The organism is Porcipelethomonas sp., from assembly GCF_051893655.1.
Lineage (GTDB): Bacteria > Bacillota > Clostridia > Oscillospirales > Ruminococcaceae > Porcipelethomonas.
On sequence record NZ_JBJFHN010000051.1, the window covers coordinates 1 to 56,190 of the forward strand.

Below are 56,190 nucleotides of genomic sequence, written 5' to 3' on the forward strand. Positions count from 1 at the left end.
TTATTCCCACTCAATTGAAGCTGGTGGTTTTGTAGTGATATCATAAACTATTCTATTTACATTCTTGACTTCATTTACAATTCTTGCGGAAATCTTTTCAAGTACATCATAAGGAATTTTTGCAAAATCCGCCGTCATAAAGTCCGTTGTAGTAACACCTCTGAGAGCAAGAACATAGTCATAGGTTCTTGCATCTCCCATAACTCCTACAGTTCTTGTATTAGTAAGTACTGCAAAATATTGATGAATATCCTTATCCAAACCAGCTTTTGCAATTTCTTCACGGAATATATAATCCGCATCCTGAAGAATTTTCACTTTAGTTTCATCAAGTTCACCAATTATTCTGATAGCAAGTCCCGGACCCGGAAATGGCTGACGGCTTACCAATGCTTCAGGAAGTCCAAGTTCTCTGCCAAGTTCTCTTACCTCGTCTTTAAAAAGAAGTCTCAGCGGTTCGATAATTTCTTTAAAATCAACATGATCAGGAAGTCCGCCAACATTATGATGAGATTTTATAACTGCCGCCTCATCATCATCTCCGCTTTCAATAACATCAGGATAAATAGTACCCTGAACCAGATAATCTACCGTACCTATTTTTTTAGCTTCCTTTTCAAAAACATTTATAAATTCAGCACCGATTATTTTTCTTTTCTGCTCCGGATCTGAAACCCCTCTGAGTTTTTCCATAAAATATTCTGAAGCATCAACTCTGACAAAATTAATATCCCAGTCAGCAAAAGCCGCTTCAACTTCATCGCCTTCATTTTTTCTTAAGAATCCATGATCCACAAAAATACTTGTAACCTGATTACCTACTGCTTTAGAAAGAAGTGCAGCTGCAACAGAGCTGTCAACACCGCCGGAAAGTGCCAACAATACTTTTTTATCTCCGACCTTCTGCCGAATGTCGGCAATAGCGGTTTTAACATAATTTTCCATAGACCAGTCGCCTGTAAATCCGCAGACATTATAAAGAAAATTTCTGAGCATAGCCACACCATTTTCAGTATGGTTAACTTCCGGATGAAACTGTATTCCATAAAGTTTTCTTTCCTCATTCTCAATTGCAGCACAAGGACATGAACTGCTGGTTGCAATTGATTTAAATCCATCCGGCAATACCGAAATATAATCAGTATGGCTCATCCATGAGATTCCTTTTTCAGGCAGACTGCTGAAAAGCTTACTGCTGACATCATAATTTGTTTCTGTTTTTCCGTACTCTCTCATCTGAGCAGTAGAAACCGTTCCGCCTAAAGTATATGCCATAAGCTGACAGCCATAGCAAATACCCAGAACAGGTATTCCCAGTTCAAAAATTCCCCTGTCAATTCTTGGTGCATTGTCAGCATATACACTATTCGGACCTCCGGTAAAAATAATTCCGGCAGGATTTCTTTTCTTTATTTCTTCTATTGGAGTTTTGCGGCTTATAACTTCGCAGTAAACCCCACACTCACGTACTCTTCTGGCAATCAGCTGATTATACTGACCACCGAAATTCAAAATTAAACAAAGCTGATGATTCATTTTTTACTCCTATTTTTTATTAATATCTATTATTATGCCATTTTCTGATGAAAATTGCAATAGTTCCGATAAATTTACAATCAAATAACAAAGCTTCAGGCATACTTTTCAAAGACTTGCAGAATTTTACCGTTTTACAATATCCTTTACAATTTCTCCTGCAATGATAAGTCCTGCCACGGACGGAACAAAAGAAACGCTTCCTATAGTTTTGCGTTTTGAAGTTACCTCTTCGCTTTCTGATTTATGCTCCCATGGTTTTTCTGTAGAGTAAACTACTTTAAGTTTTTTTACGTTTCTCTTTCTCAGCTCATAACGCATGACTTTAGCAAGAGGACACATTTCTGTTTTGTAAATGTCCGTTACTGTAAGTTTTGCAGGATCCAGTTTATTTCCCGTTCCCATAGATGATATGACCGGAATACCGAGTTTACAGGCATTTTCAATTAATGCAAGCTTTGACGATACTGTATCAATTGCATCAGCAATGTAATCAAATCCGGTCAGATCCACTTCATTTCCGGTATAAAAACAGTCCCGTGCATCAACCACTGCATCAGGATTTATATCAAGGATCCTGTCTCTTGCCACATATACTTTCTTTTTTCCGATTGTAGAATGAAGTGCAATAAGCTGACGGTTCAGATTAGTGACTGCTACCTCGTCATTATCAATAAGCGTGATCTTTCCCACTGCACATCTTGCCAGGGCTTCGGCTGTATAAGAGCCTACTCCCCCGACGCCGAAAACTGCAACAGACGCATTTTTCAGTTTTTCTATACCTTCTTTTCCAAGAAGAAGTTCTGTTCTTGAAAACTCATTAAGCACGCCAGTCACCTCTGTCTGTAACAATTTTATACCCTGCCGATTCCACACGTCTTTCAAGACATTTTCTGCATTCTGCCGCTTCATCACCCATGCATATTTTATTGTCATAAAGAGCATAAAGCTTTCTGAATTTTACCGGAGACAGATTCGGCATCACAACATTAGCACCGGCTTTCAGACCCAGTTCTCTTCCTTTTGGATCTATAGTTCCCAGAGCAGTTGTTGAAGGAATAAGTGCATGAGGCAGCAAAAGACGTGTAAGTGCAACCATAACCAGAGTATCTCTTAAAGAACCATTCTTGCAATCTCTGAAAGGAGTATCCTTATGGGCGATAAAAGGACCTATCCCTGCCATTTCAGGTTCAAGCTCTTTTAAAAATAAAAGGTCACTGACAAGATTTTCTTTTGTCTGATAAGGCGAACCCACCATAAATCCGGCACCGGTCTGATACCCGATCTGCTTTAGTGTTTTCAGGCATTTCATTCGGTTTTCAAAGGACATTTCTTCGGGATGCAGCTTTTCATAATGCTCTTTGGACGATGTTTCATGCCTTAAAAGATATCTGTCTGCTCCGGCAGAAAAAAGCTTTTTATAGCTTTCCTCACTTCGTTCACCCATAGAAATCGTAACAGCACAGTCCGGATATTTTTCTTTTATTTTTTTTATTATACTGCAAAGGACATCATCACTGAAATATATATCCTCTCCGCCCTGAATTACAAAAGTACGGAATCCGAGTTCATATCCTGTATCACAGCACAGGAGAATATCAGGTTCTGTAAGTCTGTATCGGCTGATTTCTCTGTTGTCACGGCGTATCCCACAGTAAAGGCAATTGTTTTTACAGTAATTTGAAATTTCAATCAGTCCTCTGATAAAAACATCAGTACCATAAATTTCTCTTCTGACTCTGTCTGCTGATTCAAAAAGATATTCATCATTTGAATTATCCTGTATAACAGCCAGAATATCCTCTTTTTCTGCAAAATGATCTGTTGCAATTCTGTCAATTATTTCTTTAGTATTCATAGAAAACCTCATTGATTCTACTCATAATCATAGAACATTCTGTATTTTTTATTATTATGTGCATAGCAGCTTAGTACAAATCCTATGGCGGTGTACATGCTCAGCAAAGCCGTACCGCCGGCACTGAAAAATGGCAGCGGGATACCGATAACCGGCATTACCTTTAAAACCATCCCGATATTCATAAAGCAATGAGTAAAAATCATAGCAAAGGTTCCCAGACATATTAATTTGCCCATAAGATCCATAGTATTACGGCTGTCATTTAAAATCCTTATGCATATGTATGCAAGTATTATAATTACAGCAATAGCACCTACAAATCCAAACGCCTGACCCAGGTATGCAAAAATGAAATCGTTATGCATTTCCGGAACTGTTACATAATCGTCTGCAAAAAGTCCCTTTCCGAAAAGTCCCCCTGAACCCAGTGCCGCAAGTCCGAGATTCTGCTGATATTCAAGTCCCATAGGATCTGTTCCCGGATGTATAAGAACAAGAATACGCTTTTTATGCAGGGACTGTAATCCATAATTCCAGAGAAGATAAATTGCCGGCGGAGTAATCAGTATCGCTGCAATAATATATTTTACTGAAAGTCCGGCAGAAAAAAGCATTATCACAAACATCATCAAAAATACAATAGCTGTTCCGTAGTCACCCTGCAAGGCTACCAGTCCCACCGGTATAGCTCCATGAATAATAATAAGGAGCAGATGCAGCGGATGATTTATATTTTCAGCATCCTTTGAAAGATGAAAGGAAAACGAAAGAATAAATGCAAGCTTTAAGAATTCTGACGGCTGTACAGTTGTAAATCCGAGATTAAGCCACGCTCTGTCATCAGCACCTGCACGCTGAAGTCCAAGTCCGGTAAAGGTAAGCAAAACCAGCACCACGGCTATTGGTGCGTAAATAAACCACAGCTTTGTAAAATGATGATAGTCAATAGAGGCTATAATAAGACATACTGCGACCCCCAGAACCGTTGAAATAAGCTGAATCCAGTAATATCTGGGAGATATGTCACTGGCACCTGTCGTACACATGGAATAAAGAAGAATCACGCCGATTACGGCACAGAATGTCACAGCTATAAGAAGCCATTTATCAAGCCGCTTATAGTACTTTGATATTTTTTTTACAAATGCATTCATATTATTTTTTGCCTTTCTTTTGTTTTAAGCAATAATTATGCGGTATTGCTTTTATTATCCTGATTTATGTTCCAGTATTTTCTGTCAAGACTTCGAAACTGAATAGCAGCTGAAATATGTTCTTTCTGTATCATTTCACTGTTCTTTAAGTCAGCTATTGTTCTTGCAACTTTAAGTATTCTGTCATAGGCTCTGGCAGAAAGTCCGAGTCTGTCAAATGCATTTCCGATAAAGGTTCTGGCACTGTCGCTCATTACGCAGTAATCCTGAAGCTTATCCGGAGTTATATTGGCATTGCATGTAATTTTGCTGCCTTTAAATCTTTCGTTTTGTATGTTCCGTGCTGCGGTAACCCTTTTCCTTATTTCTGACGACGGTTCTTCCTGTACATCAGAAGACAGATCCTGAAATTCAACCGGTGCGACTTCAATATGAAGATCAAATCTGTCCAGCAGCGGTCCGGAGATTTTTGACAAATACGCCGCAACCTGCTTATGGGAACATCTGCATCTGTTGCTGGGATGTCCGTAATATCCGCAGGGACAGGGATTCATGGCAGCAATAAGCATAATTGATGCCGGATATACTACCGTTCCGGCTGCTCTTGAAATTGTTACTTTCCGGTCTTCCAGCGGCTGTCTTAATATTTCCAGTGTTTTCCGGTCAAACTCTGCAAGTTCGTCCAGAAAAAGAAGTCCGTTATGGGCAAGAGAAATTTCTCCCGGTCTGGGTATTGATCCGCCTCCGGCAAGTCCAGCAGCGGAAATGGTATGATGAGGAGTTCTGAACGGTCTTACCGTAACAAGCGGAGATTCCGGGTTTAAAAGTCCGGATATAGAATGTATTTTTGTTGTTTCAATAGATTCTTCAAAGGTCATGTCTGGTAAAATAGAGGGCATTCGCTTTGCAAGCATGCTTTTTCCGCTTCCGGGCGTTCCGATAAGAAGAGCGTTATGTCCTCCGGCAGCTGCAATTTCAAGAGCGACCTTAGCGGTTTTCTGTCCCTTTACATCAGCAAAATCCAGAAGTCCTTCCTGAATGTTCTCTCCCGGTACAAAAGGCTTCTGCTTTTTAATTTTTTTGCCTCGTATAAAATGATCAAGTATTTCCGTAACCGATTCTGCACCGAATATATCTATACCCTCTGCAGCAGAAGCTTCAAATGCATTGGCACTCGGTACAAAAACCGATCTGAATCCGGACTCCCTTGCAAGCAAAACCATAGGCAGCACTCCCTCTACAGGGCGAAGCATTCCGTTTAATGAAAGCTCCCCTATAAAGCAGCAGGAATCCAGATCATCTGTTATATAACCCGATGCTTTAAGAATAGCAATAAGTATTGCTATATCATGAACAGAACCGCTTTTTCTTGTTCCGGCAGGTGCCAGATTTACCATTACCCTGGCAACTGGAAATTCTATATTGCAGCATCTCATAGATGCTTTTATTCTTTCACGGCTTTCCTTTACAACAAGATCCGGAAGTCCCACAATATCAAAGGCAGGAATACCTCTGCTTATTTCCACTTCAACGTCAACGTTAAAAGCATTCAGTCCGAACAGACCAAGACTATTGATTTTTGCAAACATTTCAGACCTCCGGTAAAATATTTTTTATGTTGGTAAACACTGATTTTTCATTTGCCTTATTAATTATATCATGCCGTGCGAAAAAAGTAAATAAGTATCAAATAAAGATGAAAAATAAATTTCAAAGCTTTTGCAGAAACATGTTTACTGCAAAAAATCTTCTTATAACATCTGTCAAAAGTATTGAAAATTTTACATTTTCATGATATACTATAAAGGTTAGTAAGAATAAAATTATTTCAGAATGGAGATCTTATAGATGAATAACAATATTTTTCCCCTCCCCTTTTCACTGCACCTGATTTTCGTAATACTGGCTTTTGCTCTTTTTATAGTTCAGTATGTCAGAGTAAGACGCCTTTATCAGATTATCATAGCAGTTGCTGTTTCTGCAAGCATGCTGATCTACGCAGGCTCAAGCAAGGCATGGATCACTGTTGTCGGTATTATTGAAGCTGTGTTGCTGGCAGCTGCACTGGTATCATCAATAGCAGACAGCAGAAAAGCCAAAAAATCTGCTGCTGAAAACTCAACCGTACAATCGGAAAATGAATCTGCCGGAGAACAGAACTAAAAATGAAAATTTGTATACTGGACTGGACAACAGTAACATCCGGTGATATAAGCTCTGATATTTTCAGGGAATTCGGAGAGGTAAAATGCTATCCGCTTACCGACAACGAAAAGGTTGCTGAACATATAGGCGATGCTGATATGCTGCTTTGCAACAAGGTCATGATAACAGATGACGTAATCTCAAAATGTCCGAATCTTAAATACATAGGTCTTTTTGCAACAGGTTTTAATAACATTGATATAGAAAGTGCATCAAGACATGGAATAACTGTCTGCAATGCAGGAAGCTACTCGACTTATGCTGTGGCACAGCATACTTTTGCCTTTATTCTGGAGCATTACAGCAGAATTTCTGAATACAATGATTTTGTAAAAAATGACGGCTGGATAAAGTCCAGAATATTTTCAAAGTTTCCTATAAAAACTATGGAGCTTTTAAATAAGACCATTGCCATTATCGGATATGGCAGCATCGGAAAAGCAGTAGCAGAAATTGCATCGGCTTTCGGAATGAAGGTAATTATCAATACCAGAACAGTTCCTGCGGACTGTCCGTATGAGCTGGTTTCTCTTAAGGAAGCTTTCAGACGTGCAGATATTCTGACGGTTCACTGTCCGCTGACAGAACAGACAGCCGGAATTATAAACGCTGATAATCTTTCCCTTATGAAAAAGGATGCCATAGTTGTAAATACTGCAAGAGGCGGAATTGTAAATGAATCAGACCTTGCAGACGCTTTAAACCATGGAAATATTGCCGGAGCTTATCTTGATGTTCTGGTATGTGAGCCTATGTCAGAGTATACACCTCTGCGAAATGCTGCAAACTGCGTTATAACTCCGCACACAGCATGGGCACCGCTGGAAACAAGAATCCGCCTTATAGATATCGTTTTGAACAATATCAGGGCGTATTTAAACGGCAGTCCTGAAAATCAGGTAAACTGCCCTTTGAAAGGATAAGAAAATTTATGCACAACATATCAAATAAAAAAAGAATAGTTATAAAGCTCGGAACTTCAACTCTTGCACATAAAACCGGAAAGCTTAATATAAGAAGAATGAGCTGTCTTGTACGTGTTCTGGCAGACCTTTATAATTCAGGAAAGGAAATTGTAATAGTTTCCTCCGGTGCTATTGGTCTGGGTGTAGGCAAACTGGGACTTCGTGAAAAGCCTTCAGATACTCCGTCAAAACAGGCTGCTGCCGCTGTCGGACAATGTGAGCTTATGTATCTTTACGACAACCTGTTTGATGAATACGGAATAACGGTGGCTCAGATGCTTCTTACAAAAACTATTATTGAAAATGATGAACGCAAAAAGAATGTTGAAAATACATTTGAAAAGCTTATAGCTATGGGCGTTATTCCAATCGTAAATGAAAATGATACTGTTGCCATTGACGAACTGGAGCTTGAAATCGGGGAAAACGATTCTCTGTCTGCTATAGTTGCCAAGCTTGCAGGAGCTGAGCTGCTTGTAATCCTTTCCGATATTGACGGGCTTTACAGCAGCGATCCCCATAAAGATCCTGATGCTGAGCTTATTCCGGTAGTAACTGAAATAAACGAACATATTGAAAGTATTGCCGGAGGTGCCGGAAGTGCACTCGGAACAGGAGGAATGGCAACTAAAATAAATGCTGCAAAAATTGCCAATGACGCCGGTATCGACATGATAATTATGAACGGAAATAATCCGGACAAACTGTATGAATTGTTTGAAAACAATGAAACCGGAACATTATTTATTGCACACTGACAAGGAGGTGTTTTAACAATGACATATATAGAAACTCTGGGAGCAAAAGCAAAGGCTGCTTCCCACGCTGCCGCATCTGCACCGTCAAAGATGAAAAACGATGCACTTAAAGCAATTGCCGATTCCCTTGTAAAAAACACTGATTTAATTATTAAGCAAAACCAGATTGACCTTGAAAACGCCCGCAATAACGGTATGTCTGTTTCAATGCAGGACAGACTTATGCTTGATGAAAAGAGAATTGAAGGTATTGCAGCCGGTGTTTTAAAGCTTGTTGAAGCTGAAGATCTGATAGGCGCTGTTGATTACGGCGTTGTCCGTCCAAACGGTCTCAGGATCTGCAAGACCCGTGTTCCTCTGGGAGTTATTGGAATTATTTTCGAGTCCCGTCCGAACGTTACTGTAGATGCTGCAACCCTCTGTCTTAAAGCAGGAAATACTGTTATTCTCAAGGGCGGAAAGGAAGCTATAAACTCAAATAAATGTTTGGCTGATATTATGAGAAATGCCGTTGCGAGTGCCGGACTGCCTGAAGATGTTATTCAGCTTGTTGAGGATACTTCAAGAGAATCAACCACAGAGCTTATGAAGCTCAACAAATATCTGGACGTGCTTATACCAAGAGGCGGTGCCGGACTTATAAATGCCGTGGTAAATCAGGCAACCGTACCTGTTATTGAAACCGGTACGGGAAACTGTCATGTATATGTTGATGAATCGGCAGACATTGAAATGGCAGCGGATATTGTAAACAACGGAAAAACACAGCGTCCGTCTGTGTGCAATGCAGTTGAAAGTCTTTTAGTACACAAAAATATAGCGCAAAAAGCACTGCCTGCAATCAAGAAAAAGCTTGATGAACACAATGTTGAAATAAGGGGCTGTAAAAGAACTACTGAAATTCTTGGTGACTGCGTTATTCCGGCAACAGAAGAAGACTATGCCACAGAATTTCTGGACTATATTATTTCCGTAAAGGTTGTTGATTCAGTTGATGAAGCTATTGAACATATCGGAAAATATTCCACAGGTCACTCAGAAACAATAGTTACCAAAAGCCTTGAAAATGCCGAAAAATTTCAGCGTGAAGTTGATTCTGCCGCAGTATATGTAAATGCTTCTACCAGATTTACAGACGGCGGAGAATTCGGATTCGGCGCAGAAATCGGAATTTCAACTCAGAAGCTTCATGCGAGAGGTCCTATGGGACTCAGAGAGCTTACAACAGTAAAATATCTTATAAACGGAAACGGTCAGATAAGATAAGGAGATTCCTATGGATATACTTGAGGAAATCGAGGAAACTTTAAAAGATAAAAAAGGAAAATGGAAATATACGCCTATGAGAGAAACAAGTGAAACTGACGCTATTATTGATGAACTTTTAAGAGAATTTTCATCAGATTCCCATCAGAAACGAACTGAAAGAAACTATTCACGTCCGACAGAAAAACCACGTCCTCAGTCTCAGCCGCAGGACTATAATATCAGGTCGGAACAGGAAGAACGTGAAGAGTATAACCGTTCTCTGAACGGTTCACACTCTGTACCCGATGACGCTACGCAGATCTATTCTTTGAATGATATCCCGCAGGACGATGCACCCGGAAATTATAATGATTATAACGGAGCATATTACGGCGGTGATGACGGGAATGATGACTACGATGATTACGATGACGAATATTATGACGATGAATTTGATGACAGTCATAAAATGAACAGCGATGAATTTACCCAGTTCCTTGATTCTGAGGACGACAGCAACCGTGATTATGTACCGACGGTAAAAAGAAGCCCATGGAAAACCGCATGGCGAATAATCTATACTGCTGTAATTGCAGCATTTACAATTATAGGTATCTTTAGTTCAGTTATTTTCTGTATGGAAAAATTGCAAATGATGCCGTCTGACAAGGAAGCGGAAAATGAAGCACTAAAAAGCGAAGTTCAGAAAGTTATATACCCTCTTGTGGAAACAGAAATCAGTGACTTTGAAAGCTTTGATGATATTCCGGCTGAAGAAATGGTAAATGTTGCTGTCTGGGAAATAATTATCAACGGAGATATCAGTGTATTCAAAAATGATGATTCAGATGATTATCTGATACCTCAGACTCAGATGGAATATATTTCCGAAAAACTTTTCGGAAATGAATCATCTGTTGAAAATGTTTCTGCCGGAATAAATGATATAGCAGTTGTTTATGATAAGGATAAGAAAGGGTATATTGTACCGTCATATTACTATATATATACCATGTATCCTGTAGTTACAGGTGTTTCAGTATCAGGTGATACCTACACCGTTTCTGTGGACTGCTTCTATGATGCTCCGGCATGGAGAAGTGAAAAGAAAACAATGCCGGGCAAAAAAATGGTATTCACTCTTAAGAAAACCACAGATTATTATAACATTATTTCGGCAAAAACTGTTTCTTGACGAAACTGAAATACAATGATATAATATTTATACGGACAGTTCGTTTGTGCCATCCTGTCCTTAAACAAAACCAGGACATCATAAGCTTTAAAGCAAGTTTTAAGGGTATAGATGTCTTTCTATACCCTTTTTATTTTTAAAGGAAGTGTTGAACTATGTATTTTCTCAAAACTCAGGTTTCATTTGACAGTGCTCATTTTCTTTATGGATACGAAGGAAAATGCAGCAATATTCATGGACACAGATGGACCATTGAAGTAACAGTTAAAAATGCCTTTTTACAGCGAAATGGTCAGCAGAAAGGCATGATCATGGATTTTTCTGATCTGAAAAAATCTTTGCAGCTTATCGCTGACCATTATGACCATGCACTTATTTATGAAAAAAATACTCTTAAATCAGATACTATGGAATGTCTTAAACGTGATGGTTTCAGACTTATTGAACTTCCGTTCCGTCCGACAGCTGAAAATCTTTCCAGACACTTTTTCACAATCCTCAAAGAACGGGGATTCAGACCTCATAATGTAACAGTTTACGAAACTCCTGACAACTGTGCAATGTATGAGGAGGGCTAAGTAATTGTTCAGATATCATATTGCTGAAAAATTTGTAAGCATAAACGGTGAAGGCAGGAAAGCTGGTCAGCCAGCTGTATTTATACGCTTTAAGGGCTGCAATCTTAATTGCTCCTACTGCGATACGCTATGGGCAAATTTTGATGACTGTCCGGCAGAAATTATGACTGCTGATGAAATCCTGAATTATATTCAAAGCACAGGTATAAAAAATGTAACGCTTACCGGCGGAGAACCCCTTATACAACCCGGTATTTATGAGCTTGTGGATTTGCTGTGCCAAAGCAGCCTGTCTGTTGAAATTGAAACAAATGGTTCGGATGATATATCAGATTTCAGAAAATTAAAAATAATGCCGTCATTTACACTTGACTATAAGTTGCCGTCAAGCGGTATGGAAAATTTTATGGACATGAAAAATTATAACTTCCTGACAGAAAATGATACTGTCAAATTTGTGTGCGGAAGTTATGAAGATCTTGAAAAGGCACTGGATATAATAGAAAAGAAGAAGCTTGTAAAAAAATGTGCCGTTTATTTAAGTCCCGTATTTGGTCAGATTGAACCCGCTGATATAGTTGATTTCATGCTTGAACACAAAATGAACGGAGTTAATTTTCAGCTTCAGCTGCATAAATTTATATGGGATCCAGACAAAAGAGGTGTATAACAATGGCAATTGACAAAGAAGCAATCAAAGAACATATAAAGGGAATTTTAACCGCTTTGGGTGACGACCCGGAAAGAGAAGGATTAAAAGAAACTCCGGAACGTGTTGCAAATATGTATGAAGAAGTATTTGAGGGAATGAACTACACAAACCGTGAAATTGCTGATATGTTCAGCAAAACCTTTGATGTCCCTGATTCTGAAAATAATGACATGGTTATGGTAAAGGATATTGATGTTTTTTCATATTGCGAACATCATCTTGCATTGATGTATGACATGAAAGTTTCTGTTGCCTATATTCCAGACAAAAAAGTTCTGGGACTTTCAAAAATCGCAAGAATAGCTGAAATGGCTGCAAAGCGTCTTCAGCTTCAGGAAAAGCTCGGATGCGATATTGCTGATATTATTTCAATGGCTTCGGGTTCTGAGGATGTGGCTGTATTCATTAAAGGTAAGCATTCATGTATGACTGCAAGGGGAATTAAAAATACCTCGTCATTCACACAGTCTACTACTCTGAGAGGCAGATTCAAAACTGATTCCATGCTGCAGAACAGATTTTTAATGCAGCTGAATTAAGAAAGGAGCTATCAATGAAAGCATTGGTTTTATTCAGCGGCGGCATAGACAGTACCACCTGTCTGGGACTTGCCATAAATAAATACGGCAGGGAAAACGTAACCGCCCTTTCAATAACATACGGTCAGAAACACCAGAAAGAAATTCAGTCAGCAAACGCTGTTGCAAAATATTACGGCATTGAGAAAATTGATCTGGATTTATCTTTAATTTTCAAGTTTTCTGATTGTTCCCTTCTTCAAGGCTCAGAAAATGAAATTCCGCATGAATCCTATGCCAGTCAGCTTGAAAAAACAAATGGTTCTCCGGTATCCACATATGTACCGTTCAGAAATGGATTATTTATTTCTTCTGCAGCTGCAATTGCTCTTTCAAAGGGATGCAGTGTAATATACTATGGCGCACACGCTGACGATTCAGCCGGAAATGCTTATCCGGACTGCTCAAGTGCATTTAACAATGCTATGAATACTGCTGTTTTTGAAGGAAGTGGAGGACAGCTTAAAATTGAAGCTCCTTTTGTTAATATGACAAAAGCAGAGGTTGTAAAAAAAGGACTTGAACTGAAAGTACCCTATGAATTAACATGGAGCTGTTATGAGGGCGGAGATAAACCATGCGGTCAATGCGGAACATGTATTGACAGAGCAAACGCTTTTAAACTTAACGGTATTGAAGATCCGGCAATGAGGTGAACTATGGAAAAAAGAGAAAAGGAAAATCTGACCTTACTGGGCAGTCAGAAAACTGCGTATCCGGATAATTACGCTCCGGAAATGCTTGAAACCTTTGAAAACAAACATCAGGGAAACGATTATTTTGTAAAGTTTAATTGTCCGGAATTTACAAGTCTCTGCCCTATTACAGGTCAGCCGGACTTCGCTTCAATTTATATTTCATATATTCCTGACATTAAAATGGTTGAAAGCAAATCATTAAAGCTTTATCTTTTCAGCTACCGTAATCATGGTGATTTCCATGAGGACTGTGTTAACAAGATAATGAAAGACTTAATCAGGCTTATGGATCCGAAATATATTGAAGTGTGGGGTAAATTTACTCCAAGGGGCGGTATTTCAATCGACCCTTACTGCAATTACGGCAGACCAGGTACTAAATGGGAAAAGCTTGCAGAAAACAGACTGTTTAATCATGATATGTATCCTGAAAAAATTGATAACAGATAAAAAGAAGGAAGCTTTCAAAAAGCTTCCTCTTTTACCTTAAAAATCATTAAAATTTTCCGCCGCCTCCGCCGTGGGACGAACCTGACGAGCTTGAATGAGTACTGCTTCCGCCTGAACTTGACGGTTCAGGTTTTTTTGTTTTAGTCACGTTTTTATACAGGAAAATATCATTGGAGCGTTTAATGTTTAATGAGTTATTTTCAATATAATTATTTGCATTACGCAAAGATACAACAGACTTCATTTTAGATTTCATAACTAATACAACAATAATTGCTATAACTAATCCTATTCCTAAGCCTATCAAAACTGCTATTACATAATTAAAAGCTGTTTTATATTTATGATTAACGTCATAAGGTGTATCTTCCAGTGCTTCATTAAGAAAATCTTCCGTCAGATCAAGAAAAGTGCTGAACGCTGAATCATAATTTCCATCGCTCAGATCTGGCACAATCGTATCACCGATCACATCTATGCCGTAATCTGTAAATGCGTCAATTCCATAGCCTGCAGTGGAAATCCACCAGTCACGGTCTTCCATGCTTACAAGCAGCAGAATACCGTCATTATACGGTCCTGCCCCATAGCCATTGTAATCATAAAAATCATCCGCATATTCCATGGGAATTGCACCGTCAATAGAGTCAGTTGTGACAATTACTACATCAAATCTGTATTCGTCATTTATGTATTCTATTCTTTCACACAGCTCTTCCTCGGTGTCATCTGATATCAGATCAGCGTCATCAACCACTCTCGGCAGATCTGGATCATTCAAACTATATTCTTCCTGGGAAAATACCGGCATACTAAAAGATAAGAATAAAAGTCCTGTTAACAAAATTGTTTTTAATTTTCCCATTTTCATCACCCCAGCATTGTTATTATCAGCAGCAGCAATGCCGCTGCGATTCCCGAAACTGCAAATACACCCAGAAACCATGACCAGAACAGTTTCTTGTCTGTCGGGAGATTTCCCACAAATTTACCAGTCTGTCCGTTCATTGCAAATATAAATTTCTGATCATTCCATGTAGTATTTAAAATCCAGACAGGCAGTAATGCATAGTGTGACTGGCTGTTGGAATAACTGATGTTTGAATATACGCTGTTTACAGTTGCATATCCCATTACAGTATTCCGGAATGCCTCCTCTGTGCTTTTCTTGATTCGTTCATTTGCTCTTCCGATACTGCTTTTCTGATCAACATCATATTTATCTGCCACATATCCTGCGAGATATGCAGTATCAAAATCAACCATCTGGGAATAATCAAAAGGTTCTACAGATTCCATCAGGTCATCCGGCATTTTTTCAGAACCGTCAACAGGTACATGGTCAAAATTAAGATTACCGTCACGGTAAACATCAAAGTATGATGTTTCAGTATAATCATACTTACTGTCACTCCAATGACGAACTTTTGTTGCTTTAAATTTATGCTGAGAAAAAGTATCACAGTCAAACAGCCAGAACGGAACATAAACTCCTTTAATTTCATCAATATGATTCTGATCTTTAAATACTTTCGGCAGCAAAGGCTTTCCTTTAAGATGATTTGCCATAGCTTCCTTAGCTGCTTTTTTATCAAGCTTAAAAGGAATAACATAGTCAGGACGCAGATCTCCTGAAAAATTTGATTTCAGGATAACAGGATTATCACAGTAGGGACAATTCATTGCTCCGGCACTTTGATCAGCTATAAGTTCTCCGCCGCAGGACTGACATATATAAACATTTAATCCATCCAGTTCTTCATTGCTCCACTGATTATCTGTTTTTATTTCCCATTCCTGCTGATCAGGCTTCTGGATTTCTTCCTGAGTCTGCTGACTTTTTTTAAGTGCTTCAATATCGAATTCCGCATCACAGTAAGGGCAGACCATTTTTTGCTGGTTACTGTCAAAGTTTACTGCACCTCCACAGCAGGGGCATTTATATTCAAGTATAGTTGACATTTTTTCACCTCGCTGAAAGCAGTTTTTATTTTATATCATTTTCATCAAACGGATCTGCACACTGCGGACAGAATTTAGGCGGATTATGCGGATCCTCCGGTTCCCAGCCGCACTTGTCACATTTGTAAAGCGGTGCACCGACCGGCTTAGGTTTGCCGCATTCAGTACAGAATTTGCCTTTATTCACTGCTCCGCATGAACAGTTCCAGCCATTATCAGAAGGCTTAGGCTTTCCGCATTCAACACAGAATTTGCCGGTATTTACTGCTCCGCATGAGCATTTCCAGCCTGCTGCCGGTTCAGGTTTTGACTTTCCGCATTCAGTACAGAATTTACCGCTGTTTACTGCTCCGCATGAGCATTTCCAGCCGTTCTGAGCAGCTGCTGCCTGTTGTGCCTGCTGCTGTGCTGCGGCATTCTGCTGCTGACCCATAGCAAAAAGGTTCTGTGCATTCATTCCACCAGACTGAGAAGCCATACCCATTCCCATAAAACCTGTCATAGCTCCTGCATTGTTGCCGGCTGCCATTTTCATGGCATCTGCCTGTGCACCGACCAGAGTTGCAGCAGCCATATTAGGATCACGCATCATAGCAGTACGCTGAGCCTGCTTTATCATATCCTCGTCTTCCTTCGGTGCTGTAATGGAATTTATAGCTACAGAAACTATTGACAAACCACGAAGTTCAGACCATTTCTTTGAAAGAACTTCATTCATAGCATCTGAAAATTCCATTGTGTGTCCCGGAAGAGCACTGTAACGGATACCCTGTTCTGAAAGTTTTGCAAATGCCGGCTGAAGAGCGCTTAAAAATTCAGATTTCAGCTGTCTGTCAATATCTTCACGGGTATATTCTTTTTCAACATTTCCGCATACATTAGTATAAAACAGTAAAGGATCCGAAATCTTATATGAAAATACGCCATTACATCTGACAGATATATCAATATCAAGTCCGATATTGCGGTCTACTACACGAAACGGAACAGGATTAGGTGTTCCGAATTTATTGTCTACCAGTTCTTTGGTATTAAAATAATATATCCTCTGGTCATTTCCTGCTTCTCCGCCGTAAGTAAACCTTTTGCCAATAGTTTTAAATGTTTCTTTTATTCCGCTGCCAAGTCCGCCTGAAAAAATACTGGGTTCGCTTGAGAGATCATATGTATATTCGCCCGGCTCTGCACAAACCTCTACAATTCTTCCCTTATCAACAATTATCATACACTGTCCGTCAGAAACAACAATACCGCTTCCGTTTGTAATGATGTTATCGCTTCCTTTGGTATTTGATGAACGGCGGCTGGTTTTTTTCTGACCTTTAACAGCCAGAACATCAGCTGGAAGAGAATCACAGCAAAAATATTCCTTCCACTGATCTGCCAAAGTACCTCCTACTGCTCCCATTGCTGCTTTAATAAGTCCCATGAAAAATACTCCTTTCAAATTAAAGTTTTAATTAATTTATTATAAAATAATTGTATGCTGATCTGGGGCATACAATTATTGTTTATTTATTATTTAAGTGCTTTTTTAACCTGTGCTACAATATTATCCTTACACAAGCCAAATTTTTTCAGCAGTTCTGCCGCCGGACCTGAATATCCGTACTCATCATTTACGCCGATTTTTATTACTGGTACGGGATAGCATTCAGTAACTGCTTCAGCAACAGCCGCACCCAGTCCTCCGATAACACTGTGTTCTTCAACGGTCATAAGTATTCCCGAATCCTCTGCCGCTTTGCAGATAAGATCCTTGTCAAGCGGCTTGATTGTATGAATATTAATAACTCCTGCATTTATGCCTTCTTTTTTCAGCTCATCTGATGCTTCCACAGCTTCATGAACCATAAGTCCCGTAGCAATAATTGTAATGTCATTGCCTTCACGAAGAGTAATACCCTTACCCAATTCAAATTTATATGTTTCACTGTCATTGAAAACAGGTGCGGCAAGTCTTCCAAAACGAAGGTATACAGGTCCCTTATGCAGTATTGCAGCTTCTACTGCGGCTCTTGCTTCAACATCATCAGCAGGATTGATTATTGTCATTCCCGGAATAGTCCTCATAAGAGCAATGTCCTCATTACACTGGTGTGTTGCACCGTCCTCACCAACTGAAATACCAGCATGAGTAGCACCGATTTTTACATTAAGTCCGGGATAGCCTATTGAATTTCTTACCACCTCATATGCTCTTCCAGCTGCAAACATTGCAAAGGTACTTGCAAAAGGAATCTTTCCGCATGCTGCCAGTCCTGCGGCAATTCCCATCATATTTGCTTCTGCTATACCGCAGTCAAAAAATCTTTCCGGATAAGCCTTTTTAAAAATACCTGTTTTTGTAGCAGCTGCAAGATCAGCGTCAAGAACCACAAGCTCAGGATATTTTGCCGCAAGCTTTGTAAGAGTTTCTCCATAGCTTTCTCTGGTTGCCTTTTTTATTAAATCTGCCATTTTTAGTTAACCCTCCAGTTCCTTAAGCTGTTCGTCAAGCTCTTTCATTGCCTGATCATACTGTTCCTTGTTTGGTGCACATCCATGCCATGAAACCTGATTCTCCATAAAGGAAACGCCTTTTCCCTTAATACTTTTCTGAATAATGGCAACCGGTTTTCCGCTGACTGAATCTGCTTCATTGAAAGCTCTTTCAATATCATCAAAGTCATGTGCATCCATAGTAATTACATGCCAGCCAAATGCGGCAAATTTATCTGTAATAGGTTCAGGAGAGCATACCTCTGAAATTGCTCCGTCAATCTGAAGACCATTATTATCCACAATTGCGATGAGATTGTCAAGCTTTTTATGAGACGCAAACATTGCAGCTTCCCATACCTGACCTTCTTCTATTTCGCCGTCTCCTAAAACTGCATAAACCTTGTACGACTTTTTGTCAAGTTTTCCGGCAAGAGCCATTCCGCATGCCGCAGAAATTCCCTGTCCCAAGGAACCGCTGGACATATCAACACCTTTGGTATTAATACATGGATGTCCCTGAAGCATTGAACCTATATGACGAAGATTTTTCAGTTCCTTTTCCGAGAAATACCCTTTCAGTGCCAGAACAGAATAAAGTGCAGGCGCACAGTGTCCCTTTGAAAGAACCATACGGTCTCTGTCCGGGTCCTCAGGACAATCAGGGTTTACATTCATCTTCTCAAAGTAAAGATAGGTTAAAAGTTCTGCAATTGAAAGCGAACCGCCGGGATGTCCCGATTTTGCATTATAAACCCCCTCTATTATTCCTTTTCTGACTTTACAGGCGTTGACCTGCAGGCATTTCCTAGTATTGCCGTCCATTTTTTTACCTCCTGAAAATAACGCTTTGATTTTTTCATTGTCATCTAATTATATTTTTTCTGAATAAATCATATCAATAAGTTCTGCAATTGCAGCCTCATCGCTTGTATTTCTCAAAACTACATCAGCGGCATTTTTCACATCCTGCTGTGCATTAGCAGTTGCGGCACCGATATCCGCCGCCTGTATCATTTCAATGTCATTGTGATAGTCTCCGGCGGAAATGACTTTGAAATTTTCCATTCCCATAAGCTTTATATACTCTTTAAGTGCTGCTCCCTTGGAGCTTCCATGAGGCAGCATTTCAATAAACGTATCATGAGAACGTACAAAATCCACCGGATAATTCTGATTTTTTACATATTCTTCCAGCTGTGCTATATGGTCAGGTTCATCCGCAAACAAAATTTTAAACCATCCGCCTTCTGGAACACTGTCAAGTTCAGAATAAGCAGGTTCCACCTGACAGATACGGACGTGATCCTGTTCATATTCATTATTGCATACAACGTAGATATTGTCAAGTCTTAAAACCTCTCCGCCGGGATTTTTCATGAAATCAAAAAGTTCCCTTGCGATATCCTTTGCACATTCCGGAAGTTCATCAGTAAACATGACTTTATCAGTATGAGTATCATAAATGAGTGAACCATTATAAAGAATTACAGGGATATCAATCTCAAGCTTTTCAATATATTTTATTGCAGACTGTAAAGTTCTTCCCGTTGCAATAGTAAATTTTCCGCCGTCTTTTCTGAATCGGTTTATCGCATCTGTATCTTTTGGGGACAGAATTTTATTTCCCGGAAGAAGCGTTCCGTCCATATCCGTTATAAGCAGAATATTAGATAAATCAGGCATAATTATCTGACCTTTCTTAAAATTTCTTTGAAATAATCCGGAAGTTCACTGTCAAACTCCATATATTTTCCGGTATCAGGATGAATGAATCCTATTTTTCTGGCGTGCAGGCACTGTCCTTCAATACCCTTGAATGCCTTTCCATAAACATCATCCCCCAGAACCGGATGACCGATATATGCCATATGAACTCTTATCTGATGAGTTCTTCCCGTTTCCAGCCGGCATTTTAAATATGCATATTTATCAAACTGTTCTAAAACCTTGTAATGGGTTACAGCATTTTTTGAATTTTTATATATTACACACATTTTCTTCCGGTCATTAGGATTTCTGCCGACAGGTGCATCTACTGTTCCTTCTGTCTGACTGAATCTTCCCTGTGCTACCAGTTCATATTCTCTGGTAAAACTATGAACTTTTATCTGCTCTGCCAGAAAATTATGTGCAGCATCCGTTTTAGCAACAATCAAAAGTCCGCTTGTATTTTTATCAATTCTGTGTACAATCCCCGGACGTATAACTCCATTAATTCCGGACAAGCTGTCCCCACAGTGATAAAGCAAAGCGTTTACCATAGTACCGCTGTAATTTCCAGGTGCCGGATGAACGACCATTCCCTTGGGCTTGTTAACTACAAGGAGACTGCTGTCCTCATAAACAATATCAAGGGGAATATTTTCAGGCTCTGTGTTCAGTTCAACCGGTTTCGGAATGTTTATTTCAACAGTGTCCCCCACTCTGAGCTTATAATTTTTAGCAGCAGTTTTTTCGTTAACCAGTACTCCGCCGGATTCAATAATGTTCTGAACAGCTGTTCTTGTCAGAGTATCAGTTTGTTCTGCAATCCATTTGTCAAGTCTTGAACCGCTGTCGTTTTCAGTCACTGTAAGAACCATCTCATCCATCAGTGCTGCCCTTTTTCACTTTCTCGCCATGTTCCTTTTCAAAAAACAATACATATACCAGCAGAAGTATTACACCAATCACAACACAGCAGTCTGCAAAATTAAATATTGCAAAATTAAAAAGCTGTACGTCAAGATAATCAACCACAAGTCCTCCCCTGAACAGACGATCGATTATATTTCCCAGTCCGCCGCTTACAACCAGTGAAAGACATATTACCATAAATTTATTATTCCTATGCTTTATCATATAATAAATACAAAAAATCATAAGAGCTGCCGTAACGCCTACAAGAATCCAGCGCATACCGCTGAAACTTCCGAAAACAGCACCGTCATTTTCAAGATAGGTAAGATTAAGAATTTTTAAATTTCCTATTTTTATAAATTCTCTTGACGGTGTTCCTTTAAGGCTTTCAACTGCCCAGTATTTTATGAGCTGATCCACACCGGTAAGCAATATTATTGCTGAAAAAGCTATTATCAAGATTAAAATAAAGCGTCTTCCTCTCTTTTAAAAATATAACTTGCCGCCCAAAGGAACGGCAAGTTATTATTTCTTTATTCAACAACTCCGGCACATCTTTCGCAAAGTGTCGGATGTTCGCTGTTTTTGCCGACAGTTTCAGAGTAGCACCAGCATCTTTCACATTTTCCGCCTGTTGCCTTTACAACTCCAAATTCCGGTGATTCTACATTTGTCTCAACTACAGAAACTCCGGAAACGATCAGAATCTCAGCAAGCTGATCAGCTATTGCACTGTATTTTTCATACATTTCACCGCCGCAGTGAACAATAACATTAGCTTCAAGGGACTTACCGATAACCTTTTCATTACGTTTTTCTTCAAGCACCTTATTTACAGTTTCTCTGACATTATAAATAAATTCCCACTTGCTGATAAATTCGTCACTGAATTCTATTCCGGATTTTTCAGGCATTTCATTTAAGAAAATGCTTTCAGCGTTTTCATCAGCACAATGCGGCAGATAGCCCCAGATTTCTTCAGCTGTAAATGACATTATAGGAGCTATAAGTCTTGCAACACCGCTTAAAATTCTGTACATTGCAGTCTGTGCCGCACGTCTTTTAACAGACTTTTCATCTTCACAGTAAAGTCTGTCCTTTATAATATCAAGATAGAAGTTTGACATATCAGTAACACAGAAATTGTGAATGCTGTGGAATGCAATATGGAAATCGAATTCCTCATAACCCTTCTTGACCTTATCTATAAGATTATCAAGCCTCATCAATGCCCACTTGTCAATTTCAAGCAGTTCATCATCTGAAACCATATCAGTATCCGGATTGAATCCATCTCCGTTTGAAATATTTCCAAGAATAAATCTTGCTGTATTTCTGATTTTCTTATAAGCATCAGAAAGCTGCTTTAATATTTCAGGAGAAATTCTGATATCTGAATGATAGTCGGAAGAAGCAACCCACAGTCTTAAAATATCTGCACCGTATTTGTCAACAACTTCAGCCGGATCAATACCGTTGCCCAAAGACTTATGCATAGTTCTGCCCTGACCGTCAACAACCCATCCGTGAGTGCAGACAGCCTTATAAGGAGCAGTTCCCTTGTAAACCACAGAAGTGAGAAGTGAAGACTGGAACCAGCCTCTGTACTGGTCAGCACCCTCCAGATAAAGGTCAGCAGGCCATGTAAGAGAATCCTTTTCGTCCATAACAGCAGTGTGGGATACGCCGCTGTCAAACCATACGTCCATGATATCATATTCTTTGGTAAATTCGCCGCATCCGCATTCGCATTTTACAGTATCAGGGATAAATTCACTAAGCTCTCTTGTCCACCATGCGTCAGCGCCTTCCTTGCGGAACAAATCAGAAATAGCCTTGATAGTTTCATCGGTAACGATAGGCTTTCCGCAGTCTTTACAATATATGATAGGAATCGGAACGCCCCATGTTCTCTGTCTGGAAATACACCAGTCACTTCTGTCACGAACCATTCCCTTGATTCTGTCTTCGCCCCACTCAGGAATCCATTTTACATTTTCAATAGCCTCAATTGCCTTGTCCTTAAATCCATTTACCGAACAGAACCACTGTTCTGTAGCACGGTAAATAATCGGACTGTTGCATCTCCAGCAGTGAGGATACTGGTGAGTGATCTGCTGACTTGCAAGAAGTGCACCTGTTTCTTCAAGTTTTGCAGCAATTGCCTTGTTTGCCTCATCAGTATCAAGACCTTCAAATTCTCCGGCTTCCTTAGTCTGTCTGCCTTTAGCGTCAACGCATACCAGAATGCCGATATCGTCATAATTTTTACATACCTCAAAGTCCTCAACACCATAGCCCGGAGCAGTATGAACACAGCCAGTACCGCTTTCCAGAGTTACATGGTCACCTACGATAACAGGAGAAAGTCTGTCATACAGAGGATGCTTTGTTTTCATATGTTCAAGTTCAGCACCTGTAAAGGAGCCGACTGTTGTATAGCCTTCAATTCCGGCAGTTTTCATTGTTGTATCAACAAGCTCTGCTGCCATTACATAGTATTCATCACCGTTTTTGACAAGAGTATATTCATACTCAGGTCCCAGACATATTGCAAGGTTGCCCGGAATTGTCCATGTTGTAGTTGTCCATATTACAAAGAAAACCTTGCTCAAATCAAGTCCCATTGCGGTGAACAGACCCTTATCATCTGTGACATTGAATTTTACATATATTGATGTACACGGATCGTTTGAATATTCAATTTCAGCTTCAGCAAGAGCAGTGTTACAGTCAGGACACCAGTAAACAGGCTTCAGACCCTTATACATATAGCCTTCTTTTGCCATTTTACCGAAGACCTCAACCTGTCTTGCTTCATATTCAGGTTTCAATGTAAGATACGGGTCATCATAGTCGCCTAAGCTTCCAAGACGCTTAAACTGTTCCATCTGACTGTTTACATGCTTGAGAGCAAAATTTTTGCAGTGCTTTCTAAGCTCCACCGGAGGAATAGCACCGTTTTCAACGCCGATATCCTTCATAGCCTTAAGCTCAATAGGAAGTCCGTGAGTATCCCATCCCGGAACATAAGGAGCGCAGAAACCGCTCATATTTTTATACTTTACAATAAAGTCCTTTAAAACCTTGTTAAGTGCAGTTCCCAGATGAATCTGACCATTAGCATACGGCGGACCGTCATGAAGAATATAACTGGGCTTGCCCTTGTTATTTTCTACCATTTTGTAATATAATCTGTCATCTTCCCATTTTTTCAGGGTTTCCGGTTCTCTTTTCGGAAGATTTCCTCTCATAGGGAAATCAGTTTTCGGCAGATTCAGTGTTTTATTATAGTCCATTGCCATTATACTTCTTCCTTTTCAGTTGTTGTATTTCCGGTCTGTGAATTGTTCTGTCCGAACTGCAGATCGGTAAATCTTGATTCATATACGCCCTTGATTGTTCTTGCAGAAAAACTTGAGGTTGCAAACGGATCCGGTTTCGGAGGCTCTTCAGCAATTTCATCGTTATTGCTATATTGCTGCTGATTATCATCATCGTCAAGCTCAATTTCCGGCATTGCAGAAATCATTTCAAGATGAGTTTTATACATATCAAACAGACTTTTCTTGAATTCTGAAACCTGTTTCTGAGCTTCAACAAGGTTTTCCTTTTCCTTTGCGATTTCAGCTCTGTTTTTTTCCATTGCAGCTTCATGCTGAACAGTTGCCTCATCCAGAAGAATTTTAGCTTTTTCTTCAGCCTGAGCTATAATTTCATCTGCCTTTTCCTGAGCTTCTGCCACTACCTGATGACCCTGTTTCTGAGCACCCAGCAAAGCATCCTTCAAAGCGTCTTCATCCTGACGGTATTCTCTTACCTTATCGGCAAGTATCTGGATTTTGCTGTGAAGATCTTCTCTTTCAGCGTCTATTTCTTCAAATTCAGTAATAAGCTCTGCGAGGAACTCATCAATATCCTCTTGCTTATATCCGAATGCGGCTTTTTCAAATTTTCTTTCTCTGATATCACTTGCACTTATCAACGCCACTCACCTCTTAACAATATTTCAACACAGTTATGTGTATTCTGCCTTTCTTTGTTATACCGGAAACTTCTTCAAGCCTGAATTTTCCGTATCCTTTAACAGAAAAAACATCTCCCTGAGACAAATGACAAGTGCATTCATATTTAGGGAAATAATTTATTTCTGCACCAATTCCTTTAATTATTCCGACTGCCTTGCTCCGGCTTACATTCAGGGCGAGACTCAGGATTCCGTCAAGTCGCATAGACGCAACAGTACCTTTGATTTCCCTGAAATTTTCAGTACGCTCAAGCTTCGTCTGACAGTCATCATAAACACTTACACCAACAGAGCCGATTTTCCTTATATCGCTCATAATAACATCTTTCACTGAATCCGATACAGCTATCTGGGCGATCCCTTCATTTATAACAATATCGCCCACCGTTTCACGCTTTATTCGCAGAGCCATAAGTGCCCCCAGAAAATCCCTGTGAGTAAGAACATTTTCCTTCCTGAAAGTAAAAGTAAGGCACTTCAATGGAAAATCTGTATTTTCAGGACGAAAATATTCTTCATATATACAGAGCATTTTTCTTTCAGCATTTTCAAAAAATCCGTAAAAACAATAGTTTTTACATACAATACGCTTAAGCTCTCTTTCAGCGACAGCACATTCACGGCTGTTGAGAAAAGGCGAATAAACCATGCCTCTCCTCTCTGCCAGAACGGTCATATCGCTGATTCGTGAAATAAGCTTTTTATCTTCTTCCGAAACAGATGCATTATCAGTCATTTATCAGATAATCACTCCATTGTTCTCCAGCTCCCCCACAAGGTCTTCTCCTACAAATCCGACATTGTAAGGTGTAATGATATATGTCATATTAGCAACCGGCTTAAGACTTCCGCCGTTTGCATATGCAACTCCCACAAGAAAATCAATAATTCTTCTCTTATTTTCAGGAGAAGCTGTTTCAAGATTCAAAACAACAGTTTTCTTTGCAATCAGATGATCGGCAATCTGCTTGGCGTCCGTAAACACCTCCGGCTTTACCAGTACTACCTGAAGCTGTGCTGTTGCCTGAATATTCACAACCTTGTTTCTTTTTTCCTCTGTATCATCAAAACGCTCTGCTCTGTAACCACGGCTGTCCTCATAATCGCTGTCTCTTTGCTCAGTGTGATGACTGCTGCTCTGACGAGGTCTTGAATGAGATACTTCCTCATACTGCTCGTCACCGTCCTCCGGCGGAACAAAAAAGTCTTTGATGTTCTTGAAAATATCCATATCCGTTCTCCTATCTCCATTAATGATTTATAACACTTATCAAAATTTATTATACTGCAAAACTTAAGTTCACAGCATTTCAGAAATTCTTGGGACTCTCCTACTTATAAGTCCTCGGACCGAAAAGACCCCGGCCTATTCTTATAAGATTTGATCCGTACTGAATAGCTTTAGCATAATCATTCGACATTCCCATTGAGAGAATATCCATACTAATATTATCTATGTTTTCCTCTGAAATGTCAATATATATTTGCTGCATACTGCACAAAAATTTTTCAGGGCTTTCTATCGGCGGGATTGCCATAAGTCCCCGGACTTTAATATTGTTCATTTCAGACATTTCACACAGAAGTTCTTTAAGACAGCTTTTGTCAATTCCTCCCTTAGAGTCCTCATTGCCTATATTAATTTCAACAAGAACGTCCTGAACCTTGCCGATTCTCCGGGCATTTTTATCAATTTCAGCTGCGAGTTTTGCGCTGTCCACCGACTGTATCACAGAAACACTGTCAATGATATATTTTACCTTGTTGGTCTGAAGATGTCCTATAAAATGAACATCTGCACTTTTTTTATAAAAATCCTTTTTTGACATATATTCCTGAACACGATTTTCACCCAGAAGATCTATTCCAAGTCCTATAGCATGATTTACCGCTTCGGGATCAACCGTTTTGGTAACTGCCATAATTTTTATTTTTTCATCAGGATGTCTGTATTTTGCAGCCGCTTCATTGACATTAAAAATTATTTTCTTTAAATTTTCATCAATATAGCTGAAATCAGTTTCCATCAGCGTCAACACCTTCCACTACAATATCATCGTAAAGAGATACATAATCGTTCCCTGCATTCAGCGATGACAAAACATAATTGCTGCCTTCATATATAACGTCGAGCTTTTTAAAATTTATCTGCTCGCCGAGTTTGACATAAACTCCCTTGCAGTTTACCAGCTGCCTGGTTTCCTTGCCTGTTTCTTCATCCACAACAGTTTCTTCAACATCTTTAAATCTGATAGCTTTTCTTGAAACCTTTATTCCTTCATATTCACCCTTGATCATCTCAATGCGTTCTGTTCTGTGCTGAACAAGATCATAGGTAAGTTCATCGCATTTAATGATAACGATACTCTCACCGGGAACTTTTGTATCCCTGATGTCATAAACAGTACCTTCCACCGTGTCAGATGTTGACTGAAATTTCAGTGTTACATCCTCGTCAATTGAAAACTGGGCATTTCTGTTATCAATAACCCCGGCTGCATACCATTCATATCCGTCAATCAGCTTGCCTATAATATTGCCGTCTTCAACAGGACCGCTGTCCTTCACACTGTTAATAAGCTCCGGAGTAAGGCTGCTGAGCTTGTCCATTGTAAATTTATCCTCATATCCGTCAGCATAGCTTACAAAATACGCTGATTTATCAGACACTATACTGTCCAGCGGAACCGTTTCAGATGCCTGAAGTTTAGCTATCTGCGAGTTAAGTTCAGAAACACGTGATGTAAGATCAATTCCGGAATCAGTAACAAGCTGATATGTGCTGAGAAGAACTGCAAGTTCATCTCTCTCAGCGGAAATATTATCAAAGTTTCCCGTCTCACGCTCGTTTATTATATTTTTATACTTTTCCTCTATAAGCGGTGCAAGATTTGCAGGCTGCGCTGATTCAACCGTACCGGGATTCTGGATTTTGTTTATAATTTCCAGCTGATTATTCAGAGCATCAATTTTCTGCTTTATATCTATCTGACTTTCATCCGCATAAATTTCAGCAATTACAGAACCTTTTCCAAGCTTTCCGCCGTCAGAAACACAGTAGCTTACAACTCCGTTTCCGCCATAGCTTACGACTTCTTCATTGCGGATATAAACAGCCTTAAAGGACACTGAATCATCTGCTTCTGCCAGAATTGCCGTTTCCGTTTTATATTTCTGATCATTCATATGATAAATAATACTGAAAAGCGAAGTTAACATGCATATCATAAGAATAAATCCCAAAATCTTAGAAGTAGCCGAATTCATTAAGATTCACCTTACTGCTCGCTTTTTTCCGCAGCATCAAGAATAGGAATAGGCTTTACCGGAATAATTGTGGAAATAGCATGCTTGTAAACAAGATTCTGCTTTCCTTCACAATCAAGAATTACGATATAGTTATCAAATCCTCTGACCATTCCCTTGAATTGAAATCCATTTGTAAGGTAAATGGTTACCGGGATTCTGTCCTTTCTTGCCTGATTCAAAAAAACGTCCTGTAAATTAAGAATTTTATTCATATTTACACCCCTTAAAAAATAAAATGCATAAATGAACATTTGTTTTATCCGTCCTCAGAAAATTCTAAAGACATATATAAAAATACTTATTTTATATTATATCACAAACTTAACGTTTTGGCTATAATTTTTTTACAATAATCAGAAATTTTCTCCGTATTGTCAAATTCATCTAACATTATCCACTGAATTTTTGCATTTTTCCTAAACCAGGTAAGCTGCCGCTTGGCATATCGTCTGGTTTCCTGTTTTATTTTGTCGATACATATGCTCAGATCTGACACTCCGGTAAAGTAAGGAATCAGCTCCTTATAGCCTATTGCATTAGCAGCTGTTTTCATTTCTGTGGATTCAAAAATTTCCCGTGCTTCATTCACCAGTCCTTTTTCCGCCATTAAATCCACACGCCGGTTTATTCTGTCATAAAGTTTCTGACGGTCAGAAAAATTAAGTCCTATTATTACATATTCATAAGGTGATTCTTCCAGACGGCTTTCTGCCTTGAATTCACTGAGCTTTCTGCCTGTGAGTTCATAAACCTCCAGTGCACGGATAACCCTCACCAGATTATTGGGATGAAGTTCTGAAGCTGTCTTGGGATCACATTTTTCCAGTCTTTCAAAAAGTGTTTCATTGCCAAAGCTTTGGGCTTCTGCCTCCAGTCTGCTGCGTATCTCAGGACTTGTTTTTATTTCCGGAAATTTCACATTATCAATAAGAGAAGAAATATAAAGTCCTGTTCCTCCGACGATCAGCGGCAGATGCCCTCTGCCGTTTACCTCGGCGATTTTTTTATTTGCAAGCTCCACATAATCGGCAACACTGAAGCTTTCATTTCTGTCAAGAAAATTTATCAGATGATGAGGAATCCCCTCCATTTCTTCTGCTGTAGGTTTAGCAGTTGCAATATCCATGCCCTTATATATCTGCATTGAGTCAGCAGATATAACCTCTCCGTCAAATTCCTTTGCCATTTTAACACCCAGAGCAGTTTTTCCGGAGGCTGTAGGTCCCGCAATTACGGCAATTTTTATTTTGCTCATATTATATTATCCTTTTGAATTGTTTTTCTATTTCCCGTCTTGTCAGTACAAACATTACGGGTCTGCCGTGTGGACAATGCCTTATATTATCGCTGTAAAAAACTGTTTCAGCAAGCTTCTGAAGCTCCGGAATACTGTTTTTGTCGTTTGCTTTTATAGCCGCTTTGCAGGCAAGGTCATGGAGCATATCATCAAGAAGATGTGTCTGAGGATTCATCTTATTCAAATAAAAATTCTCGGCAATTTCGGGAATAACTTCATCCATATTAAGACTGTCAAGAATAAGCGGCACTTCTTTGATTTCAGCATACGGCTTAGAAGAAACATCAATTTTAAATCCCATATTTTCAAGAGTCGGGCGATTTTCTTCCAGTGCGCAGCATTCATTTTCTGACAGAAGTATTTTAGCAGGAGTTACAAGCATCTGACTGTCAGCATTGTTACAGCTGCTTTTAAGCTTTTCAAAAATCACTCTTTCATGTGCGGCATGCTTGTCAATCATTATCATTTTATCTTCCGATTCTGCCAGAATATAATTTTTGAAAAGCTCGCCTATAACCCGTATTTCAGATCTTTCTTCCTTTAAAGTGTTACTGCTGGTATTTCCCGGCTCAGACCTTTTGAATGAATTCTGGTTTATATAACTATATTCCTTATATACCGGTTCGGGAGTTTCCTCTTTTGCATGATTTTCTTCTGAAACAGAAGAAATCTTTGTATCAGGTTCATTACCGTATTCCACTTTTTTTGAGGAAAGCTGAATTTCTCCGCTTTTAGCATTACCGCTATAATCAGCCGCTGATTTCTTTTCTGCAGAAAAAAACGACTCAGAAACAGGCTTTATCACACTTTCAGTCTGTCCGGATTTTTGCTCTGAAACATCATTTTCCTTATTATTGTCAAGCATTTGCTGTTCAAATTTTTCAGGTTCAAAAGGTTTTGTTTTGTAGTCAATTACTGACTCTCTTTCTTCCTTCATCTGAAACTCATAAATCAGTCCGGACGCCATAAGAGCATTTTTCACAGCAAAATACACACTGTTGAAAATAATCTTTTCATCGGAAAATCTGACCTCTGCCTTTGCCGGATGAACATTAACATCTACCGCCGCCGGAGGAACATCAAGCATTAAAACACATGCCGGGTATTTTCCAACCATAATCAAATTTTTATATGCTTCCTCCAGAGACACACAGCATGTAACCGACTTTACATATCTGCCGTTTACAAAGAAATTCTGAAATGAACGGTTGGATTTTGAATAAAGCGGTTTTATAATATACCCCTTTACCGTTATGCCGTTTTCACTGTAATCCACAGGTATAAGATCATGGGCGAAATCTCTTCCGTATACGCCGTAAATGGCTGAATAAAGTTCTCCGTCTCCGGCAGATGTAAACTCAATTTTATTGTCTTTTATAAGCTTAAAAGAAATTTCCGGATGGGACAATACAATTTTCTGCATTATAGAAATAATTGCATTCGCCTCAGCAGAATCCCTTTTCATAAACTTCTGGCGAACCGGTACGTTAAAGAAAATATCTCTTATTATAATAGTAGTACCCTCCGGACAGCCTGTTCTTTCATTGAGCTTTTCAATGCTTCCCTCAATGATATAATTAGTACCCAGCTCGTCATCACGGGTTTTCGTCAGAACCTCAACCTTTGCCACAGCGGAAATTGATGCTAAAGCTTCTCCCCTGAAACCTAAAGTCATAATACTGTCAAGATCTGTTTTAGATGTAATTTTACTTGTTGCATGCCTTAAGAATGCCGTAGCCACCTGATCTGCCGCAATACCGCTGCCGTCGTCAGTTATACGCATATAAGTAGTACCGCCGTTTTTTATTTCAACGGTAATATGCTCTGCGCCTGCGTCAATAGAATTTTCAAGCAGTTCCTTTATAACCGATGCCGGACGCTCAATAACCTCTCCGGCAGCAATAAGCTCAGAAATTTCCTTGCTTAAAACATTTATTTCCGCCATGTATTCACACCCTTTCATTTATAAAAATTTATTTCTCCGCCGCCAGTTCTGCAAGTTCTTCCAGAAGCTCACGGCATTCACTGTCAGTAAGCTCCGCAACATTAGTTTTTATTAAACGGTCTGCCAGAATATCACGGCTTACACTGCCGAAAGTCATCTGTCCGTCGTCCTGCTTACTTGCTTTGGACGGCTTATTTTCAAGCTCCATTTCAGCAAGAAGCTCTCTTGCCCGCTTTACAACCTTTTCAGGCAGTCCGGCAAGCTTTGCAACCTCAATACCGTAGCTTTCATCAACTCCGCCCCGTACTATTTTTCTTAAAAATCTTATTCCGTCCTTGTTTTTTCTGACTGCAATACTGTAATTTTTAACACCGTCCATAATATTTTCCAGTTCAATCAGTTCATGATAATGAGTTGCAAACAGAGTTTTGCATCCCAGTGACCGTGAATTGCAGATATGCTCTGCCACTGCCCTTGCAATACTGATTCCGTCAAAGGTGGACGTACCTCGTCCTACCTCATCGAGAATTACAAGACTGTTTTTGGTTGCAAATTTCAGGATATCCGCAACCTCGCTCATTTCTACCATAAACGTACTCTGTCCGGCAGTCAGATCATCAGATGCTCCGACTCTTGTAAAAATCCTGTCAACTATTGAAATTTTAGCATAGGATGCAGGAACGAAACAGCCAATCTGTGCCATTAAAGTAATAAGTGCCGTCTGTCTCATATAGGTTGATTTACCTGACATATTAGGTCCGGTTATAATTGACATTCTGCTTGAACCGGTATCAAGGTAAATGTCATTAGGCACAAAAACCTCATCGGTCAGCATAAGTTCCACAACAGGGTGTCTTCCGTCATGAATATCAATAACACCATCAATGGCTATTTCCGGACGGGTATAATTATTTTTCATTGAAACATCAGCAAAGGAGGCAAGTACATCAACTGCCGCAACAGCCGAAGCAGTCCTCTGGACGCTTTGAAGCTTTGAAGCTAAGAAGTCACGTATTTCTGAAAAAATATCTGCTTCAAGCCTTAAAGCCTTGTCTTTGGCACCCAATATATTATTTTCGGCATTTTTAAGCTCTTCGGTAATAAATCTTTCACAGTTTGCAAGAGTCTGCTTTCTGATATACCTGTCTGGCACAAGGTCATAGTAGGAACGTGTGACCTCAATATAATACCCGAACACACGGTTAAATCCGATTTTCAGACCCTTTATTCCGGTCTGCTCACGCTCCCGCTGTTCGATTTCAGCAATAATATCCTTGCCGCTTGTCATTATATGACGCAGGCTGTCAAGCTCTTCATTAAAACCGTCCTTAATAACTCCGCCGTCCTTAACAGATACCGGAGGTTCATCAATTATAGCATTTTCAACAAGATTTGAAATATCCTCAAGTGTTGAAATACTGCTTTCAAGAGAATTTAAAAGCTTTGAACCCGAAAGCTTTTTAAGCTGTTCTTTCAGACACGGCAACTGGAGTGACGTAACGGATAGGGATTTGAGATCTCTGGGTGTTGCTGTTTTGTACATTACTCTCGTCATAAGACGTTCAATATCATAAACACGCTCTAAAATATCCCCGACTTCCATAAGCACTACAGGATTTTTCACAAACTGCTCCACTGCTTCCAGTCTGTCAATAATTCTCGCCGGACTGGTAAGAGGCTGTTCAATATATGACTTCAGCAGTCTTTTTCCCATAGAGGTTTTCGTAGAATCCAGTACCCAGAGGAGAGAACCTTTTTTCTCTTTGTTTCTGAGCGTTTCAGTAAGTTCAAGGTTACGCCTTGCAGTCAGATCAAGAGCCATTACAGAAGATGTATCCTGACGTTCAATAGCTGTAAATCTTCCGGTGAGGGTTTTCTGGGTATCGCCTATATAGTCAAACAGTCCGCATACTGCACATACATCCGCACCGCTTTCAGCGAGTCCCAGCATATCCATAGAAGATACGGAAAACTGCTTGAACACTGCTTCTTTTTTCAGATCCGGATTAAAGCATTCCGATTCTCTTAATGTTACAGAACTGCCAAGTTTTGCCTTAATAAAATCCACAGAAGATTTAAGAGAAAGAAATTCCGAATTAAAAATCACTTCCGACGGAGTATATCTGGAAAGCAGATCAATGATTTCAGGTTCGGGATTTTTTCCCTTTGTTTCTGCAAGGCGAACTTCGCCGGTAGAAATATCCGCAAAACACATTCCGCAAATTTCATTGTCATAATAAGCACAGCAGATATAATTATTATTTTCATCGTTTAACATGCTGCTTTCAATAAGCGTTCCCGGAGTAACAACCCTTATAACATCTCTCTGTACTAGTCCTTTGCTTTCAGCAGGATCTGTAAGCTGTTCGCATATTGCAACTTTATATCCGGCTTCAATAAGCTTTTTTATGTAGATCTCACTGCTGTGGTGAGGGACGCCGCACATAGGCGCTCTCTCCTCAAGTCCGCAGTCCTTACCGGTCAGCGTAAGCTCAAGAGTTTTGGACGCTAAAAGTGCATCATTAAAAAACATCTCGTAAAAATCGCCCACACGAAAGAATAGTATTGTATCAGGATATGCTTCCTTAGCGTCCAGATACTGGTTCATCATAGGAGAGATTTTGGATCTGTCAATTTCCATTAATAACCTCCAATTATGCAATTTGACCTTTTCAAAATTATGAAAAAGTCAAAATGCAGGTTCTTATTTACGTCAATCAGTGGCAACCGCCGCATGTGGAACAGCTTCCTGAGCATCCGCTTGGCTGTGACGGACAGGTTTCAGGGTCTTCACCGTTTGCAGAAGCAGTTATAATATTGTTAATTTCCGCAAGCATTCCGTCCATGGCATTTTTTGCAGCATTGAAAGCCACCATATTCGGATTGACCATTATTTCACCGTAAATATTTTTTATAGTTCCGTCCAGTTCTTTAAGCTTGTCAGCGTCCTTGTCAGTTTTCGACATTTCCATGTTCAGCTCATAGCGTTTCATAGTAAATTCACCGATAAGCTTCTGAAGCTCATCGTCCTTGTCATTTGTTTCCTTAGCCTTTATATATGCATCATATCTGGGATCTGCCTGAATAAGCTTTCCTAACTCTCTTGCCATTGAAATAGTATCCATTTTAATTTCTCCTTTTAATTTATAATTTTTCCGGTTACTGCCCAGTTTTTAGCACCGGTTATTTTCACATTCACAAAACTGCCTTCCAGGGATTCATCTCCCTCAAATTCCACTATAATAAATTCTCCGCTTTTACCGGTCATAGTACCTTCTCTTTTTCCCTTGCCGTCAACTAGAACCCGCATTGTCCTGCCGATAAACCGTTTATAGCTTTCCGTTGAAATTTCACGCTGAAGTGCCAGCAGCTTTGTCATACGCCGGCTCTTTTCCTCGTCTGAAATACGGTCTTCCATTTCAGCCGCTTTCGTTCCTGAACGCTTTGAATAGATAAATGAATATATATTGTCATATTTCACAGCTTTCATAAGCTCCAGAGTTTGTTCAAAATCCTCGTCAGATTCATTTGGAAAACCGACAATAATATCTGTAGTAAATGAAAAATCAGGAATTATGCTTCGTGCATAATCAATTGTTTCCATATATTTTTCAATTGTGTATTTCCGGTTCATCTTTTCAAGAATATCATTGCTTCCGCTTTGCACCGGAAGATGAAGATGCTTGCCGGCTTTTTCACAGCGGATTATAGTATCAATAAGTTTTTTACCGGCATCTTTAGGGTGGGACGACATAAATCTTATTATAAAGTCTCCTTCAATCTCATTGATAAGCTCAAGAAGTCCGGGGAAGTCCACGCCGTCGGGAAGATCTCTGCCGTATGAATTGACATTCTGACCCAGAAGCATTATTTCCTTATACCCTGACGCTGCAAGGTTTTTCACTTCACTGATAATGTCTTCTGGTCTGCGGCTGCGTTCCCTGCCTCTGACGTACGGTACTATACAATATGTGCAGAAATTATTGCACCCGAACATTATAGGTACAGATGCTTTAAAACGGCTGTCCCTTGCCTGTTCCAGACCCTCCACAGGCATATCATACTCATTGGTATCAAAAATATGTTTTTCACCTGTAAGCTTTTCAAGCAGAAGCTTCGGAAATTTATCCAGAGCAGAAGAACTGAAAACAATATCCACATATTTATATGACCGGTTTATTTTTTCAACCACATGTTCAAGAGACGCCATACATCCGCAAAGACATATTATCATTTCCGGATTTTTTTCCTTGTAATGCTTGATATATCCGAGATTCCCGAAAACTCTGTCCTCAGCATTTTCTCTTACAGCACAGGTGTTAAAAATAACGATTCCTGCGTCCTCCGGCTTGTCCGTCAGAACGCATCCCATTTTAAGAAGCATTCCTTTTATTTTTTCACCGTCGGAAAAATTAAGCTGACAGCCATAGCTATGGACACATGCGGTCATCGGTTTGTTTCTGCCGGAAATGATCCCGGCTGCAGCACTCATATATTCTTCAATTGTTTTTTCCTGATTCAACTGCTGTTCTCCATTCATTTTTACGAAAAAGATTTTTTACAGTAAAGGCATTGCGTATCATTATATCTTTTTTATTATTGCCAGAACTACATCTGCCACTCTCTTTGCTGCAATTTTTTCAAATTCATCAAATGTCATTTCACCCTCGTCATCAGCATTATCAGAAATACATCTGATGCTTACAAAAGGAATTTTGTTCATAAATGCACAATGACCGATAGCGGAAGTTTCCATATCCACAGCAAGCGGAGAAAATTTATCGCAGATTTCCTTTTTAACCTCACTGCTTGAAATAAATGATTCTCCGGAAACAACTCTTCCTACATGGCTGTCAAAGCCGAATTCTTTGCACACGCTGCATGCAGTATTTATAAGTTTTTCATCAGCCTTGAAAATTCCGTTGTAAGGCGGATAGTTATTTAAAAATTTCAGCTCAAGGTCATGGGGCAGCACTTCGTTTGATACAACGATATCGCATACCTTCACCGAAGTATCCATACCTCCGGCAACACCTGTATTTATAATGGCATCCACATCAAAATGATCGATCATGACCTGAGTGCATACTGCTGCGTTTACCTTTGCAATACCGCAGCAGGCATTTATCACAAGCTTGTCTCCATAAGTATTTATATAAAAATCAAATCCGGAATAATTTTTTATTACAGATCCGGTAAGAGTATTTCTTATATCAGCAAGCTCTGACGGCATTGCACCAATAATTCCAATAGTCTTCATATTTTATTCCTTTCTGAATGTACCTTCTTCTGGTACAGTAAAAAACGATTTCCTTTCTATTATAACAAAAAACGATTCTTTGTGCAATACCTAAATACGCAATTAAGGCGTTATCCTTATGAAAAAATTGTGAAATTTATTGTAATATGGAAAAAAATAAGTTATAATTAAAATAAATATTGTATTCATTTAAATCAGAAATTTTAAAATGCGGAGCATTAACTGTCAAGGAGATGATATTTATGTCAAAAGTGACTCCTCCCCAGATAAGCGGTACACTGAGAAAATTTGCACTCAGAGTGCCGGCAGTCATAAAAGAATGCAGCGGCATTATAGTATTCGGAAAGAGAATTAAATCTCTGGTATTCACAACCGACGTCTGTATTATAAGAAATGTAAATGCCGACGCTGTTATTGCTGTTTATCCCTTCACTCCACAGCCTATAATAACACAGGCTGTTATGCTTGCGGCAGACATTCCGGTATTTGCAGGAGTGGGCGGCGGTCTTACCAGCGGAAACAGAGTTTTAAACCTTGCCCATTATGCTGAAATGCAGGGGGCTACCGGAGTTGTAGTAAACGCTCCTACATCAAATGAAATAATCCGGAAGCTGAGTGAACAGATAGATATCCCGGTTATAGTAACTGTTGTAAATGACAGTGTGGATTACCGTGAGAGAGTAGAATCAGGTGCTACTATATTTAATGTATCCGCAGCCCAGAAAACCGCTGAGATCGTAAGAGATATCAGAAAAGAATTTCCGGAATTTCCGATCATAGCAACCGGAGGTCCGACAGATGAATCCATTCTCCGTACAATTGAAGCCGGCGCTAATGCCATTACATGGACCCCGCCGTCAAATGGGGAGGTTTTTAAGGATATAATGGATGCATACAGGCAAAATCAGCCTCATCCATAATGTATATATACATATTTTCTGTATATATAATGTATATTTTCAAAAAAATTGCATATTTATGCAAAAAACTCTTGACATTTATGCATAAAGGTGTATAATGTAATTAATAATTTTTTAAATTCCGGAGGATTACCATTATGAATAAACCAAAAACAAATAAGGAAATAAAAAAAGTAGTTTTAGCTTATTCCGGCGGTCTTGATACATCAATCATTATTCCGTGGCTTAAGGAAAACTACAACAACTGCGAAGTTATTGCAGTTTCAGGAAATGTAGGTCAGGCAAGTGAACTTGAAGGTCTTGAAGAAAAAGCCAAGAAAACAGGTGCTTCAAAACTTTATATAGAAGACCTTACAGAAGAATTTATCACCGACTACGTTTTCCCTACCGTTCAGGCTGGTGCAATTTACGAAAACAGATACATGCTTGGTACTTCCTTTGCACGTCCTATCATTGCAAAGAGAATTGCTGAAATTGCAATCAAAGAGGGTGCTGACGCTATCTGCCACGGCTGCACAGGCAAGGGCAACGATCAGGTTCGTTTTGAACTGGCAATAAAAGCATTTGCTCCTGATATGCCTATCATTGCTCCATGGAGAATCTGGGATATTCAGTCAAGAGATGAAGAAATTGACTACGCTGAAGCACATAACATTCCTCTTAAAATAAACCGTGAAACAAACTATTCAAAGGACAAGAATATCTGGCATCTCTCTCATGAAGGTCTGGATCTTGAGGATCCTGCAAATGAACCTCAGTACGAAAAGCCGGGATTCCTTGAAATGGGTGTTTCTCCTATCCAGGCTCCGGACAAGCCGACTTATGTAACAATTCACTTTGAAAAAGGTGTACCTACAGCTATTGACGGCAAGAATATGGGTGCGGTAGAAATCGTTGAAACTCTCAACAAGCTCGGCGGAGAAAACGGTATCGGTCTTGCAGACTTAGTTGAAAACCGTCTGGTTGGTATGAAGTCCAGAGGTGTTTATGAAACTCCCGGCGGTGCTATTCTTTATCATGCACACGAAGTTCTCGAAACTATCACACTTGACAAGGAAACAGCAAGAATGAAGCAGTACATCGGAATCAAGTTTGCTGATATCGTATATAACGGTCAGTGGTATACTCCTCTCCGTGAAGCTTTGAGCGCATTCGTTACAGAAACTCAGAAAACTGTTACAGGTGATGTAAAGCTTAAGCTTTATAAGGGCAATATCATTAATGCCGGAGTTACTTCACCATATACTCTTTATGATGAAGAAGTTGCAACCTTTGATGCTGATGAAGTTTACAATCAGGCTGACAGTGCTGGCTTTATCAACCTGTTCGGACTGCCGATCAAGGTTAAGGCAAAGCTGGATCAGAAAAGAAACAATAAATAATTTATAATAAAATAAAAATATCTGTGGGCGGACATATTCTGTTCGCCCCTATGTGCTTATAGACATATACTGAAAGGATTTAACGATATGGCAGATAAAATGTGGGCAGGACGATTTTCCAAAGAAGTAGACGAAACGGTCAACGCCTTCAATTCATCAATTTCCTTTGACGGAAGAATGTACCGCCATGATATTCAAGGCAGTATTGCTCATGCGACAATGCTTGGAGAATGCGGAATAATCTCGAAGGATGACAGCAGTAAAATAATCGAAGGATTAAAGGACATACTTAAAGATATTGAAGACGGCAGTCTTGAAATGGATATGACCGCCGAAGACATTCATATGTTTATTGAAGCCGAACTTACCAAACGTCTGGGAGATGTGGGAAAAAGACTTCATACTGCCCGTTCCAGAAACGATCAGGTAGCAGTTGATATCCGTCTTTATCTGAGAGATGAAATAACTGAAATAAAGGTTCTTGTTTTAAAGCTCTGCAAAGCACTTTGCGATCTGGCACAGAAGCATACTGAAACTATTCTGCCCGGTTACACTCATCTTCAGAGAGCACAGCCTGTCACCTTTGCACATCATCTTATGGCATATGTTCAGATGCTCACAAGAGATTATCAGAGACTTTGCGATGCTGCCGGAAGAATGAATGAATGTCCCCTTGGCAGCTGCGCTCTGGCAGGCACCACATACCCTATAAACAGACAGATGACATCAGATTTACTGGGCTTTGACAGACCTATGGAAAACAGCCTTGACGGCGTATCTGACAGAGATTTCTGCGTAGAGCTTGGATGTGCGATTTCTCTTATTATGACTCATCTTTCAAGATTTTCAGAAGAAATCATAATGTGGTGTTCATGGGAATTTAAATTTATTGAACTTGATGATGCATACGCTACAGGTTCTTCAATAATGCCCCAGAAGAAAAATCCTGATATCACAGAGCTTATAAGAGGCAAAGCCGGAAGAGTAAACGGAAATCTTATGACTCTTCTTTCAATGCTTAAGGGACTGCCGCTTGCATACAACAAAGATATGCAGGAGGACAAGGAAGCTATTTTTGATTCTGTTGACAATGTAAAGCTTTGCCTTAAGACCTTCATTCCTATGATTGAAACTATGAAAGTAAACAAGGACAAAATGAGGGCTGCTGCTGCCGGCGGATTTATAAACGCTACAGACTGTGCAGACTATCTTGTAAAGCATGGAATGCCTTTCAGAGATGCTTACAAAATTACAGGAAGACTTGTTGCTGAATGTATAGACAAGGGGCTTACTCTTGAAACGCTTCCTCTTGAAAGCTACAGAGAGCTTTCAGTACTGTTTGACGAGGACATCTACAAAGCAATCAGTCTGGAAACATGTGCCGGAGAAAGAAAATCTTACGGAGGTCCTGCACCGGAAGCTGTAAAAAAACAGATAGATAATGCAATGAAAACATTAAAGCCTTATTTTGATGAATACGGAATAAACTGAGACTTATTATGAATAAAAAACACATAGTTTTTATTATATTGCTTACCGTTGCGGCTATGCTAATATGGATACTGGGAGAAATAACTTTAACATTTTTGCTTAATCTCGGTGCAAAAGCTTCTATCGTATGGACTGTTATAATGCTTGCTGCTACTCTTGGTTTAAGCGTATGGCGGTGCTGTCGGGACGAAAGCGGAAAAAACAGCCGCAAATGGTAAATGAATTGGAGAGCAGCGTGAAAAATCACGCTAATCTGATTCAAACAGGCGTTCTGCTCGCCGCAAAGCGGCAACCGCAGAACATGCCGAAAATCTCCATTGCCGCTTGGGGGATTTTCATTTATTGGTACTGACGCTGACAGCGGCAGAATGGAGATTAAAACAATGGTAAAGGTTTATATTGACGGTCAGGAAGGTACGACAGGTCTTAAAATTCTTGAACGTTTTAAGGGAAGAAATGATATTGAACTTTTGAAAATAGACGAGGACAAGCGAAAGGATATAAATGAGCGAAAAAAATTTATAAACGCTTCAGATTTTACCTTTCTGTGTCTGCCGGACGCTGCGGCGATCGAAGCTGTTTCACTGGTTGAAAACGATCATGTAAGAATCATTGACGCTTCTACCGCACACAGAACAAATCCGGACTGGGCTTATGGTTTCCCGGAACTCTCCCCTGAACACAGGGAAAAAATCCGGACTTCAAAAAGAGTTGCCAATCCCGGATGCTATGCAAGCGGATTCATTTCTATTGTATATCCTCTTGTAAAAGCGGGAATAATTCCGCCATACTATCCGGTTTTTGCATACGCAACATCAGGCTACAGCGGTGCAGGAAAAAAAGCTATTGCCGCTTATGAAAGCGAAAACAAACCGGCAGAGCTTTTAAGCCCAAGACAGTATGCACTTAACATGAATCACAAGCACCTTCCGGAAATGCAGAAAATATCCGGTCTTGCATATAAACCGATGTTTAATCCTATCGTTGACAATTATTACAGCGGTATGGTTGTATCTGTACCTTTGCAGGGCAGACTTCTTCAGAAAAAATATACACCTGAACAGGTACGGGAAGCTCTTTATGAAAATTACAGGGACGCAAAGCTTGTTGAAGTAATGCCGGCAGGCAGCGAATGCGTACCGGACGGTTTCCTGACTTCAAACGGCTTAAGCGGTACAAATAAAATGGAACTTTATGTTTTCGGGGATTCAGAACAAATGCTGCTTTGCTCAAGACTTGATAATCTCGGAAAAGGTGCGTCAGGTGCAGCAGTTCAGTGCCTGAACATTATGATGGGTATTGATGAAACTACTGGATTGATTTAAAAGGACAAAGCTATGATTAATAAAGTTGAATTTGAAGGATTTAAATATATTGACGGCGGTATCTGTGCCGCACAGGGTTTTAAGGCTAATGGAATACAGTGCGGACTGGCTCATGCCGGAGCAGAGGTTACACAGAAGAAAAATGACCTTGCTGTAATTATTGCTGACAAGGAGTGCAGTGCAGCTGCAGTTTATACTTCCAATAAGGTTAAGGGTGCTCCCATTGCGGTAACAAAGAAAAATATTGCCGACGGCAAAGCAAGAGGAGTTATTGTGAACTCTGTAAATGCCAATACATGTAATGCAGACGGCGTTGAAAAGGCACAGAAAATGTGTGAGCTTGCGGCTTCTCAGTCTGGTCTTGAACCCACTGATTTTATAGTTGCTTCAACCGGAGTTATCGGTCAGCCGCTTCCTATCGAACCGATTGAAAAGGGTATGCCAGAACTTTGCAAGGGCGTAAGCTATGAGGGCAACAGTGCGGCAGTTGAAGCTATTATGACGACGGATACAGTGCCTAAAGAAGTCGCCGTTGAATTTGAAATTAATAGTAAAAAATGTGTTATGGGCGGCATGCTTAAAGGAAGCGGTATGATTCACCCCAACATGGCTACAACCCTTTCCTTTATCACGACAGACGTTTCGATTTCTCCGGAATATTTACAGCGTGCCTTAAGCGACACGGTCAAAACAACCCTTAATATGGTAAGCGTTGACGGAGATCAGTCAACTAATGACATGTGCTGTGTACTGGCAAACGGTATGGCAGAGAATTCAGAAATAAACAGTGAAAGTGAAGATTTTGCAGTATTCCAGAATGCTCTTTATGTTGTTATGATGAACCTTGCAAGAATGATGGCACGGGACGGCGAAGGTGCTACAAAGCTTATTGAATGCGTATGTTCGGGAGCTGATGACTTCATAACAGCTAAAACTGTTGCAAAATCGGTTATTACTTCCAGTCTTTTCAAAGCAGCAATTTTCGGTGAGGACGCTAACTGGGGACGTATTTTATGTGCAGTAGGATATGCAGATGCTGAATTTGACATAAACAAGGTAGATGTAGATCTCGCATCAGATGCCGGAAAAATTGCGGTATGCAGAAACGGTGCAGGAGTTCCGTTCTCCGAAGAAGAAGCGAAAAAGATCCTTATGGAAGAAGAAATTAAAGTACTTATTAATATAGGCGACGGCGAAAGTTCAGCAGTTGCATGGGGCTGTGATCTGACTTACGATTATGTAAAAATCAACGGAGATTACAGAAGCTGATTTAAAATGGAGTTTTGAAAATGGATATATCAAATAATATAAGGGCAAAGGTTTTAATGGACGCTCTGCCCTATATACAAAATTATAATAATAAGGTTATTGTTGTAAAATACGGCGGAAACGCTATGACAAACGAAGATCTTAAACAGGCGGTAATGAGTGATATTGTTCTGCTTTCTCTTGTGGGCATTAAGGTTGTACTGGTTCATGGCGGCGGTCCGGAAATAAGCGATATGCTCAAAAAGCTGGGCATTGAAAGCAAGTTTATAAACGGTCTGAGATATACTGATAAGGAAACTATTGATATTGTAAAAATGGTTCTTGCCGGAAAGGTAAACAAGGATCTGGTAGCTCTTCTTGCAGAACATAAGGGAAATGCAATCGGTCTTTGCGGTATTGACGGAAAAATGCTTATTGCTGAAAGAGCTGAAGGTGAAAACGGCGAGGATTACGGATATGTTGGAAACATCAAAAAAGTAAATACCAAGCCGATTACTGATGCTCTGAACAACGGCTGTATTCCTGTAATAGCAACAGTCGCATGCGGTACAGACGGTCAGACATATAATGTAAACGCTGATACAGCTGCATCAAGAATTGCCGCAGAACTGGGTGCGGAAAATCTTATTCTTATGACCGATATTGCCGGACTTTTAAGAAACAAGGAAGACCCGAATACTCTTATTCCTTTTGTAAATGTAAGCGAAGTTCCGTTTATGAAGCGTCAGGGTATAATTTCAGGCGGAATGATTCCAAAAATTGACTGTTGTGTTGAAGCAGTAAGAAGAGGTGTAAAGAAAACTTCCATTATTGACGGAAGAGTCCCTCACTCTATTCTTATTGAAATTCTCTCAAGCGAGGGAATTGGTACACAATTTAAATAATATGGAAAAAATTATTCTCATATCCCCTGTAATTATCGGTATGATAATTATTATAGCAGGAATATTAATACATTTAAACCGCACAAGGTTCGGCATTCATACCATGGGAACTATTACAGGCATTGAAAAATCCATAAAAAAAGTTTCCAGAGTAGAAACGGTTACAATAGCACCGATTGTTAAATACACAGTAAACGGCAAAGAATATTCCGGAGTTTCATATAAATTTTTTCCCGAAGATGCTTTTCGGTTTCAAAAAGGAAAAGCTATAAAAATCCGTATCAGCAGGAAAAATCCCAGACACTTTGTTCCTGAAGAAGACGGTACAGCTGAGAAAATTCTGATAAGCTGCGGATTATTTATGATAATTGCAGTGATTGTTATGTATTTCAGATATTACTGATAATTTACGATAATTTTGTCATCAGAATGGAGATGGATATAAAAAGATGAATACAATTGAAAAATTTGACAGCAGCGTCATGCATACTTATGGTCGTTTCGGCGTAGTTTTTGATAAGGGTGAAAAAAGAACTGCAACTGATGAAAACGGTAAGGAGTATATTGACTTCGGAAGCGGAATCGGAGTTAACTGTCTGGGATTCTGCGATAATGACTGGGCTGACGCAGTATGCACCCAGGTAAGAACAATCCAGCATACATCAAATTATTACTATACAAAGGTTCAGGCAGACTTTGCTGAAAAGCTTTGCAAGACAACGGGATATTCAAAAATTTTCTTCGGAAATTCCGGAGCAGAATCAAATGAATGTGCTATAAAGCTTGCAAGGAAATACAGCTTTGACAAATACGGAAAAGGTCGTCATAATATAATTACACTTGTCAATTCCTTCCACGGAAGAACTCTTTGTACTCTTTCTGCAACCGGTCAGGATAGTTTTCATAATTACTTTTTCCCGTTTGCAGAAGGATTTATAAACGCCAAAGCTAACGATATTGATGATCTTAAAAGCAAACTTAACGGAACCATATGTGCGGTAATGCTTGAATTTGTTCAGGGAGAAGGCGGCGTTATAGCTCTTGATAAGGACTATGTAAAACAAGTGGCTGAGATATGCCGTGAAAACGATATTCTTCTGATTGCCGACGAAGTGCAGACAGGTGTTGGCAGAACCGGTAAATTTTTAGCGTCAGAACATTTCGGAGTAAAACCAAATGTGACAACTCTTGCAAAAGGTCTTGCCGGAGGAGTTCCGATAGGCGCTTGTCTTGCAGATGAAAAATGTGATGACGTACTCTCAAAGGGTACTCATGGTTCAACTTTCGGAGGCAATCCTATTGCATGTGCCGGCGGGAATGTTGTTATTGATAAGGTTAATTCAGACGGATTCCTTGAAGAGGTAACCGCAAAGGGCAAGTACATAAGGGATAATCTTGAAACTATCGACGAAGTTGCAGGCACAAGCGGTCTTGGAATGATGATCGGTATTTCTCTCAAAACAAAAAAAGCTTCTGATGTTGCTGCTGCAGCTTTGGAAAACGGACTGATGCTCCTTACTGCCAAGGAAAAGGTAAGACTTCTTCCTCCGCTTAATATTACCTATGACGAAATAGACAAAGGTCTTGAAATATTGAAAAATGTTTTAAACTCCAAATAATGAAAGGTATGGTGAATCAATATGAAACATTTACTTAAAATGCTGGATCTTAGCAAGGACGAAATTATTGACATCTTAAATTTAGCAGATCAGCTGAAATATGAACTCAAACATGGTATTCCACATCCGCATCTTAAAGGGAAATCTCTAGGAATGATTTTCCAGAAAGCATCCACAAGGACTCGTGTTTCCTTTGAAACAGGAATGTATCAGCTGGGCGGATATCCTTTGTTTCTTTCCGCTAACGAACTCCAGATAGGCAGAGGTGAACCTGTTCAGGATACTGCCCGTGTTCTTTCTCGCTATATTGACGGAATTATGATTCGTACATTCGACCAGAAAGAAGTTGAAGATCTGGCAGAATATGGCAATATTCCGATTATAAATGGTCTTACAGATTTTTCACATCCATGTCAGGTTCTGGCGGATCTTATGACAATCCGTGAATTCAAGGGAAGCTTTGACGGACTGAAAATGTGCTATATCGGTGACGGCAATAACATGGCAAATTCTCTTATTGTGGGAGGACTAAAAGTCGGTATGGAAGTTGCCGCTGCAACTCCGGAAAATTACCGTCCTGCAAAGGAAGTTATGGATTTTGCATCCGGATATGACTGCTTTACTATTACTGATGATCCTAAAAAAGCGGCTGAACATGCAGATATTCTGCTTACTGACGTATGGGCTTCAATGGGTCAGGAATCCGAAGCAAACGAACGTCGAATAGCGTTTAAAGGCTATCAGATAAATGATGATATCATGGCTCTTGCAAACAAGGACGCTCTTGTAATGCACTGTCTGCCGGCTCACCGTGAGGAAGAAATTACTGCTAAGGTTTTTGAAGAACATGCAAAGGAAATATTTGAAGAAGCAGAAAACCGCCTGCATGCTCAGAAAGCAGTAATGGTAAAACTTATGGGTTGATCTAAAACTATTTGCAGATATTTTTTAATAATTTTATAAGTAAAAGGGCTTAAAACGCCCTTTTATTTTTCTATATGAATTTAAAAAATAATTATACATATAATATAATTATTATGTATATTCGGGAGGAATAAAATGATATTCAGCTCTGATGACAACTTAAATCAAAAGCACTCTGACATCATCTGCGGTTCAGTGGCTGGATTTGCGGAACTTGCAAAAATTCCGGCGGACAAGCTAAACTGTAATAATACCGTTTTTGTCATGGTAGATATAATAAACGGTTTTATCCGCACAGGAGCACTTCATGACAAAAAAATTGAAAGTATTATTCCTCCGGTATGCAATTTTCTTAACTACTGCAACAGAAATAAAATAACATCAATAGCATTTGCCGACAGTCACAGCGAGAACTCGTGCGAATTTTCCTCATTTCCTGAGCATTGTCTTACCGGAAGTGAAGAAAGCCAAATTGTAAAGGAACTTACTAAAATCGGCGGATTTCAGGTCATAGAAAAAAACTCAACAAACGGTTTTCATGCTCCGGGATTTAAAGAATTTCTGAAAGAAAATCCAGATAAAAGCAGCTATATAGTCTGCGGTGACTGTACCGATATATGCGTACTTAATTTCTGTCTTTGTCTTAAAACATATTTTAATGAAATTAATAAAGAATCAGAGATTATAGTACCCCTTAATATGACAGAAACATATCACAGCACAACTCACGACAAAAATTATATGAATATAGCATCACTTGAAATAATGAATATAAACGGAATTAAGCTTACAGGAGGAATTGAAATCAATGAATAACCGTAATCTTTCCATGCTTGTAGATTTTTATGAAATGACAATGGGCAACGGATATCTCCTTCACGGTCAGGGAGAAAAGACTGTTTATTTTGACATGTTTTTCAGACGTGTGCCGGACGGCGGCGGCTATGCAATCTTTGCCGGACTGGAACAGGTTATAGATTATATCAAAAATCTGAAATTTACAGATGAGGATATTGAATATCTTAAAAGCAAAAATATTTTCTCTGATCAATTTCTTGAATATCTTAAAAATTTCAGATTCATCTGTGATATTTATTCCGTTCCTGAGGGTACGCCGGTGTTCCCGGGAGAACCTCTTATAACAGTCAAAGGACCGGCTATACAGGCACAGCTTATTGAAACAATGGTACTTTTATCCATAAATCATCAAAGCTTAATTGCTACCAAAGCAAGCCGCATTGTCCGTGCGGCAGACGGCAGACCTGTTATGGAATTCGGTTCAAGACGTGCTCAGGGAAGCGATGGTGCAATACTTGGTGCAAGAGCTTCATATATAGGCGGCTGCTGCGGTACTGCCTGTACCATTGCTGACAGGGAATTTAATGTTCCTGCACTGGGTACTATGGCACACAGCTGGATTCAGCTTTTTCCTACAGAGCTTGAAGCATTTGAAGCTTATGCTGATGTTTATCCGGAAAACTGTGTATTTCTGGCAGATACCTACAATGTTCTTAAATCCGGAGTGCCGAACGCTATAAAAGTATTTGAAAAGCTTGCCGCTAAGGGTATACGTCCGGGCGGTATAAGAATTGACAGCGGCGATATTGCATACCTTTCCAAAAAGGCAAGAAAGATGCTGGATGAGGCAGGATTCCCGGACTGTAAAATTGTAGTTTCAAATTCAATGGACGAATATATAATAAGAGATCTGCTTATGCAGGGTGCAAAAATAGACAGCTTCGGAGTAGGCGAAAGACTGGTAACAAGTAAATCAGAACCGGTTTTCGGCGGGGTTTACAAGCTTACAGCTATAGAAGAAAACGGAGAAATTATTCCTAAAATAAAGCTTTCGGAAAATGCTTCAAAAATAACTAATCCTGGATTTAAAAAACCAGTAAGACTTTTCTGCAAAAAAACTGGTATGGCTCTGGCAGATGTGATTCTGATGCATGATGAAGAAATTGACGAAACAAAACCCTATGAAATTTTTGATCCGGAATTTACCTATAAAAGGAAAAAGCTTGAAGGATTTACCGCAAAAAATTTACAGGTACCAATTTTCATAAACGGAGAATGTGTATATTCTTTACCGTCCATTGAAGAAATAAGAGATTATTCCAAAGTACAGCTGTCTTATATCTGGGATGAGGTCAAGCGTTTTGAAAATCCTCATAAATATTATGTGGATCTTTCCGGAAAGCTATGGGATTTGAAGCAGAGACTTCTGAATGAAAGCTCAATGTAATCATATAAACCTTCCCGACCATCTTGATTAAGGAAATAGCCATTGATTAAGCGGTATTGTCTTAAATACTTTCAGTTATTTACACATAATTTTTCAGGAGACATAAAATGAAAGAAATCAATTTGCTTGAAGCACCTATAAGAAAAACCTTTTTTCATTATCTTGTTCCATCCGTTCTGGCAACTATGGTAACATCTATATATATACTTGCTGATACCATTATGATCGGAAACAAAATCGGTGCAGATGCACTTGCCGGACTTAATATAATTTTCCCACTTATAATGATATTTTTCGGTACAGGCAATCTTCTTGGCATTGGAGGATCTGTTCTCATGTCAGTTGCCTTCGGCAGAAATGATAAATCAGAAGGCAAAGCTTATTTTACCGGCTCAGTAACTGCCGGAGCAGTCCTTTCAGTTTTATATATTGCTATACTCAGCCTTTTTTTCCATCCCATAATGAATTTTTTGGGAAGCAGTGATATTACCTTTGAATATATTAAATCATATATGCTTCCTGTAATTCCCGGAATACCATTTTTTATTTTTTCATCAATGCTTCAGGCATTTGTAAGAAATGACCAGTCTCCCAAAATTGCCATGGCTGGTTCAGTATGCGGAGGAATTTTAAATATTATACTTGATATTATTTTCATGTATATTCTTGAATGGGGAATGTTCGGTGCTGCATTTGCGTCCATTATTGGTCTTATTTTCAATATGGGAGTTGTCTGCATTCACTTCTTTACCAAAAAGAATTCACTGAGTCTGTATTTTCGTGAATTAAATATTCAGATTTATAAAAAAATATTTATAACAGGATTTCCTGTTTTTATTACTGATATTGCATCCGGAGCGCTGATTTATATATTCAATATACGTTTGCTTAAATATTTTGGAGAAACCGGAGTTGCTATTTACGGAATCATCTCAAATACATCTATGACTGTTGTTTCAGTCATAAATGGCATATCACAGGCGGCTCAGCCAGTTATTGCAGTAAATCTGGGTGCACAGAAAATGAATCGTATAAATGCTGTATGCAGGCTTGGAGTAACAGTATCATTTATTACAGGATTGTTATTTACAATTATGGGAATGATTTTTCCGGAACAGATTTCCGGTATTTTCATAAATTTGTCTGAGGACATTGTTCCTGCTGCCGTAACGGCGGTAAGAGTATATTTTATAGCTTTTTGTATAATGGGAATAAATATTTTTATGCAAAATTATTTTCAGTCAACATTAAGGTCAGTAAAAGCACTTATGATTTGTCTTTTCAGGGGATTCATAATAAGCTCTGTACTTGTTTTTATTCTCCCTATTATAAATCCATCAGCAATATGGGCAGCTGTTCCGGCAGCAGAATTTATTACTTTACTTATATTTATTTTCCCCACAGTTATCAATAAATACAAAAACCGCTCTGCCTGACGGCAAGAGCGGTTTTTGATTGATAGGAGAAAATCTATTTTTGCTGCTGGTTCAGCTCATTAAAAACAGAAATATAATTTTGCCATTCCTCTGAAACTTCATTTTTATCTTCATTGGGGTGGATTTCAAGATAACTGTCAAGACTTACATACCCGTAGAATTTATAGAAGTTCAGCCAGCTATCCCATTTAGCTTTTTCAGAGTTGTATATTGACATATCATAATAGCCATAATATGTGTCATAATAATCCTCAAAAGATTCATATTCATCATAATACTTACAAGCCATCTCCTGCAGAAGTGTCAGTTCATTGTAAAGCTCCGGACTATATTCCATACCATATTTTTTTATAATATCATTTATATCTATATTATCACCGTATCTGAGATCTTCAATCAGAAGTTCTTTTGATACGATAAATTCATTTTCACTGAGCTTGCTATACAAGTTTTCTGCCTCATCAGTAAAATCTGATGGTATAATATAAATCTCTCCGTTGTATTTAACACAATAGCAGTCACTTTCTTCATAATAAGGTGCTCTCAGCATTTTCATTTTTATAATGCTGGCAAATTGTTCATAATTTAACATTCTTCCCTTTGACTGTTCCAGATATGTTGCACCAAAGGAAGCAGTTATAACGTCTGCTCCCCAGCACTTCAAAGCTTCAGGAGGATACATTACTGCCATTTCAGTTGAATAATCAAAATCAGATTTTAAAATATCAGGTACTGTCATATTATATTTTTTTATACATGCTATTGTATTTTTAAATGATTCCCTTACAGGATATTCACTGTTAATATAGCAATATATATTTTCTGTCAGCATCTGATCAGTTGTCATATTACTGTAATCTTCAGCATATGCCTTACAAAGTTCCTTTGCCTGAGAAAGTTTTATGCTGTATTCATTTGAAGTCACATTCAGCAAGCTGGAAATATAAACAGAATATAAAACACGTTTTTTATCATTATAGTATTCTTCATATCTGATTGAATTCATTAGATTTTTCTCAATAAATGCACTCATCTGCGGAGTAGAATCAAGAATAAACAGCTTGCTTATCTGTTCATAGGTAAGAGTGTATGTCCTTTTTATTTTTGAACCGTTTTTCAGATTGTAAATTATCTCAATCTCATACTGAGGATAGTCTTCCTTAGGAGTACCATCATCATAAGTTCCCGGATCGTAAGAGTCTGAATAATAATTATAACCGTCAAAGAATGAATACTGGAATTCACCACTGTAATATGTATCCAGAGCGTCCTCCTGAACTTCTATAACCTTTTTAATAATTTCTTCCTGATCATAAACTCTGTCAGATTTCTGATAATCATAATAATATAATCCATATCCTAAAACAACGCTACGGTCAAATCCCTGATAGTCCACATTCACACTTTTTACAGAGCTTGCAGAAGGAACCTTGCTCTCTGCTCCGAATCCGTTAGTTCCCACAGCAATAATGCAAACAACAAAAATGGAAACCATAGTAACAGCATAGCGGATCAGAGATTTATAAATTTTTTTAAAGCCTCTGTTTGTAATAACTTCAAAAATAAGATAAACAATAAGAGAGAATACAATAACAGGTACAATGGTTGTTATATCATATCTTGCAATAAGTGAAATAGCCATTAATATTGCAGTTATAACAAAATGGTAAAGCTGTTTATAAACATACGGCTTTGAAACGTCCTCAGCTTTTCTTTTCAGATATAAAAATAATGAAAGTAAAAAAACTGCCGCTGTAAACAACAGGAAAAATGCTGCCCATTTACCGTAAACTCCTGCCGAAATACATCCAAATGCGTCTGAATACACAAAAGCATCTGTATTTAAAAGATAGCACAGATAAATTACTGCACCAACCGGACTTGTATATCCCAGAACAGGCAGTATAGTATCAAACACCGAAACTCCATAAAGACGTGCAAAAAACATTGCCGCAACTACTGCAATTACTCCTGGTATCAATGCATTTATTATAAAAATATTCATGATACTTTCAAATAATGTACCGCAGCAGTTTAAAACGAATACTGTAAGAGTATATAAAAGAGTCATTATAAGCAGTAAGGCAAATTCACCCTGAAGTAACAGCCTTAAAAAATTTCTGTCATCAAGCAGCTCAGCCATATCATTTATACATACCCCGGAAGCTAACAAAATGCCAATAGAAAGGATGCATGCTATAATATATGGAACTAAATAAACTGCAAGTCCCGAAAAGAAATCACTCATAAATTTATATTTTCTTTTGATAGGCAGAGAGTAAATCATATCCACCTGTGATTTTTTATGAAGATAACTGAAATTATTGACAGCAATAATAATCCCACAGATTATTGATACTAAAAGACAGAATATAGAAATCAGCAGGAAAAATCCCTGACTTGTAAATTCACTGTCATCTGGTTCAAGTGCCACATCTGTTAAAATAACCGCCATCAGGGGCAGTCCCAGAAGCTGCAAAATACTGATTACAATAAGTATCTTTTTATTTTGTTTAAGACAAAGTTTAAAATTAGTCCAGAACATATTATTTGTTTTCTGTTTCAATGGCGTTGTAGTCATATCCCAGCACCTCCATTTCATAAATAAATATTTCTTCTAAAGAAAGCGGAATTATATCAAGTACAATTGGATTTTTAGGTTCAAGCTTTTTCTTTATTTCCTCAACCTCTCCCCTTGCAATAAGATGATAAACACTCTGACTTTTTTCGTAATGCAGAATTTCCACACCTGTTCCGGCAAGCTCTTCTTTAGAATAATACTGCGGCATTTCAGGATCAGCAGATTTAAATACCACCTGAATTTTATGTATGTTGCCCTTAACACTGTCAAGATCCCTTGAAAAAATTATCTTTCCCTGATGCAGAAGTGCTACACTTTCGCAAACTTCATTTATTTCTTTAAGATTATGTGAAGAAATAATTGTTGTAAGATTTCTGTCAATCATTGCATCCACAAGCATACGCTTTACAATAATTCTCATTGTAGGATCAAGACCGTCAAATGCTTCATCAAGAAGCAGATAGTCAGTCTGGCAGGCAAGAGCAGTAATAACGATTGCCTGACGCTTCATACCCTTTGAAAAAGCATTCAATTTTTTCTTTAACGGCAGATTAATTGTACTTCTCAGCTTTTCAAAAAGTTCCTCCGAAAATTTTGGATAAAAGCTTTTATAATAATTTTTAAGTTCCTCCAATGTAAAAGACGTAAATTGAATAGTTTCATCGTTTATAAAAAAAATTCTTTTTTTGACCTCTGGATTATCAAATACTGGCTCTCCGTCAATTAGTATTTCACCGCTTTCCTGTTTATAAATACCGGAAAGCAAGCGCAGTATTGTAGATTTTCCGGCACCGTTTGAACCAAGCAGTCCGAATGCCGTTCCCTTCGGCACAGTAAGATCTATACCGTCAAGGACTTTAAAATCATCAAATTTCTTGACAACTCCTTTTAATTCAATCATATTTCCACCCCGTCTATTCTCTTTTTCAGTTCTTCTTTGGTAATGCCGATTCTGACTGCTTCATTGACAGAATTATCAAAATCTTCTAAAATATAATCCTTAATGGATGAATCAGAAATTTTTGCAATAAAGCTTCCTCTTCCGGAAACAGAATATATAATCTTGTTTCTTTCAAGTTCCTGATATGCTTTTGCAACAGTATTCGGATTTACTCCGATTTCCTTCGCCAGACTTCTTACGCTGGGAAGCTGTTCATTTTCTTTCAATACACCTTTAATAATAAGTTCAATTGTCTTTTTATAAAGCTGTTCATAAATTGGCGTTCTGCTTTGAAGATCAAGGTCAAACATGTATACACCCCCGTTATAAAAAATAGTGTACCGTTCAAACTAATACAGTTAGTATACAACAATTTTTTAAATTTGTCAAGTATTTTCAAATTTTTGTAACATTTTAAAGCGTTTAATCGTATTTATTGCGAAGTACTTCAAAAATTAAAAGAAAGGAGAAAAAAGCAATGGAGAGAAACGAAATGGAATCTATATATGACAAATTTAAAAACACTGTTTTCCGAACAGCTTTTGCTTACTGCAAAAATTATGCTGAAGCCGAAGATGTAACTTCAGATGTTTTTGTAAAATGCTTTACATCTGAAAAAAAATTTGAAGATGATAATCATCTTAAAGCTTGGCTGATAAGAGTAACTATTAATCGCTGCAAGGATATATTTAAGTCATTCAGATTTAAAAATCTCGTTTCTCTTGATGATGCACAAAAGCTGACATATGAAGCTCCGGAAGAAAACGAAGTTTATAATGCAGTTATGTCACTCCCGAAAAAGTACAGAACGGTAATTCATCTGTTTTACTATGAACAGTATTCAACAAGAGAAATTGCGCAAATAACACAAAGATCCGATACTGCAGTCAGAACTCAGCTGTGCCGTGGACGTGATATACTCAAAAAAAAGTTAAGAAAGGAGTTTCAGATATGAAAATGGAAGATTACAAAAAAGTTATGGATAAAATACAAATTAAAGAAGAATGCCGAAAGGAGATAATTGACATGAGTATAGAAAAAAATAATTCAAAGCATAGATGGTCAAAGAAAAAGATTATTCCTGTTTTTGCCGTTGCTGTAATAGGCTGTACAGCAATGACTGCGGCTTTTGCCGATGATATAGTTTCTGTATTTTCAAAAGCAAATGCAAAACAGGAAATTACCGCTGAGGGAGCAGACGGAACACAACATAAAGTTGACAAAGCAGACCAGTTAAATTACAGCGAACTTGAAAATCATGCCCAGACTTTAAGCGAATCCTGTGAAACAGACGGTCTGAAAGTTAAGGCAGAAAGTGCATTTTGTGACGGAGAAAATTTAAGTGTTATTTTTACTGCTGAAAACACAAATCCGGATATAAAAAATAATTATCATATCTGGGCAAAAGGTGTTACCATTGAAATCGATGGAAAAACCTATCATGATTCCGGTATTAATAGCGAAATATGGATTGATATGATTTGCGATTATGATGGTGCTTCAACTTATACTGGAACTTTGCAATTCCCGATTCCTGAAGAAAGCCGCTTTACAGATTCTCAGGATATAAAAATTAATGTTGAACTTTATGAATCAGCAGAAGCATGGTCAAATGACGGAGTTTTATTTAAAGGCTCAGGTGAATTTATGATAAATACAGCTGCTGATACTTCATCAAACATAATAAATGATAACGTATATACGGATGAACGCAACAATATTGAAATTTGTCAGGTCAAATCAACTCCATATGCCTTGTCAGTAAAATACAAAATACCTGTTACAAGTTCTCTTGTAATGCAGGTATTTGATGAAAATGGTAATCAGCTTGAGCTTAATCTTGAAAATCAGGGTGAATATGACGGACATTACCAGACAATAAATTACAGTTCAACAGATTCAAAATCAATAACAGTTCAGTTTGTAGAGGAAAATACTGATGATCTCGAAGTAGTTTGCTCCTTTGATATACCTCTTGAATAATAAAAAAGTCCCCCTGAAAGGGGCTTTTTATATTACAGATTTGAAGATATTTTATAATTAAAATTGTAAACTAAGCCTACAACCATTCCATATTTATTTGCATAAATCTTTTCCTTTATGACTCTATAACGTTAAAATGGGATAAACAAAAATTATTTCACGTTCATTATTCCCAAACAGATTATTAAATAGGTTATGTATATGACTTTGTGGATTGTTATTGGAGCGGTAATTATATGTGCAATAGTAGTAATAGTCATTAATTAAACACAAAACCCATCTGGAGTTTCAGATGGGTTAAAAATAAAGCCGGCATTGATATAATTTTCCAGGACGTTGCCGTCCAAGTA

General features: G+C 38.8%; 54 protein-coding genes. 25 read left to right on the top strand and 29 right to left on the bottom strand.

The genetic code is table 11. From position 1 onward, the window contains the following. From guaA to ACI4WO_RS02760, 5 genes are all read right to left on the bottom strand, one after another. Positions 1–1,536 carry a glutamine-hydrolyzing GMP synthase gene (guaA, locus tag ACI4WO_RS02740; RefSeq protein WP_439806026.1) on the bottom strand — a complete coding sequence of 512 codons (1,536 nt, stop codon included), beginning with the start codon at positions 1,534–1,536 and terminating at the stop codon, positions 1–3. Positions 1,537–1,662: 126 nt separating this feature from the next. Further along, positions 1,663–2,364: a tRNA threonylcarbamoyladenosine dehydratase gene (locus ACI4WO_RS02745; protein ID WP_439806027.1), complete on the bottom strand. Its 702-nt coding sequence runs from the start codon at positions 2,362–2,364 to the stop codon at positions 1,663–1,665. Continuing rightward, positions 2,357–3,394: a [FeFe] hydrogenase H-cluster radical SAM maturase HydE gene (hydE, locus tag ACI4WO_RS02750; protein ID WP_439806028.1), complete on the bottom strand. Its 1,038-nt coding sequence runs from the start codon at positions 3,392–3,394 to the stop codon at positions 2,357–2,359. Before hydE ends, ACI4WO_RS02745 begins: the two co-directional genes overlap by 8 nt. Positions 3,395–3,411: 17 nt before the next feature. Next, positions 3,412–4,551 carry an FtsW/RodA/SpoVE family cell cycle protein gene (locus ACI4WO_RS02755; RefSeq protein ID WP_439806029.1) on the bottom strand — a complete coding sequence of 380 codons (1,140 nt, stop codon included), beginning with the start codon at positions 4,549–4,551 and terminating at the stop codon, positions 3,412–3,414. Between the two features lie 35 nt (positions 4,552–4,586). Beyond that, positions 4,587–6,140: a YifB family Mg chelatase-like AAA ATPase gene (locus ACI4WO_RS02760; RefSeq protein WP_439806030.1), complete on the bottom strand. Its 1,554-nt coding sequence runs from the start codon at positions 6,138–6,140 to the stop codon at positions 4,587–4,589. A gap of 259 nt (positions 6,141–6,399) precedes the next feature. On the opposite strand from ACI4WO_RS02760, the gene ACI4WO_RS02765 reads away from it, so the two are divergent. The 10 genes from ACI4WO_RS02765 (at position 6,400) to queF (ending at position 13,938) form a co-directional block, all read left to right on the top strand. Then, entirely contained in the window at positions 6,400–6,714 is a 315-nt protein-coding gene (locus ACI4WO_RS02765) for a hypothetical protein (protein WP_439806031.1), read from the top strand. 2 nt (positions 6,715–6,716) lie between these two features. Continuing rightward, positions 6,717–7,679, top strand: a complete 963-nt coding sequence (locus tag ACI4WO_RS02770) for a D-2-hydroxyacid dehydrogenase (protein ID WP_439806032.1) — start codon at positions 6,717–6,719, stop codon at positions 7,677–7,679. Positions 7,680–7,687: 8 nt separating this feature from the next. Beyond that, complete coding sequence (gene proB / locus ACI4WO_RS02775) at positions 7,688–8,479, top strand: glutamate 5-kinase (protein WP_439806033.1); 792 nt, start codon at positions 7,688–7,690, stop codon at positions 8,477–8,479. 18 nt (positions 8,480–8,497) lie between these two features. After that, positions 8,498–9,745, top strand: coding sequence for a glutamate-5-semialdehyde dehydrogenase (locus ACI4WO_RS02780; protein ID WP_439806034.1), 1,248 nt, complete (start codon positions 8,498–8,500; stop codon positions 9,743–9,745). 10 nt (positions 9,746–9,755) lie between these two features. Further along, positions 9,756–10,922 carry a hypothetical protein gene (locus ACI4WO_RS02785; RefSeq protein ID WP_439806035.1) on the top strand — a complete coding sequence of 389 codons (1,167 nt, stop codon included), beginning with the start codon at positions 9,756–9,758 and terminating at the stop codon, positions 10,920–10,922. A gap of 155 nt (positions 10,923–11,077) precedes the next feature. Beyond that, positions 11,078–11,500: a 6-carboxytetrahydropterin synthase QueD gene (gene queD / locus ACI4WO_RS02790; protein ID WP_439806036.1), complete on the top strand. Its 423-nt coding sequence runs from the start codon at positions 11,078–11,080 to the stop codon at positions 11,498–11,500. A 4-nt stretch (positions 11,501–11,504) separates the two neighbouring features. Next, positions 11,505–12,170, top strand: coding sequence for a putative 7-carboxy-7-deazaguanine synthase QueE (gene queE, locus ACI4WO_RS02795; RefSeq protein WP_439806037.1), 666 nt, complete (start codon positions 11,505–11,507; stop codon positions 12,168–12,170). A 2-nt stretch (positions 12,171–12,172) separates the two neighbouring features. Next, positions 12,173–12,751: a GTP cyclohydrolase I FolE gene (gene folE / locus ACI4WO_RS02800; protein ID WP_439806038.1), complete on the top strand. Its 579-nt coding sequence runs from the start codon at positions 12,173–12,175 to the stop codon at positions 12,749–12,751. Positions 12,752–12,765: 14 nt separating this feature from the next. After that, positions 12,766–13,446 carry a 7-cyano-7-deazaguanine synthase QueC gene (gene queC / locus ACI4WO_RS02805; RefSeq protein WP_439806039.1) on the top strand — a complete coding sequence of 227 codons (681 nt, stop codon included), beginning with the start codon at positions 12,766–12,768 and terminating at the stop codon, positions 13,444–13,446. Positions 13,447–13,449: 3 nt separating this feature from the next. Beyond that, positions 13,450–13,938 (top strand): preQ(1) synthase, encoded by a 489-nt coding sequence (queF, locus tag ACI4WO_RS02810; protein ID WP_439806040.1) that lies wholly within the window; start codon positions 13,450–13,452, stop codon positions 13,936–13,938. 46 nt (positions 13,939–13,984) lie between these two features. Here queF and ACI4WO_RS02815 read toward each other — a convergent pair whose 3' ends face one another. From ACI4WO_RS02815 to ACI4WO_RS02915, 21 genes are all read right to left on the bottom strand, one after another. Continuing rightward, positions 13,985–14,719, bottom strand: coding sequence for a TPM domain-containing protein (locus ACI4WO_RS02815; protein ID WP_439806041.1), 735 nt, complete (start codon positions 14,717–14,719; stop codon positions 13,985–13,987). Between the two features lie 89 nt (positions 14,720–14,808). Then, positions 14,809–15,900 carry a hypothetical protein gene (locus tag ACI4WO_RS02820; RefSeq protein ID WP_439806042.1) on the bottom strand — a complete coding sequence of 364 codons (1,092 nt, stop codon included), beginning with the start codon at positions 15,898–15,900 and terminating at the stop codon, positions 14,809–14,811. A gap of 25 nt (positions 15,901–15,925) precedes the next feature. After that, complete coding sequence (locus ACI4WO_RS02825) at positions 15,926–17,329, bottom strand: SPFH domain-containing protein (protein WP_439806043.1); 1,404 nt, start codon at positions 17,327–17,329, stop codon at positions 15,926–15,928. Between the two features lie 89 nt (positions 17,330–17,418). After that, positions 17,419–18,360, bottom strand: a complete 942-nt coding sequence (locus ACI4WO_RS02830) for a transketolase family protein (RefSeq protein WP_439806044.1) — start codon at positions 18,358–18,360, stop codon at positions 17,419–17,421. Between the two features lie 6 nt (positions 18,361–18,366). Further along, complete coding sequence (locus ACI4WO_RS02835; RefSeq protein ID WP_439806045.1) at positions 18,367–19,206, bottom strand: transketolase; 840 nt, start codon at positions 19,204–19,206, stop codon at positions 18,367–18,369. Positions 19,207–19,254: 48 nt separating this feature from the next. Continuing rightward, complete coding sequence (locus ACI4WO_RS02840) at positions 19,255–20,067, bottom strand: Cof-type HAD-IIB family hydrolase (protein ID WP_439806046.1); 813 nt, start codon at positions 20,065–20,067, stop codon at positions 19,255–19,257. Between the two features lie 2 nt (positions 20,068–20,069). Beyond that, entirely contained in the window at positions 20,070–20,975 is a 906-nt protein-coding gene (locus ACI4WO_RS02845) for an RluA family pseudouridine synthase (protein WP_439806047.1), read from the bottom strand. Further along, positions 20,968–21,462: a signal peptidase II gene (lspA, locus tag ACI4WO_RS02850; protein ID WP_439806048.1), complete on the bottom strand. Its 495-nt coding sequence runs from the start codon at positions 21,460–21,462 to the stop codon at positions 20,968–20,970. The genes ACI4WO_RS02845 and lspA overlap by 8 nt, the downstream gene beginning before the upstream one ends. A gap of 74 nt (positions 21,463–21,536) precedes the next feature. After that, positions 21,537–24,308: an isoleucine--tRNA ligase gene (ileS, locus tag ACI4WO_RS02855; protein ID WP_439806049.1), complete on the bottom strand. Its 2,772-nt coding sequence runs from the start codon at positions 24,306–24,308 to the stop codon at positions 21,537–21,539. Continuing rightward, complete coding sequence (locus ACI4WO_RS02860; protein WP_439806050.1) at positions 24,308–24,988, bottom strand: DivIVA domain-containing protein; 681 nt, start codon at positions 24,986–24,988, stop codon at positions 24,308–24,310. The genes ileS and ACI4WO_RS02860 overlap by 1 nt, the downstream gene beginning before the upstream one ends. Positions 24,989–25,001: 13 nt before the next feature. Beyond that, positions 25,002–25,766 carry an RNA-binding protein gene (locus ACI4WO_RS02865; RefSeq protein ID WP_439806051.1) on the bottom strand — a complete coding sequence of 255 codons (765 nt, stop codon included), beginning with the start codon at positions 25,764–25,766 and terminating at the stop codon, positions 25,002–25,004. 3 nt (positions 25,767–25,769) lie between these two features. After that, entirely contained in the window at positions 25,770–26,261 is a 492-nt protein-coding gene (locus tag ACI4WO_RS02870) for a cell division protein SepF (protein ID WP_439806052.1), read from the bottom strand. Positions 26,262–26,361: 100 nt separating this feature from the next. Then, positions 26,362–27,057, bottom strand: coding sequence for a YggS family pyridoxal phosphate-dependent enzyme (locus tag ACI4WO_RS02875; protein ID WP_439806053.1), 696 nt, complete (start codon positions 27,055–27,057; stop codon positions 26,362–26,364). Further along, a complete protein-coding gene (locus ACI4WO_RS02880) occupies positions 27,047–28,297 on the bottom strand; it encodes an HlyD family efflux transporter periplasmic adaptor subunit (protein WP_439806054.1) in 1,251 nt (416 codons plus the stop codon). Before ACI4WO_RS02880 ends, ACI4WO_RS02875 begins: the two co-directional genes overlap by 11 nt. Positions 28,298–28,308: 11 nt before the next feature. Further along, positions 28,309–28,551: an RNA chaperone Hfq gene (hfq, locus tag ACI4WO_RS02885; RefSeq protein ID WP_439806055.1), complete on the bottom strand. Its 243-nt coding sequence runs from the start codon at positions 28,549–28,551 to the stop codon at positions 28,309–28,311. Positions 28,552–28,652: 101 nt separating this feature from the next. After that, complete coding sequence (miaA, locus tag ACI4WO_RS02890; protein WP_439806056.1) at positions 28,653–29,594, bottom strand: tRNA (adenosine(37)-N6)-dimethylallyltransferase MiaA; 942 nt, start codon at positions 29,592–29,594, stop codon at positions 28,653–28,655. A gap of 1 nt (position 29,595) precedes the next feature. Further along, positions 29,596–31,581, bottom strand: coding sequence for a DNA mismatch repair endonuclease MutL (mutL, locus tag ACI4WO_RS02895; RefSeq protein WP_439806057.1), 1,986 nt, complete (start codon positions 31,579–31,581; stop codon positions 29,596–29,598). Between the two features lie 28 nt (positions 31,582–31,609). Beyond that, entirely contained in the window at positions 31,610–34,222 is a 2,613-nt protein-coding gene (gene mutS, locus ACI4WO_RS02900; RefSeq protein ID WP_439806058.1) for a DNA mismatch repair protein MutS, read from the bottom strand. A 76-nt stretch (positions 34,223–34,298) separates the two neighbouring features. Then, on the bottom strand, positions 34,299–34,706 hold the full coding sequence (locus ACI4WO_RS02905) for a YlbF family regulator (protein WP_439806059.1): 408 nt from the start codon (positions 34,704–34,706) through the stop codon (positions 34,299–34,301). Between the two features lie 14 nt (positions 34,707–34,720). Then, entirely contained in the window at positions 34,721–36,103 is a 1,383-nt protein-coding gene (gene miaB / locus ACI4WO_RS02910; protein WP_439806060.1) for a tRNA (N6-isopentenyl adenosine(37)-C2)-methylthiotransferase MiaB, read from the bottom strand. Between the two features lie 60 nt (positions 36,104–36,163). Next, a complete protein-coding gene (locus ACI4WO_RS02915; RefSeq protein ID WP_439806061.1) occupies positions 36,164–36,841 on the bottom strand; it encodes a 5'-methylthioadenosine/adenosylhomocysteine nucleosidase in 678 nt (225 codons plus the stop codon). A 242-nt stretch (positions 36,842–37,083) separates the two neighbouring features. Here ACI4WO_RS02915 and ACI4WO_RS02920 point away from each other — a divergent pair, with 242 nt between their 5' ends. The 13 genes from ACI4WO_RS02920 (at position 37,084) to ACI4WO_RS02980 (ending at position 50,336) form a co-directional block, all read left to right on the top strand. Further along, positions 37,084–37,761, top strand: coding sequence for a hydrolase (locus ACI4WO_RS02920; protein WP_439806062.1), 678 nt, complete (start codon positions 37,084–37,086; stop codon positions 37,759–37,761). 137 nt (positions 37,762–37,898) lie between these two features. Then, positions 37,899–39,143: an argininosuccinate synthase gene (locus tag ACI4WO_RS02925; RefSeq protein WP_439806063.1), complete on the top strand. Its 1,245-nt coding sequence runs from the start codon at positions 37,899–37,901 to the stop codon at positions 39,141–39,143. An 87-nt stretch (positions 39,144–39,230) separates the two neighbouring features. Next, positions 39,231–40,634 carry an argininosuccinate lyase gene (gene argH, locus ACI4WO_RS02930; protein ID WP_439806064.1) on the top strand — a complete coding sequence of 468 codons (1,404 nt, stop codon included), beginning with the start codon at positions 39,231–39,233 and terminating at the stop codon, positions 40,632–40,634. 8 nt (positions 40,635–40,642) lie between these two features. Beyond that, the gene (locus ACI4WO_RS02935) at positions 40,643–40,852 is read left to right on the top strand and encodes a hypothetical protein (RefSeq protein ID WP_439806065.1); all 210 of its coding nucleotides are present in this window, start codon (positions 40,643–40,645) and stop codon (positions 40,850–40,852) included. A gap of 165 nt (positions 40,853–41,017) precedes the next feature. Next, positions 41,018–41,959: an N-acetyl-gamma-glutamyl-phosphate reductase gene (gene argC / locus ACI4WO_RS02940; protein WP_439806066.1), complete on the top strand. Its 942-nt coding sequence runs from the start codon at positions 41,018–41,020 to the stop codon at positions 41,957–41,959. Between the two features lie 12 nt (positions 41,960–41,971). Further along, entirely contained in the window at positions 41,972–43,228 is a 1,257-nt protein-coding gene (gene argJ, locus ACI4WO_RS02945) for a bifunctional ornithine acetyltransferase/N-acetylglutamate synthase (protein ID WP_439806067.1), read from the top strand. A gap of 20 nt (positions 43,229–43,248) precedes the next feature. Continuing rightward, the gene (gene argB, locus ACI4WO_RS02950) at positions 43,249–44,112 is read left to right on the top strand and encodes an acetylglutamate kinase (RefSeq protein ID WP_439806068.1); all 864 of its coding nucleotides are present in this window, start codon (positions 43,249–43,251) and stop codon (positions 44,110–44,112) included. 1 nt (position 44,113) lies between these two features. After that, positions 44,114–44,515, top strand: a complete 402-nt coding sequence (locus ACI4WO_RS02955) for a DUF3592 domain-containing protein (protein ID WP_439806069.1) — start codon at positions 44,114–44,116, stop codon at positions 44,513–44,515. A 46-nt stretch (positions 44,516–44,561) separates the two neighbouring features. Continuing rightward, on the top strand, positions 44,562–45,731 hold the full coding sequence (locus tag ACI4WO_RS02960) for an aspartate aminotransferase family protein (protein WP_439806070.1): 1,170 nt from the start codon (positions 44,562–44,564) through the stop codon (positions 45,729–45,731). 21 nt (positions 45,732–45,752) lie between these two features. Then, positions 45,753–46,655: an ornithine carbamoyltransferase gene (gene argF / locus ACI4WO_RS02965; RefSeq protein WP_439806071.1), complete on the top strand. Its 903-nt coding sequence runs from the start codon at positions 45,753–45,755 to the stop codon at positions 46,653–46,655. 135 nt (positions 46,656–46,790) lie between these two features. Continuing rightward, on the top strand, positions 46,791–47,471 hold the full coding sequence (locus ACI4WO_RS02970) for an isochorismatase family cysteine hydrolase (RefSeq protein ID WP_439806072.1): 681 nt from the start codon (positions 46,791–46,793) through the stop codon (positions 47,469–47,471). Continuing rightward, complete coding sequence (locus ACI4WO_RS02975) at positions 47,464–48,900, top strand: nicotinate phosphoribosyltransferase (protein WP_439806073.1); 1,437 nt, start codon at positions 47,464–47,466, stop codon at positions 48,898–48,900. The genes ACI4WO_RS02970 and ACI4WO_RS02975 overlap by 8 nt, the downstream gene beginning before the upstream one ends. Before the next feature lie 107 nt (positions 48,901–49,007). After that, positions 49,008–50,336, top strand: a complete 1,329-nt coding sequence (locus ACI4WO_RS02980; RefSeq protein ID WP_439806074.1) for an MATE family efflux transporter — start codon at positions 49,008–49,010, stop codon at positions 50,334–50,336. A gap of 34 nt (positions 50,337–50,370) precedes the next feature. Here the strand turns inward: ACI4WO_RS02980 and ACI4WO_RS02985 are convergent, their stop codons facing one another. From ACI4WO_RS02985 to ACI4WO_RS02995, 3 genes are read right to left on the bottom strand one after another with little or no spacing between them, the layout of a single operon-like run. Further along, a complete protein-coding gene (locus ACI4WO_RS02985) occupies positions 50,371–52,917 on the bottom strand; it encodes a hypothetical protein (RefSeq protein WP_439806075.1) in 2,547 nt (848 codons plus the stop codon). After that, entirely contained in the window at positions 52,883–53,818 is a 936-nt protein-coding gene (locus ACI4WO_RS02990) for an ABC transporter ATP-binding protein (protein ID WP_439806076.1), read from the bottom strand. Before ACI4WO_RS02990 ends, ACI4WO_RS02985 begins: the two co-directional genes overlap by 35 nt. Beyond that, positions 53,815–54,168, bottom strand: coding sequence for a GntR family transcriptional regulator (locus tag ACI4WO_RS02995; protein WP_439806077.1), 354 nt, complete (start codon positions 54,166–54,168; stop codon positions 53,815–53,817). The genes ACI4WO_RS02990 and ACI4WO_RS02995 overlap by 4 nt, the downstream gene beginning before the upstream one ends. 167 nt (positions 54,169–54,335) lie before the next feature. Between ACI4WO_RS02995 and ACI4WO_RS03000 the strand changes: the two genes are divergently transcribed. Together ACI4WO_RS03000 and ACI4WO_RS03005 are read left to right on the top strand one after the other, a co-directional pair. Continuing rightward, complete coding sequence (locus tag ACI4WO_RS03000; RefSeq protein ID WP_439806078.1) at positions 54,336–54,812, top strand: sigma-70 family RNA polymerase sigma factor; 477 nt, start codon at positions 54,336–54,338, stop codon at positions 54,810–54,812. Further along, positions 54,809–55,840, top strand: coding sequence for a DUF4179 domain-containing protein (locus tag ACI4WO_RS03005; protein WP_439806079.1), 1,032 nt, complete (start codon positions 54,809–54,811; stop codon positions 55,838–55,840). Before ACI4WO_RS03000 ends, ACI4WO_RS03005 begins: the two co-directional genes overlap by 4 nt. Positions 55,841–56,190 lie beyond the last annotated feature (350 nt).

Bases quoted from the DNA above. Each gene is read 5' to 3' on its own strand.
- proB (WP_439806033.1), top strand. From the start codon at position 7,688: ATGCACAACATATCAAATAAAAAAAGAATAGTTATAAAGCTCGGAACT.
- argB (WP_439806068.1), top strand. From the start codon at position 43,249: ATGGATATATCAAATAATATAAGGGCAAAGGTTTTAATGGACGCTCTG.
- argF (WP_439806071.1), top strand. From the start codon at position 45,753: ATGAAACATTTACTTAAAATGCTGGATCTTAGCAAGGACGAAATTATT.
- mutL (WP_439806057.1), bottom strand. From the start codon at position 31,581: ATGGCGGAAATAAATGTTTTAAGCAAGGAAATTTCTGAGCTTATTGCT.
- ACI4WO_RS02875 (WP_439806053.1), bottom strand. From the start codon at position 27,057: ATGGAAACTGATTTCAGCTATATTGATGAAAATTTAAAGAAAATAATT.
- ACI4WO_RS02880 (WP_439806054.1), bottom strand. From the start codon at position 28,297: ATGAATTCGGCTACTTCTAAGATTTTGGGATTTATTCTTATGATATGC.
- ACI4WO_RS02935 (WP_439806065.1), top strand. From the start codon at position 40,643: ATGAATAAAAAACACATAGTTTTTATTATATTGCTTACCGTTGCGGCT.
- ACI4WO_RS02765 (WP_439806031.1), top strand. From the start codon at position 6,400: ATGAATAACAATATTTTTCCCCTCCCCTTTTCACTGCACCTGATTTTC.
- ACI4WO_RS02905 (WP_439806059.1), bottom strand. From the start codon at position 34,706: ATGGATACTATTTCAATGGCAAGAGAGTTAGGAAAGCTTATTCAGGCA.
- hfq (WP_439806055.1), bottom strand. From the start codon at position 28,551: ATGAATAAAATTCTTAATTTACAGGACGTTTTTTTGAATCAGGCAAGA.
- ACI4WO_RS02840 (WP_439806046.1), bottom strand. From the start codon at position 20,067: ATGCCTGATTTATCTAATATTCTGCTTATAACGGATATGGACGGAACG.
- queC (WP_439806039.1), top strand. From the start codon at position 12,766: ATGAAAGCATTGGTTTTATTCAGCGGCGGCATAGACAGTACCACCTGT.
- folE (WP_439806038.1), top strand. From the start codon at position 12,173: ATGGCAATTGACAAAGAAGCAATCAAAGAACATATAAAGGGAATTTTA.
- ACI4WO_RS02770 (WP_439806032.1), top strand. From the start codon at position 6,717: ATGAAAATTTGTATACTGGACTGGACAACAGTAACATCCGGTGATATA.
- ACI4WO_RS03005 (WP_439806079.1), top strand. From the start codon at position 54,809: ATGAAAATGGAAGATTACAAAAAAGTTATGGATAAAATACAAATTAAA.
- ACI4WO_RS02955 (WP_439806069.1), top strand. From the start codon at position 44,114: ATGGAAAAAATTATTCTCATATCCCCTGTAATTATCGGTATGATAATT.
- ACI4WO_RS02980 (WP_439806074.1), top strand. From the start codon at position 49,008: ATGAAAGAAATCAATTTGCTTGAAGCACCTATAAGAAAAACCTTTTTT.
- queF (WP_439806040.1), top strand. From the start codon at position 13,450: ATGGAAAAAAGAGAAAAGGAAAATCTGACCTTACTGGGCAGTCAGAAA.
- ACI4WO_RS02820 (WP_439806042.1), bottom strand. From the start codon at position 15,900: ATGTCAACTATACTTGAATATAAATGCCCCTGCTGTGGAGGTGCAGTA.
- hydE (WP_439806028.1), bottom strand. From the start codon at position 3,394: ATGAATACTAAAGAAATAATTGACAGAATTGCAACAGATCATTTTGCA.
- argJ (WP_439806067.1), top strand. From the start codon at position 41,972: ATGATTAATAAAGTTGAATTTGAAGGATTTAAATATATTGACGGCGGT.
- ACI4WO_RS02975 (WP_439806073.1), top strand. From the start codon at position 47,464: ATGAATAACCGTAATCTTTCCATGCTTGTAGATTTTTATGAAATGACA.
- ACI4WO_RS02835 (WP_439806045.1), bottom strand. From the start codon at position 19,206: ATGGACGGCAATACTAGGAAATGCCTGCAGGTCAACGCCTGTAAAGTC.
- ACI4WO_RS02780 (WP_439806034.1), top strand. From the start codon at position 8,498: ATGACATATATAGAAACTCTGGGAGCAAAAGCAAAGGCTGCTTCCCAC.
- ACI4WO_RS02995 (WP_439806077.1), bottom strand. From the start codon at position 54,168: ATGTTTGACCTTGATCTTCAAAGCAGAACGCCAATTTATGAACAGCTT.
- ACI4WO_RS02760 (WP_439806030.1), bottom strand. From the start codon at position 6,140: ATGTTTGCAAAAATCAATAGTCTTGGTCTGTTCGGACTGAATGCTTTT.
- argH (WP_439806064.1), top strand. From the start codon at position 39,231: ATGGCAGATAAAATGTGGGCAGGACGATTTTCCAAAGAAGTAGACGAA.
- ACI4WO_RS02990 (WP_439806076.1), bottom strand. From the start codon at position 53,818: ATGATTGAATTAAAAGGAGTTGTCAAGAAATTTGATGATTTTAAAGTC.
- ACI4WO_RS02845 (WP_439806047.1), bottom strand. From the start codon at position 20,975: ATGGATGAGATGGTTCTTACAGTGACTGAAAACGACAGCGGTTCAAGA.
- miaA (WP_439806056.1), bottom strand. From the start codon at position 29,594: ATGAGCAAAATAAAAATTGCCGTAATTGCGGGACCTACAGCCTCCGGA.
- ACI4WO_RS02825 (WP_439806043.1), bottom strand. From the start codon at position 17,329: ATGGGACTTATTAAAGCAGCAATGGGAGCAGTAGGAGGTACTTTGGCA.
- ACI4WO_RS02960 (WP_439806070.1), top strand. From the start codon at position 44,562: ATGAATACAATTGAAAAATTTGACAGCAGCGTCATGCATACTTATGGT.
- ACI4WO_RS02830 (WP_439806044.1), bottom strand. From the start codon at position 18,360: ATGGCAGATTTAATAAAAAAGGCAACCAGAGAAAGCTATGGAGAAACT.
- ACI4WO_RS02985 (WP_439806075.1), bottom strand. From the start codon at position 52,917: ATGACTACAACGCCATTGAAACAGAAAACAAATAATATGTTCTGGACT.
- ileS (WP_439806049.1), bottom strand. From the start codon at position 24,308: ATGGCAATGGACTATAATAAAACACTGAATCTGCCGAAAACTGATTTC.
- argC (WP_439806066.1), top strand. From the start codon at position 41,018: ATGGTAAAGGTTTATATTGACGGTCAGGAAGGTACGACAGGTCTTAAA.
- ACI4WO_RS02970 (WP_439806072.1), top strand. From the start codon at position 46,791: ATGATATTCAGCTCTGATGACAACTTAAATCAAAAGCACTCTGACATC.
- ACI4WO_RS02920 (WP_439806062.1), top strand. From the start codon at position 37,084: ATGTCAAAAGTGACTCCTCCCCAGATAAGCGGTACACTGAGAAAATTT.
- mutS (WP_439806058.1), bottom strand. From the start codon at position 34,222: ATGGAAATTGACAGATCCAAAATCTCTCCTATGATGAACCAGTATCTG.
- ACI4WO_RS02785 (WP_439806035.1), top strand. From the start codon at position 9,756: ATGGATATACTTGAGGAAATCGAGGAAACTTTAAAAGATAAAAAAGGA.
- ACI4WO_RS02870 (WP_439806052.1), bottom strand. From the start codon at position 26,261: ATGGATATTTTCAAGAACATCAAAGACTTTTTTGTTCCGCCGGAGGAC.
- queD (WP_439806036.1), top strand. From the start codon at position 11,078: ATGTATTTTCTCAAAACTCAGGTTTCATTTGACAGTGCTCATTTTCTT.
- ACI4WO_RS02925 (WP_439806063.1), top strand. From the start codon at position 37,899: ATGAATAAACCAAAAACAAATAAGGAAATAAAAAAAGTAGTTTTAGCT.
- guaA (WP_439806026.1), bottom strand. From the start codon at position 1,536: ATGAATCATCAGCTTTGTTTAATTTTGAATTTCGGTGGTCAGTATAAT.
- ACI4WO_RS03000 (WP_439806078.1), top strand. From the start codon at position 54,336: ATGGAGAGAAACGAAATGGAATCTATATATGACAAATTTAAAAACACT.
- ACI4WO_RS02915 (WP_439806061.1), bottom strand. From the start codon at position 36,841: ATGAAGACTATTGGAATTATTGGTGCAATGCCGTCAGAGCTTGCTGAT.
- ACI4WO_RS02755 (WP_439806029.1), bottom strand. From the start codon at position 4,551: ATGAATGCATTTGTAAAAAAAATATCAAAGTACTATAAGCGGCTTGAT.
- ACI4WO_RS02865 (WP_439806051.1), bottom strand. From the start codon at position 25,766: ATGACTGATAATGCATCTGTTTCGGAAGAAGATAAAAAGCTTATTTCA.